Genomic DNA, 56883 nt, shown 5'->3' with positions numbered 1-56883 from the left:
GTCGAACCGTAACCATCGCCATAGCCCAGCTCGGTGTGCAGGCGCATGGTGTAGTTCTCGCTCAAAGGCTGGAACAACTGGCCACGGTAATCGAGCTTGAAGAACGACAGATCGCTGCCTGGAATGGTGGTTTCCAGGGTCAGGCTCTGGGAACGACCACGGGTTGGCAGCACACCCTTGTTCAGGGTCGACTCGGACCAGCCGGCCGAAGCCTTGAAGTTCAGGTAGTTGTCGCCTTCACGCTTAACGAAGTCGAAAATCTCGTCAACGGTGTACTGGCCGGTCTTGATCTTGTCCTGCTGAGCGGACAGGCCGAAGGTCAGACGCGAAGTCTCGCTGATCGGGTAGCCCACGTTCACGCCGGCACCCAGGCTGTCTACCGCATAGCTCGCTACGTCGACATCGAGGTCTTTGTAGTCGGTGGTGCGGTAGAACGCGTTGTATCCCAGGCTCACGCCATCGGCGGTCCAGTAGGGGTCAACGTAGCCGAAGTTGTAGCGGCTCTGGTATTCGCTGCGGGTCAGGCCGACGCTGACGCGATTACCGGTACCAAGGAAGTTGTTCTGGGTGATCGAACCACCGAGGATCAGACCGGCGCTCTGGGCGAAACCCACGCTGGCGGTGATCGAACCGGAAGCCTGCTCTTCCACGCTGTAGTTCACGTCAACCTGGTCGTCGACACCTGGCACGGCCGGGGTCTCGACGTTGACTTCTTTAAAGAAGCCCAGACGCTCCAGACGGGTCTTGGACTGGTCGATCAGGTAGGTAGAAGCCCAGCCACCTTCCATCTGACGCATTTCACGGCGCAGCACTTCGTCCTCGGACTTGGTGTTGCCACGGAAGTTGATGCGGTTGACGTAGGCACGCTTGCCCGGATCGACAGCGAACAGGATATCGACGGTGTGATCTTCGTCGTGCGGTTGTGGCACGCCGTTGACGTTGGCGAAGGTGTAACCCTCGTTACCCAGACGACGGGTGATCAGTTCGGAAGTGGTGGTCATCAGCTTGCGCGAGAACACCTGACCTTTCTGCACCAGCAACAGCGACTTGACCTGGTCCTCAGGGACTTTCAGGTCACCGCTGAGCTTGACGTCACGAACGGTGTACTTCTCGCCTTCGTTGACGTTGACGGTGATGTAGACGTGCTTCTTGTCCGGGGTGATGGACACCTGGGTCGAAGCGATATCCATGTTGATATAGCCACGGTCCAGGTAGTAGGAACGCAGACGCTCCAGGTCACCGGACAGTTTTTCACGGGCATACTTGTCGTCGTTCTTGAAGAACGACAGCCAGTTGGTGGTTTTCAGTTCGAACAGGTCGGTCAGGTCTTCCTCGGGGAAAACCGTGTTGCCCACCACGTTGATGTGCTGAATGGCGGCGACGGTGCCTTCGTTGATCTTCACTTTCAGGCCGACGCGGTTGCGCGGCTGCGAGACCACTTCGGTATCGACGGTGGCCGAGTAACGACCTTGTGCAACGTATTGACGTTGCAGCTCGTTACGCACGCCTTCGAGGGTCGCACGCTGGAAGATCTCGCCTTCGGCCAGACCGGATTGCTTGAGGCCTTTCATCAGGTCCTCGGTGGAGATCGCCTTGTTGCCTTCGATCTCGATGCTGGCGACCGAGGGACGCTCGACGACAGTGATCACCAGAACGTTGCCTTCGCGGCCCAGCTGGATATCTTGAAAGAAACCGGTTTTGAACAGCGCACGAGTGGATTCCACCAGGCGACGGTCATCCGCCTGCTCGCCGACGTTCAACGGCAAGGCACCAAAGACGCTACCCGCGGAGACCCGCTGGAGGCCATTGACGCGAATATCAGAGATAGTGAAGGACTCGGCGTGAACTTCGGCGATCATCAATACGGTGAGAACCGCAGTTAGCAGCAGACGTTTCATGAAGTCCTTTCTTATTCCAACTGGCAATAAACAAACTGCCGCAAAATGCGGCAGATTCGCAATTCAGCGAAGCGTTACAGACGACCCAGATCGTTGACCAGAGCAAGCAACATCACTCCGACCACCAAGCTGATACCGATCTGTATCCCCCAACCTTGCACCCGATCCGACAAGGGACGACCACGCGCCCACTCGATCAGATAAAACAACAAATGCCCCCCATCCAGTACAGGAATGGGCAGCAAATTCAGAACCCCCAGGCTAATACTCAGATAAGCAAGGAAATTCAGGAAATCAGCGACGCCCGACTGGGCAGAAGCGCCCGCCACTTTAGCAATGGTTATCGGTCCACTCAAGTTTTTTACCGAGAGCTCGCCGAAGAGCATTTTCTTCAGTGAATCCAGCGTCAGAACGCTCATGGTCCAGGTACGACGGGCACCCTCGCCAATCGCCGCCAAAGGCCCGTAGCTGACCTCGCGGATCATTTCCGGCGGCCAGTCGACAGCCTTGACACCTGCCCCCAGGTAACCGCTTGGCGACTTCCTATCGCCACGCGCGGCCAGCGTCACAGGGACGTCGATTTGAACACCGTCGCGCTCGACGCGCAGCACGATTTTGGTATCAGGACGCGTACGAACGGTATCGACCACCTGCTGCCAGTCATCCAGCGCCTTGCCATCCAGTGTCAGCAGGCGATCGCCGGTTTTCAGCCCGGCTGTCTGGGCCGGGCCTTTCGGATCAAGTTCGGCCAGCACCGGCGGCAATGCCGGGCGCCAAGGGCGAATGCCGAGGGAGCGAATCGGATCGGGCTCGTCGGCCCCCTTGAGCCATTTATCGAGTGCCAGTTCACGAGGCGTATCAGCCGTAGAGCCCTGCTCGCGCACCAGTACCTGCAAGGAACCGCTTTCGCCGAGACGTCGCACCAGCTGGAGGTTGACTGCAGCCCAGCCCGAGGTCGGCTCGCCGTCGATCGCGACAATTTCCTGACCAGCGCTCAGCCCCGCTGTCGCAGCGATGCTGCCGGACTCCACCGAACCGATAACCGGACGAATCTGCTCGCTGCCGAGCATCGCCAGCACCCAGAAGAACACCAGCGCCAGCAGAAAGTTAGCCACAGGGCCGGCCGCGACGATGGCGATCCGCTGACGAACAGACTTGCGATTGAATGACTGATGAAGCTGATCGGCCGGCACTTCGCCTTCGCGCTCGTCGAGCATCTTGACGTAGCCACCCAGCGGAATCGCGGCGACTACGAACTCGGTACCCTGCTTGTCATGCCAGCGCAGCAGCGGCATGCCGAAGCCCACGGAGAAACGCAGAACCTTGACGCCACAGCGACGCGCGACCCAGAAGTGGCCGAATTCGTGAAAGGTGACCAGCACACCCAGAGCGATCAGGGTGCCGGCAATCATATAGAGCGCGCTCATCTACTTTCTCCGCAATCCTGTCCAGTGCCGCGTGAAGCCATGTGTTGCAAGACCTATCGGCCGTGACGACTCAACCATTGCCCGGCCAATGTCCGGGCGGTTGCATCAGCGGCGAACACCGCATCGAGATCATCCAGCGTCACCACAGGCTCGAGATTCAAGACTTCCTCGATGATACTCGCGATTTCCAGGTAGCGAACCCGTCCGTCGAGAAACGCGGCAACCGCCACTTCATTCGCCGCGTTGAGCATGGCCGGGGCACTGTTTCCCGCCTCGGCGGCCTGCCGCGCCAGGCGCAGGCACGGGAAACGCTCTTCGTCGGGAGCTTCGAAATCCAGGCGCGCCACAGCGAACAGATCCAGCGGCGCCACGCCCGAGTCAATGCGCTCTGGCCAGGCCAGGGCGTTGGCAATCGGCGTGCGCATATCGGGATTGCCCAACTGCGCCAGCACCGAACCATCCACGTAATCGACCAGCGAATGGATCACACTCTGTGGATGAATCACCACTTCGACTTGCGATGGCATGGCATCGAACAACCAGCAGGCCTCGATCAATTCGAGCCCCTTGTTCATCATGCTGGCCGAATCCACCGAAATCTTGCGCCCCATGGACCAGTTCGGGTGTGCACAGGCCTGATCCGGTGAAACATGCGCCAGTTCGGCCATCGGCGTCTGCCGGAAAGGGCCACCAGAGGCTGTCAGCAAAATCCGACGGACCCCAACGTTACTCAGCCCGCGAGCAAAGTCCTGCGGCATGCACTGAAAAATCGCGTTGTGTTCGCTGTCGATCGGCAACAGGACCGAACCGCTCTTGCGCACAGCCTGCATGAACAAGGCGCCGGACATGACCAGCGCTTCCTTGTTGGCCAGAAGAATCTTCTTGCCCGCCTCGACAGCCGCGAGAGTCGGGCGCAGGCCCGCGGCGCCGACGATGGCAGCCATGACAGCATCCACCTCGGGCGCAGCAGCGACCTGACACAAACCTTGCTCACCGAACAGCACCTGCGTCGACAGGCCCGCCGCACGCAAATCGTCCTGCAGGTTGCGAGCAGCGCCGGCTTCCGGCACTACCGCAAATTTCGGGTGATGACGAACGCACAGGGCAAACAGCTCGCTCAGACGGGTAAAACCGCTCAGGGCGAAAGTCTGATAACGCTCCGGATGCCGGGCGATGACATCCAGGGTGCTCAGGCCGATCGAACCGGTCGCACCCAGGACGGTAATCTGCTGCGGGCGACTCACGATGCCGCCATCCACAGCAGCACCGCGAACACCGGGATCGCCGCTGTCAGGCTGTCGATGCGATCCAGCACGCCACCGTGGCCGGGCAGCAGATTACTGCTGTCCTTGATGCCGGACTGGCGCTTGAACATGCTTTCGGTGAGGTCGCCCACCACCGAGATGAAGACGATCACCGCAGCACCGATCAGGCCCTTGAACAGCTGCGCCACCGTCCAGTCACGGAACAGCGCGACCAGGGTGGTGATGACCAGGCTCAGCGCCAGACCGCCATACACGCCCTCCCAGCTTTTTCCGGGACTGACTTGCGGCGCCAGCTTGCGCTTGCCGAACGCACGACCGGAGAAGTACGCCCCGATATCAGCCCCCCAGACCAGCACCATCACCGCCATGATCAACCAGTTACCGAGCGGGTATTGCTTGATCAGTACCAGCCCTTGCCAGGCAGGCAACAGAATCAGCAAACCGATTACCAGCTTGGCGGCGGCGCTGGACCAATGCTCACTGGAGCGCGGATACGTCAGCACCAGCCAGGTCGCCAGCACCCACCAGATCACCGACGCGCCCAGCACCCATGGCGCCAGCCCCGGCAGGATGTACATGACGAACAGCATCAGCGCGACCACCGCCGCGTAGCCAACACGGAATGCCTGCGCGGTGAAGCCGGCCAGGCGTGCCCACTCCCAGGCACCCAGACTTACGACCAGCCCGATGAACAGGGCAAAACCGGACCCTTCGAGCAGGAAAAAACCACCCAGGGCGATCGGCAACAGAATCAGTGCAGTGATGATGCGTTGTTTAAGCATTAAACCCGGGCTCCAGCTTCGACCTGCTCGCTCGTTTTACCGAAGCGACGCTGGCGCAAAGCGAAATCGGCCAGCGCATTGCGCATGGCTTCGTGTTTGAAGTCCGGCCAGAACAGGTCGGAGAAGTACAACTCGGCGTACGCCAGCTGCCACAAGAGGAAGTTGCTGATGCGATGCTCGCCGCCGGTGCGGATGCACAAGTCGGGCAACGGCAGATCACCAGTGACCAGACAGGTCTGCAGCAGATCCGGGGTGATATCTTCCGGGCGCAAATGCCCGGCCTGAACCTCACGCGCCAGACGCTGCGCCGCTTGCGCAATGTCCCACTGACCGCCGTAGTTGGCAGCGATCTGCAGGATGAAACGGTTGGCACCGGCGGTCATCGCCTCAGCTTCACGCATCGCTGCCTGAAGCTCGGGATGAAACCGCGTACGGTCACCAATGATGCGCAGACTGATGTTGTTGTCGTTCAGGCGCTTGGCCTCACGACGCAACGCCTTGAAGAACAGATCCATCAAGGCACTGACCTCATCGGCCGGGCGCTGCCAGTTTTCACTGGAAAAAGCGAACAGGGTGAGCACCTCGACCTTGGCCTCGGCACACACCTCGATCACCGCCCGCACAGCGTCCACGCCCGCTTTATGCCCGGCAACACCTGGCATGAAGCGTTTTTTCGCCCAGCGATTGTTGCCATCCATGATGATCGCGACATGGCGCGGCACCGCGGACGGCGCAGTCTGCTTGGTCTTGTCCATTTAAAGCTCGACCCTTATACGGCCATCAGGTCTTTTTCTTTCTCGGCCAGCTTGGCGTCGATTTCAGCCACGAACTTCTTGGTCAGATCGTCGATCTCGCCGGCTGCGCGACGCTCTTCGTCTTCACTGATTTCCTTTTCCTTGACCAGATCCTTCAGGGAGCTGTTGGCATCGCGACGGATGTTGCGCACGGCAACACGAGCGTCTTCAGCCACATCACGCGCCTGCTTGGTGAAACCGCGACGGGTTTCTTCAGTCAGAGCCGGCATGCTGATCAGCAGCAACTCACCCAGGTTGGTCGGGTTCAGGTTCAGACCTGCACTGCCGATGGCCTTGTCCACGGCGCCCAGCATGTTGCGCTCGAACGCAACGACTTGCAGGGTACGGGCATCCTTGACGGTGATGTTGGCCACTTGCTTGATCGGGGTATCAGCGCCGTAGTAAGGCACCATCACGCCTTCCAGGATGCTCGGGTGCGCCTGACCGGTGCGGATACGGCCGAAGTTGTGAGCCAGGGACTCAACGGACTTCGTCATGCGCTCTTTAGCGTCTTTCTTGATTTCGTTGATCATTGTTGGACTTCCTCGATCAGAGTGCCTTCGGCGCCACCATGCACGATGTTCAGCAGGGCGCCCGGCTTGTTCATGTTAAATACGCGCAGCGGCATCTTGTGATCGCGGCACAGGCAGATAGCCGTCAGATCCATTACACCCAGCTTGCGATCCAGTACTTCATCGTATGTCAGATGATCGAACTTCTCGGCATGCGGGTCTTTGAACGGGTCAGCGGTGTAGACGCCATCGACCTTGGTCGCCTTGAGCACGACATCGGCGTCGATTTCAATGGCGCGCAGGCAGGCTGCCGAATCCGTGGTAAAGAACGGATTGCCGGTACCGGCCGCGAAAATCACCACGTCCTTGGAGTTCAGGTGGCGCATGGCCTTGCGACGGTCATAGTGATCGGTCACACCGACCATGGAGATGGCCGACATCACGATGGCGGAGATATTGGCACGTTCCAGCGCGTCGCGCATGGCCAAGGCGTTCATCACAGTGGCCAGCATGCCCATGTGGTCGCCCGTGACCCGATCCATGCCGGCCTTGCTCAGCGCTTCACCGCGGAACAGGTTGCCACCGCCGATCACCAGACCGACCTGAACGCCGATGCCGACCAACTGGCCGACTTCCAGCGCCATGCGATCCAGCACTTTCGGATCGATCCCGAACTCTTCCGAGCCCATCAGGGCCTCGCCGCTAAGCTTGAGTAGAATGCGTTTATAGCGAGCCTGATAACCACTGCCCTGCTGAGCCATTGCGAATCTCTCCTGCGGCGTATTTTAAAAATTCTTTGCGAGCTGTTTACAGCTGGCGTTCACTCTAGCTTGGCGCTGCTTCAGCGCCATCGGAACATGGCTTTGTAAGTCAGTTCCAAGGGGAAACCAATTAAAAATTGGTAACCCTATCTGAAAAGAGGCTGCGCGCGTGAGCGGGCAGCCTCTTTCGGGCGACAGTTGAAAACCGTCTTATTGCTTGGCGGCAGCCAGCTGGGCAGCAACTTCTTCAGCGAAGTTGTCGACCGGCTTCTCGATGCCCTCGCCTACTTTGAAGTAGGTGAAGGAAACGATTTCAGCGCCGCCTTTCTTGGCCAGCTCACCAACCTTGATTTCAGGGTTCTTGACGAACGCCTGCTCAACCAGGCTCGCTTCTGCCAGGAACTTGCTGATACGGCCCTTGACCATGTTCTCAACAATGTTTTCTGGCTTGCCTTTGATTTTTTCTTCGTTCAGCTGCAGGAACACAGCCTTTTCACGCTCGATCGCTTCGTCGGAGACTTGCGAAGGCAGCAGGAACTCAGGGTTGCTTGCAGCAACGTGCATCGCGATGTCTTTGGCCAGCTCGACGTCGCCGCCTTTCAGGACAACAGCAACACCGATCTTGTTGCCGTGCAGGTAGGTGCCGACTACGTCGCCCTCTACGCGCACCAGGCGACGGATGTTGACGTTCTCGCCTACTTTGGCAACCAGTGCTTCGCGAGCGGCTTCTTGAGAAGCGATCAGCGGAGCTGCATCGGTCAGCTTGTCAGCGAATGCTTTGTCAACGCTGGCAGCAACGAAGTTTTTGAAGTCGTCCTGCAGAGCCAGGAAGTCGGTCTGCGAGTTGACTTCGATCAGAACGGCAGCCTTGCCGTCGTCCTTGATGGCGATAGCGCCTTCAGCGGCAACGTTGCCAGCTTTCTTGGCAGCCTTGATGGCGCCCGAAGCGCGCATGTCATCAATGGCTTTTTCGATGTCGCCGCCAGCCTTTTCCAGGGCTTTCTTGCAATCCATCATGCCTTCGCCGGTACGCTCGCGCAGTTCTTTGACCAACGCTGCAGTAATTGCTGCCATTTTCAAATTCCTCTTGGATAGGTTTTCAACCATTCCACCCGATCGAACGGGCGTTCAATTCTTCCCGAACCTGTTTGTAGCTGCTGCACGTTACAGATGCTGTAGCTGCGCTGCCGACAGATGGTTTTCGAGGTGGCAAAAAGGGGGCCAAGCCCCCTTTTTGCTTACTGAGTCAACGCCAGGGCGTCGATTACTCAGCTGCAGCCTGAGTTTCTTCAGCTGCGAATTCTACAGTGCCGCCAGCAACGTTGTTGCGACCGCGGATCACTGCGTCAGCCATCGATCCCATGTACAGCTGGATAGCGCGGATTGCGTCATCGTTGCCTGGGATGATGTAGTCAACGCCTTCCGGGCTGCTGTTGGTATCGACAACGCCGATGACCGGGATGCCCAGCTTGTTGGCTTCGGTGATCGCGATGCGCTCGTGGTCAACGTCGATCACGAACAGTGCGTCTGGCAGACCGCCCATGTCCTTGATGCCGCCCAGGGAGCGATCCAGCTTCTCAAGATCACGAGTGCGCATCAGCGCTTCTTTCTTGGTCAGCTTGGCGAAAGTACCGTCTTCGGCTTGAACTTCAAGGTCACGCAGACGCTTGATGGAAGCACGGATGGTCTTGAAGTTGGTCAGCATGCCGCCCAACCAGCGGTGATCGACGTACGGCGAACCGCAACGTGCTGCTTCTTCAGCAACGATCTTGCCAGCGGAACGCTTGGTGCCGACGAACAGAATCTTGTTTTTGCCCTGGGCCAGACGCTCTACGAAAGTCAGAGCTTCGTTGAACATTGGCAGGGTTTTTTCAAGGTTGATGATGTGAATCTTGTTACGCGCGCCGAAAATGTATTTACCCATTTTCGGATTCCAGTAACGGGTTTGGTGACCGAAGTGCACACCGGCCTTCAGCATATCGCGCATGTTGACTTGGGACATGATAGTTCCTTGATAAGTCGGGTTGGGCCTCCACGTATCCCAATGACCAACCATTGATCCGAGGATCAAAGGCACCCAGGCCATCGTGTCGACACGTGTGTGGGTTAATGCTCCCGGAGCTATCCCCGGAAAGCGGCGCATTTTATACCACAGGGGCGACGCAAACGGAACCCGGAATCTGCAATCGCGTCAGGGACATGCGCGCCAGCCCCTTGGAATCGGGACAATGCGCCGCATTGTATAGACAGAAGCGATACACGCAGGCGCGGATTTGCGCCTTTGGTCTGTTAGAATCGCGTTTTTTGGGGCCGCCAAATCAACAGCCGCGCCCCTGTTCGTATCAGCAAGCGCCGTCGAGCGCAGAGAGAGCCTGTATGACCGTCACCCTCAAAACCCCCGAGGACATCGCTGGCATGCGTGTCGCCGGCAAACTGGCCGCCGATGTGCTGGAAATGATTGCCGAGCACGTCAAGCCTGGCGTGACCACCGATGAGCTGAACCAGATCTGCCACGACTACATCGTCAACGTGCAGCAGGCCATCCCCGCCCCGCTCAACTACAAGGGCTACCCGAAGTCGATTTGCACTTCGATCAACCACGTGGTCTGCCACGGCATCCCGAACGACAAGCCGCTGAAAAATGGCGACACCCTGAACATCGACGTCACGGTGATCAAGGACGGCTACCACGGCGACACCAGCCGCATGTTCCACGTCGGCACCGTGCCGGTCTGGGCCGAGCGCCTGTCGCAGGTCACCCAGGAATGCATGTACAAGGCGATCGAAATCGTCAAACCCGGCTGCCGCCTCGGTGACATTGGCGAAATCATCCAGAAGCACGCGGAAAAGAACGGTTTCTCGGTCGTACGCGAGTTCTGCGGCCACGGCATCGGCAAGGTGTTCCACGAAGAACCGCAGATTCTGCACTATGGCCGCGCCGGCACCGGCATGGAACTGAAGGCAGGCATGACCTTCACCATCGAGCCGATGATCAACCAGGGCAAGGCCGACACCAAAGTATTGGGCGACGGCTGGACCGCGATCACAAAGGATCGCAAGCTGTCGGCACAGTGGGAACACACCTTGCTTGTCACCGACACCGGCTACGAGATCTTCACCCTGCGCAGCGACGACACGATCCCGCGCATCTCGGCCTGACCCAGACACCGTTCCCAGCCTATAGAAGGAAAGCCAATCGATGCCGCAGGTGGATCCCGAACTCTTCGACCGCGGTCAGTTCCAGGCTGAACTGGCCCTGAAAGCGAGTCCTATCGCGGCGTTCAAGAAGGCGATCCGCCAGGCCCGCGAGGTGCTCGATGCACGTTTTCGGGCCGGTCGCGATATACGCAGGCTGATCGAAGATCGGGCGTGGTTCGTCGATAACATCCTGCAAAAGGCCTGGGACCAGTTCGACTGGAGCGAAGACGCCGACATCGCGCTGGTCGCGGTCGGCGGCTACGGTCGCGGTGAATTGCACCCCTATTCCGACATCGATCTGCTGATCCTGCTGGACAGCGCCGACCACGAAATTTTCCGCGATTCCATCGAGCGCTTTCTGACGCTGCTGTGGGACATTGGCCTGGAAGTCGGTCAGAGCGTTCGCTCGGTCGACGAGTGCGCCGAAGAGGCGCGCGCCGACCTGACGGTGGTCACCAACCTGATGGAAAGCCGCACCATCTGCGGCCCCGAGCGCCTGCGCCAGCGCATGCTCGACGTCACCAGCACTGCACACATGTGGCCGAGCAAGGATTTCTTCCTGGCCAAGCGCGCCGAGCAGAAGGCTCGCCACCACAAGTACAACGACACCGAATACAATCTGGAGCCCAACGTCAAAGGCTCGCCCGGCGGACTACGGGATATCCAGACCATTCTGTGGGTGGCCCGCCGTCAGTACGGCACCCTGAACCTGCGCGCCCTGGCCGGCGAAGGCTTTCTGGTCGAGAGTGAAAACGCCTTGCTGGCGTCCTCTCAGGAATTCCTCTGGAAAGTGCGTTACGCCCTGCACATGCTCGCCGGTCGCTCCGAAGACCGCCTGCTGTTCGATCATCAGCGCACCATTGCCGGGCTGCTGGGTTTTGAAGGCGACGACGCCAAACAGGCCGTCGAAAACTTCATGCAGCAGTATTTCCGGGTGGTGATGAGCATTGCCCAGCTCAGCGACCTGATCATCCAGCACTTCGAGGAAGTCATCCTCGCCCCGGAAGACGAAGCGCCACCACAGCCGATCAACTCGCGCTTCCAGCTGCACGACGGCTACATCGAGGCACGCAACGACAACGTGTTCCGCCGTACGCCGTTCGCCATGCTCGAGATCTTCGTGCTGATGGCCCAGCAGCCGGAAATCAAAGGCGTACGCGCCGACACCATTCGTCTGCTGCGGGAAAACCGTCACCTGATCGACGACAACTTCCGCAACGACATCCGCAACACCAGCCTGTTCATCGAGCTGTTCAAGTGCAAGATCGGCATTCACCGCAACCTGCGGCGGATGAACCGCTACGGCATTCTCGGACGCTATCTGCCGGAATTCGGCTTCATTGTCGGGCAGATGCAGCACGACCTGTTTCACATCTATACGGTCGATGCGCACACGCTGAACCTGATCAAGCACCTGCGCAAATTGCAGTACACCCAGGTGTCGGAAAAATTCCCGCTGGCCGCCAAGCTCATGGCCAAACTGCCCAAGCCTGAACTCATTTATATGGCCGGCCTGTACCACGACATCGGCAAGGGCCGGCATGGCGATCACTCGGAGATTGGCGCGGTGGATGCCGAGGCGTTCTGCCAGCGTCACCAACTGCCGGTCTGGGACAGCCGCCTGATCGTCTGGCTGGTGCAGAACCACCTGGTGATGTCGACCACCGCCCAGCGCAAAGACTTGTCCGACCCGCAGGTAATCCATGACTTCGCCCTGGCGGTCGGTGACGAAACCCGTCTCGACTACCTGTACGTGCTGACCGTGGCCGACATCAACGCGACCAACCCGACGCTGTGGAACTCGTGGCGTGCCAGCCTGTTGCGCCAGCTCTACACCGAGACCAAGCGCGCCCTGCGCCGCGGCCTGGAGAACCCGGTGGATCGCGAAGAACAGATCCGCCAGACCCAGAGCGCAGCACTGGACATTCTGGTGCGCGGCGGCACCGACCCGGATGACGTCGAGCAGTTGTGGGCGCAGCTGGGTGACGACTACTTCCTGCGTCACACCGCCGGCGATGTGGCCTGGCACACCGACGCCATCCTCCAGCAACCGGCTGACGGCGGTCCGCTGGTGCTGATCAAGGAAACCACCCAGCGCGAATTCGAGGGTGGCACGCAGATCTTCATCTATGCGCCGGACCAACACGACTTCTTCGCCGTGACCGTGGCCGCGATGGACCAGCTCAACCTGAATATTCACGACGCCCGGGTCATCACGTCCAGCAGCCAGTTCACCCTCGACACCTACATCGTGCTCGACACCGATGGCGATTCGATCGGCGACAATCCGGTCCGGGTCAAACAGATTCGCGAGGGACTGACCGAAGCCCTGCGCAACCCGGCCGACTACCCGACGATCATCCAGCGTCGGGTGCCGCGCCAGCTCAAGCATTTTGCGTTCGCCCCGCAGGTGACGATCCACAACGACGCCCAGCGTCCGGTAACCGTACTGGAACTCACTGCGCCGGATCGGCCGGGCCTGCTGGCACGGGTCGGCGGGATTTTCCTCGAGTTCGACCTGTCGCTGCAGAACGCCAAGATCGCCACCCTGGGCGAGCGGGTGGAAGACGTGTTCTTCATCACCGACGCCCACAATCAACCGCTGTCCGACCCGCTGCTGTGCAGCCGTTTGCAGGATGCCATCGTCGAACAGTTGAGCGTCAATCAGGAACCCGATATCAAACTGTCGCGCATCAGCATTTGATTGCGCGCCCGGATTCAACCGCTTTGCACGAGATCCCGCACCGATGAACAACGCTCTGTCCCAGCTTCAGCCCTACCCGTTCGAAAAGCTCCGCGCCCTGCTCGGCAGCGTTACGCCAAACCCGGACAAGCGCCCGATCGCGCTGTCCATCGGCGAACCGAAGCATCGCTCGCCAAGCTTTGTCGCCGAGGCGCTGGCCAACAATCTGGATCAGATGGCGGTGTACCCGACGACCCTCGGCATTCCGGCCCTGCGCGAAGCCATCGCGGCTTGGTGCGAACGTCGTTTCAACGTACCGAGCGGCTGGATCGACCCGGCGCGCAACGTACTGCCGGTCAACGGCACCCGTGAAGCGCTGTTCGCCTTCACCCAGACCGTGGTCAACCGTGGCGACGACGCACTGGTGGTCAGCCCGAACCCGTTCTATCAGATCTACGAAGGCGCGGCGTTCCTCGCCGGCGCCAAGCCGCACTACCTGCCATGCCTGGACGAGAACGGCTTCAACCCGGACTTCGACGCGGTATCGCCTGACATCTGGAAACGCTGCCAGATCCTGTTCCTGTGCTCGCCGGGCAACCCGACCGGTGCGCTGATTCCGGTCAATGTGCTGAAAAAACTGATCGCCCTGGCCGACGAATACGACTTCGTGATCGCCGCCGACGAGTGCTACAGCGAACTGTACTTCGACGAACAAACCCCGCCGCCGGGCCTGCTCAGTGCCTGCGCAGAACTGGGCCGCCAGGACTTCAAGCGCTGCGTGGTGTTCCACAGCCTGTCCAAGCGCTCGAACCTGCCGGGCCTGCGCTCCGGTTTCGTTGCCGGCGATGCCGACATCCTCAAGGGCTTCCTGCTGTACCGCACCTACCACGGCTGCGCGATGCCGGTTCAGACCCAACTGGCCAGCGTCGCCGCGTGGAATGACGAAGTGCACGTGCGCGCCAACCGTGCGCTGTATCGCGAGAAATTCGATGCCGTGCTGGCGATCCTCAGCCCGGTGATGGACGTGCAGCGCCCTGATGGCAGCTTCTATCTGTGGCCGAATGTGCAAGGCGACGATGCCGCGTTCTGCCGCGATCTGTTTGCCGAAGAACACGTGACCGTGGTGCCGGGTTCGTACCTGTCCCGTGACGTCGATGGCGTCAATCCTGGTGCCGGGCGCGTGCGCATGGCGCTGGTTGCGCCGCTGGCGGAATGCGTCGAGGCTGCCGAGCGCATCCGCGATTTCGTCCTGCGCCACAAGTAATGTCTGAACGCCCGTGCCGGGCAATCCGGCACGGGCAATCAAATATCACGTAACAGTTGCCCTCCTGTTTCTACCTCACTCTCCTATTGGCCAGACGTTAGTCTTGGGCGGCGCCGCTCGCTGCGCACCACCAAAAACCGACCTTTGACTTCATGGAAGAAGTGAAAAATGACAGAACTGCTCGATTGCCAACTTCATCAATGGCCCGACGATCAGGCGGCCTACACAGCCGCCATCAATGAAAACCCGGCCAACGCCGGCAACGCGACCGGCACTCGCCGCAAGCGCTCCGTCGTCAACTATTCAAAGCTGTGGGCCAACGGCCGCACACTGAAAATCGCCTTCATGGACGCGCCCGATGCCGAGCACAGGACCAAGATCATCGACGCCGCCAGCCAGTGGTTGCCGTACATCAACCTCACGTTCGAATTCGTCGATGACCGGCAAGGCGATATCCGCATTGCCACTAACAACAATGACAACAGCTCAATGCTGGGCACCGATGCGCTGTTGATTCATCCGGACTATCCGACCATGAATCTGGGCGTGAAGCCGGACCACCAGGACTTTGAAGTGATCGTGATTCACGAGTTCGGGCATGCGTTGGGCGCGCTGCATGAACACCAACACCCACAGGCAAAAATTCCGTGGGATAAACCGAAGGTGTATGAGTTCTACAAAAATCGCGAAATGAACCCGCTGACCGAGGCGCAGGTCGACCGAAACCTGTTCGCCTCCTTCGACACGCTGGATGCGATCTACACCTCCTACGACCGCAGGTCGATCATGCACCACCCCGTGGCCAACACCTTGACGGTGGGCAACTGGGAGGTGCCGATCAACCGCAAGATCAGCAAGAAAGACAAACGCCTGATGAGGTTGCTTTATCCCAAGTAACGTTTTGCCTATTTGACCTGGCCCAGGTTGGCCTCACTCAAGTCGAGTTCGCCCAACACCTCGCGCAGCACGTCATCACCGATCTGGTGCTGACGACTGAGGCTGTACAACTCGAGGCGTTGCGCGCGCAGCGCCTTCAGGCGCAAGCGGCGTTCCAGCAGATCCATCTGGAACGCCAGCGCCTGGGCTTCGGCCGAATCGTTGAACACCTCCAGTTGGTGGCGGTACTCGGACATGATGCGCGCCTTGAGCTCGGCCGCCAGTGCGGCTTGCGCGGCGTCCTGCGGGCTGACCTCTTCGATCTCCAGCGCGTGAATCGCCGCTTCCGCCGTCTTGCGCCAGGCGTCGCGTACTTCCTGCCGGCGTTTGTCATCCGGACTCTTTTCGATGCCGCGCAACAGCAACGGCAGCGCAATACAGGCTGCCACCAGCGACAACAGGATCACCCCGGCGGCGATGAAGATCAGCAAATCGCGCTCGGGAAACGCCTCACTACCCATCAGCATCGGCACCGACATCACGCCCGCCAGGGTCACCGCACCGCGCACACCGCCAACGGTCAGCAACCAGCAGGAACGGGCGGTCGGCACTTGCGTCAGATCCCCCTTGCCACGCAGGCGACGCAACAGCACCGACAGACGCCAGATGCTCTGCACCCAGATAAAACGCAACAGCACCAGCGCCAGGAAAATCGCCACCACGTCGAGACAGCGGTAGAACAGGGTCGGCCACAACGAGGTCTCGTGGCTGACCACCGCTTTAATGATGTCCGGCAGTTGCAGACCGAGCAGCAGGAAGATCAGGCCGTTGAAGGCGAATTCCAGCAACGACCACACACTGCGGTTGAGCAACCGGGTGCTGGTCTGGCGCGGCAGCAGATCGAGCCAGCTCTGCATCATCCCCGCCGCCACTGCCGAAAGAATGCCCGATGCGCCGAGCCGTTCGGCCAGAACGTAAGCGGCAAACGGCAGCAGCAACATGAACACCACATGGGTCGCCGGATCGTCCCAGCCCCGGGCAATCATCCAGGCGCGCAACCGGCCGACCAGCCAGCTCAGTGCCACACCCACCGCCAGACCGCCGACCGCGACCAGCACGAAAGTCAGACTCGCGTTGGCCAGGGAAAACGCACCGGTAACCGCCGCGACCAGGGCGAACTTGAACGTCACCAGGCCCGATGCATCGTTCATCAACGCCTCGCCCTGCAGCATGTGCATCAGCGGCGTGGGCAAGCGGTTCTGCGAAATGGCCGAGACCGCCACGGCATCCGTTGGCGACAGCACCGCCGCCAGCGCAAAGGCCACCGGCAAGGGAATCGTCGGCAGCAGCCAATGAATGAAGTAGCCCGCCCCGACCACGGTAAACAGCACCAACCCGACCGCCAGTGTCAGCACCGGCCCGCGCAGACGCCACAATTCCCGCTTGGGCATGCGCCAGCCATCGGAAAACAGCAGCGGTGGCAGGAACAGAAACAGGAACAGCTCCGGATCAAGAGCCACGTGCAGGCCGAGGGTCGGCCAGGCCAGCAAGGCACCGGCGGCGATCTGCACCAGTGGCAGCGGCAGCGGAATCACCCGTCCAATCAGGCGCGAGACACTGACCAGCATCAGCAGGATCAGGACGGTATAAGCGGTTTGCATAGAGCGGAAATCCCGGACAATCGACAGCGTTGAAACTGCCATATTAGCCGCTTAGGCTGTGCGTGACCGTTGCACCTATGTCGCAGCCCCCTCAGCAAAAGCAACCTCGGCGCCGCGAAACCGTCTGGTCATGGCATAATCCGACACCATTTTTTTCCAGCACCTGTAAAGGGGGCAATTCCTTGACCGTTTCAAGCAAAACGTTGCACCTTTTCGGCATCAAAGCCTGCGACACCATGAAAAAGGCGCGCACCTGGCTCGATGAACACGCTGTCAGCTATGACTTCCACGATTACAAGACCGCCGGCATTGACCGCGAGCACCTGACCCAATGGTGCGACGAGCATGGCTGGCAAACGGTGTTGAACCGCGCAGGCACGACCTTTCGCAAACTCGACGACGAACGCAAAGCCGATCTCGACCAGTCGAAAGCCATCGAACTGATGCTCGCTCAACCCTCGATGATCAAGCGCCCGGTGCTCGATCTCGGTGACCGAACCCTGATTGGCTTCAAGCCAGACATCTACGCGGCCGCGCTCAAGTAAGCAGCCCGTCACTTTTTGTAGAGGTATTCACATGTCCAACTCCCTGTTCAGTATTGCCTTCGGCGTCGGCACCCAAAACCGTCAAGGCGCGTGGCTGGAAGTGTTCTACGCCCAGCCGCTGTTGAACCCTTCGGCCGAACTGGTTGCCGCAGTTGCACCGATCCTCGGCTACACCGAAGGCAACCAGGCCATCACCTTCACCACCGCACAGGCTGCGCAACTGGCTGAAGCCGTGAAAGGCATCGACGCGGTACAAGGCAAGCTGCTGACCCGCCTGGCCGAAAGCCACAAGCCGCTGGTCGCGACCCTGCTGGCCGAAGACGCGCAACTGACTTCGACTCCTGAGGCTTACCTCAAGCTGCACCTGCTGTCCCATCGCCTGGTCAAGCCGCACGGCGTGAGCCTGGCCGGGATCTTCCCGCTGCTGCCGAACGTGGCCTGGACCAGCCAGGGCGCGATCGACCTGAGCGAACTGGCCGAGCTGCAACTCGAAGCCCGTCTGCGCGGCGAACTGCTGGAAGTGTTCTCGGTGGACAAGTTCCCGAAAATGACCGACTACGTGGTACCGGCCGGCGTGCGTATCGCTGACGCCGCACGTCTGCGTCTGGGCGCCTACGTGGGCGAAGGCACCACCGTGATGCACGAAGGTTTCATCAACTTCAACGCCGGCACCGAAGGCCCGGGCATGATCGAAGGCCGCGTCTCCGCTGGCGTCTTCGTCGGCAAGGGTTCGGACCTGGGCGGCGGCTGCTCGACCATGGGCACCCTGTCGGGCGGCGGCAACATCGTGATCAAGGTCGGCGAAGGCTGCCTGATCGGCGCTAACGCCGGTATCGGTATCCCCCTGGGCGACCGCAACACCGTCGAGTCGGGCCTGTACGTGACCGCCGGCACCAAGGTCGCGCTGCTGGACGAGCACAACAACCTGGTCAAAGTGGTCAAGGCCCGTGAACTGGCCGGTCAGACCGACCTGCTGTTCCGTCGCAATTCGGAAACCGGCGCTGTGGAATGTAAAACCCACAAATCGGCGATCGAACTGAACGAAGCGCTGCACGCTCACAACTAAGCGCCAGAAGCTCACCTGAGGGAGCCGGCCCGTTTGCCATGGCGTTCGAACGATCGCCATCGCGGGCAAGCCCGCTCCCACAGGGTTCGGCGTTAACCCGCCCATCTTCACCAGGGCTTGAAACCGTGATGATTCCCTCCCCCTGGCGTGCCGATTTCCCGGCCATCGCCGCCCTGCAACGGCAAGACCAGACTTACCTGGACAACGCCGCCACCACGCAAAAACCCCAGGCCCTGCTCGACGCGCTGGCGCATTACTACGCCAATGGCGCGGCCAACGTTCATCGTGCGCAACATCTGCCCGGCGCCCACGCCACGCAGGCGTTCGAGGACAGCCGCCTGAAGGTTGCCCAGTGGCTGAATGCCGGTGACAGCGGGCAGATCATCTTCACCCACGGCGCCACCAGTGCGCTGAATCTCCTGGCTTATGGCCTGGAACATCTTTTCCATCCGGGCGATGAAATTGTCATCAGCGCCCTGGAGCATCACGCCAATCTGCTGCCGTGGCAGCAACTGGCGCAACGTCGCGATTTGAAACTGGTGATCCTGCCGCTGGACGATGACGGCGTGATCGACCTCGCTGCTGCCGTTCACCTGTTCGGTCCGCGCACTCGCTTGCTGGCGGTCAGTCAGTTATCCAACGTGCTCGGCGCCTGGCAACCGTTGCCGGCATTGCTGGCAATGGCCAAGGCGCACAACGCCCTGACCGTGGTCGATGGCGCTCAAGGCGTGGTCCATGGCCGGCATGACGTGCAGGCGCTGGGTTGCGACTTTTACGTGTTTTCCAGCCACAAGCTGTACGGCCCCGATGGCCTTGGCGTGCTGTTCGGAAGCAACGCAGCGCTCGAACAACTGCGCCCGTGGCAGTTCGGTGGCGAGATGGTGCTGGAAGCCAACTATCACGACGCGCGCTTCCGCCCTGCCCCATTGGGCTTCGAGGCGGGAACACCGCCGATTGCCAGTGTGATCGGCCTCGGTGCGACCCTCGACTACCTCGCGGGTCTGGATCAGGACGCCGTGTCCGCCCACGAAGCCGCGCTGCACGATTACCTTTTGCGAGGCCTCGCCGCCCGCAATGGCATCCGTCTGCTGGGCAAGCCGCAACTGGCGCTGGCCAGTTTTGTCGTCGAAGGCGTGCACAACGCCGATCTGGCGCACTTGTTGACCGAACAGGGCATCGCCGTGCGCGCCGGGCACCACTGCGCCATGCCGCTGCTCAAGCGCTTCGAACTGGCCGGGGCGATTCGCGTGTCGCTGGCGCTGTACAACGATTCCGAAGATCTGGAGCGGTTCTTTGAAGCGCTGGATCAGGCGCTGGAGCTGTTGCGATGAGCCTGCCGATCGAGGCCGCCGAAGCGCTGCAAACTTTTCAGAACGCCGCCGGCTGGGAACAGCGGGCGCGATTGTTGATGCAGTTCGGGGATCGTCTGCCACCGTTGAGCGATGCGGACAAGTGCGACGCCAATCGGGTACACGGCTGTGAAAGTCAGGTGTGGCTGGTTGGCGAATTGCGCGACGGCCACTGGCAGTTCGCGGCGAGCAGCGATGCACGGATGATTCGCGGGTTGGTGGCGTTGCTGCTGTTGCGGGTCAACGGCTTGACCGCGGGCGAGCTGCAGCAGGTGGATCTGCCGGACTGGTTCAATCAGTTGGGACTGTCGCGGCAGTTGTCGCCGTCGCGCAGCAATGGTTTGAATGCCGTGTTGCAGCGGATGCGTGAACTCGCCCCGAACTGATCGTTCCCACGCTCCGCGTGGGAATGCAGCCCGGGACGCTCTGCGTCCCATGCCGAAGCGGACGCAGAGCGTCCAATGAGGCATTCCCACGCAGACGGTTCGACGCCTCGACGTGGGAACGATCGGCGACGTAGAGCGTGTGAACGATCGGTCACTGGTCAGGCCTGAGGCTTGACCCGATCCGCCGGGCGCCGCACGCCCGCCACAATCTTGTCCACAGCCTTGGTCGCCGCGACCATGCCGAACGTCGCCGTCACCATCATCACCGCGCCAAACCCGCCGGCGCAGTCCAGCTTCACGCCGTCGCCGACAAAACTCTTCTGCAGGCAAATGCTGCCGTCCGGCTTCGGATAGCGCAGCTGTTCGGTGGAGAACACGCACGGCACGCTGTAATGGCGGGTCACGGTGCGCGAAAAACCATAATCGCGGCGCAACGTTGAACGCACTTTCGAGGCCAGTGGGTCGTTGAAGGTGCGGTTGAGGTCGCAGACCTGAATCAGCGTCGGATCGATCTGCCCGCCAGCTCCACCGGTGGTGATGATCTGAATCTTGCGGCGCTTGCACCAGGCAATCAGCGCAGCCTTGGCGTTGACCGCGTCGATGCAGTCGATCACGCAGTCGATGTTCGGCGTGATGTATTCGGCCATGGTGTCGCGGGTGACGAAGTCCGCCACGGCGTGCACCTTGCAGTCCGGGTTGATCCCGCGCAGACGCTCAGCCATCACCTCGACCTTGGGTTTGCCGACGGTGCTGTCGAGCGCGTGCAACTGGCGGTTGGCGTTGCTGACGCAGACGTCATCGAGGTCGAACAGCGAAATCTCGCCCACCCCGCAACGGGCCATGGCTTCCGCCGCCCAGGAACCGACGCCGCCAACGCCGACAATCGCCACATGGGCTGCACGCAGGCGCTCGAGGCCCTCGATGCCATACAAACGGGCGATGCCTGCAAACCGCGGATCTTCTGTACTCATGACCATTACCCTGAAAACCGGCGCGCATTATAGGACTACGCAGCGACAAGTTTTAAGCTTCAAGCTACAAGTGTAAGAACTTAAGTCAAAGTCGATTGCCCAACATCCGGCATTTTCCTGTCTCTTGTAGGACTCAGCGAACTGCCGGTGTAGGATGCGCGCCCTCTTGGCGTCAACCAGCCGACCCTTCGTTCCACAGCCTTTGGAACCCGACACAGCTATGTCATCGCGTAAATTTGGACTCAACCTGGTGGTGGTTCTGGCAATCGCCGCCCTGTTCACCGGTTTCTGGGCGCTGATCAACCGCCCCGTCTCCGCGCCGAACTGGCCGGAGCAGATCTCCGGTTTCTCCTATTCACCGTTCCAGCAAGGACAGTTCCCACAGAAGGATCAGTATCCGTCCGACGATGAAATGCGCCGCGACCTGGAGATCATGAGCAAGCTGACGGACAACATCCGCATCTACTCGGTCGACGGTTCCCTGCAGGACATCCCGAAACTGGCGGAAGAGTTCGGTCTGCGCGTGACCCTGGGGATCTGGATCAGCCCCGACCAGGAGCGCAACGAGCGGGAAATCACCCGCGCCATCGAACTGGCCAACACTTCGCGCAGCGTGGTTCGCGTAGTGGTCGGCAACGAAGCGATCTTCCGCAAGGAAATCACCGCCGAACAACTCAGCGTGCTGCTCGACCGCGTGCGCGCAGCGGTGAAAGTGCCGGTGACCACCTCCGAACAGTGGCACGTCTGGGAAGAACACCCGGAACTGGCCAAGCACGTCGACCTGATCGCCGCCCACGTTCTGCCCTACTGGGAATTCATTCCGGTGGACAAGGCCGGGCAGTTTGTTTTCGACCGCGCCCGCGACCTGAAAAAGATGTTCCCGAAAAAGCCGCTGCTGCTGTCCGAAGTGGGCTGGCCGAGCAACGGCCGCATGCGCGGTGGCGCCGATGCGTCGCCGGCGGATCAGGCGATCTACCTGCGCACGCTGGTCAACAAACTCAACCGCCAGGGCTTCAACTACTTCGTGATCGAAGCGTTTGACCAGCCGTGGAAGGCCAGCGACGAAGGTTCGGTCGGCGCCTACTGGGGCGTGTTCAACGCCGCGCGCCAGCAGAAATTCAACTTCGAAGGCCCGGTGGTGGCGATCCCGCAATGGCGCGTGCTGGCCATCGGCTCGGTGGTGCTGGCGCTGTTGTCGCTGACCCTGCTGATGATCGACGGCTCGGCCCTGCGTCAGCGCGGCCGTACCTTCCTGACCTTTATCGCGTTTCTGTGCGGTTCGGTGCTGGTGTGGATCGGTTACGACTACAGCCAGCAATACAGCACGTGGTTCAGCCTGACGGTGGGCTTCCTGCTGGCGCTCGGTGCGCTCGGGGTGTTCATCGTGTTGCTGACCGAGGCCCACGAACTGGCCGAAGCGGTGTGGATTCACAAGCGTCGCCGTGAATTCCTGCCGGTAGTCGGCGATTCGGACTACCGCCCGAAAGTCTCGATCCACGTGCCCTGCTACAACGAGCCGCCGGAGATGGTCAAACAGACCCTCAACGCCCTGGCCAACCTCGACTACCCGGACTTCGAAGTCCTGATCATCGACAACAACACCAAGGACCCGGCGGTCTGGGAACCGGTGCGCGACTATTGCGAAACGCTCGGCCCGCGCTTCAAGTTCTTCCACGTCTCGCCCCTGGCCGGCTTCAAGGGCGGCGCGCTGAACTACCTGATCCCGCATACCGCCAAGGACGCCGAAGTGATCGCGGTGATCGACTCCGACTACTGCGTGCACCCGAACTGGCTCAAGCACATGGTGCCGCACTTCGCCGACCCGAAAATCGCCGTGGTGCAGTCGCCGCAGGATTACCGCGACCAGAACGAGAGCACCTTCAAGAAGCTCTGCTACGCCGAATACAAAGGCTTCTTCCACATCGGCATGGTCACCCGCAACGACCGCGACGCGATCATCCAGCACGGCACCATGACCATGACCCGTCGTTCGGTTCTGGAAGAACTGGGCTGGGCCGACTGGTGCATCTGTGAAGACGCCGAACTCGGTCTGCGGGTATTCGAGAAAGGCCTGTCGGCGGCGTACTACCACGACAGTTACGGCAAGGGTCTGATGCCGGACACCTTCATCGACTTCAAGAAACAGCGTTTCCGCTGGGCCTACGGTGCGATCCAGATCATCAAGCGCCACACCCGCAGCCTGCTGCGCGGCAAGGACACCGAACTGACGCGCGGCCAGCGTTACCACTTCCTCGCGGGCTGGTTGCCGTGGGTGGCAGATGGCATGAACATCTTCTTCACTGTCGGCGCACTGTTGTGGTCGGCGGCGATGATCATCGTGCCGCAACGGGTCGATCCACCGCTGCTGATCTTCGCGATCCCGCCGCTGGCGCTGTTCGTGTTCAAGGTCGGCAAGATCATCTTCCTCTACCGTCGCGCCGTGGGCGTGAACCTCAAGGATGCGTTCTGCGCCGCACTGGCCGGTCTGGCGTTGTCGCACACCATCGCCAAAGCGGTGCTGTACGGCTTCTTCACCAGCAGCATTCCGTTCTTCCGCACCCCGAAAAACGCCGACAACCATGGTTTCTGGGTGGCGATTTCCGAGGCCCGGGAAGAGCTGTTCATCATGCTGCTGTTGTGGGGCGCGGCACTGGGGATCTTCCTGGTGCAGGGCATTCCGAGCAACGACATGCGCTTCTGGGTGGCCATGCTGCTGGTGCAGTCGCTGCCGTACGTGGCGGCGCTGATCATGGCGTTCCTGTCGTCGCTGCCAAAACCTTCGGCGGCGCCTGAACCGGCACCGGTGGTCTAAATCCTCACCGATGCACTAAACGGCGGCCAATGGTCGCCGTTTTGCTTTAAGATAACCGCCATTTTGCGCGCCTTGCCCCCCAGCTTTCGGAGTTTTCCATGACGGCCCATGCCGACCTTTCGCCGACCCTCCAACTCGCCATCGACCTGATCCGCCGTCCGTCCGTGACGCCGGTCGACGCCGATTGCCAGAAGCAGATGATGCAGCGCCTGGGCGATGCCGGTTTCCAGCTGGAACCGATGCGCATCGAAGATGTGGATAACTTCTGGGCGACTCACGGCAAAGACGACGGCCCGGTGCTGTGCTTCGCCGGCCACACCGACGTGGTGCCAACCGGCCCGGTGACGGCCTGGCAGATCGACCCGTTCAACGCGGTGATCGACGAGCACGGCATGCTCTGCGGCCGTGGCGCAGCGGACATGAAAGGCAGCCTGGCCTCGATGACTGTGGCAGCCGAGCGTTTTGTCGCCGACTACCCGGATCACAAGGGCAAGGTTGCATTCCTGATCACCAGCGACGAAGAAGGCCCGGCGCATCACGGCACCAAGGCCGTGGTCGAGCGTCTGGCCGCCCGTAACGAGCGTCTGGACTGGTGCATCGTCGGTGAACCGTCGAGCACCACGCTGGTGGGCGACGTGGTGAAGAACGGTCGTCGCGGCTCCCTCGGCGCCAAACTGACCGTACGCGGTGTGCAGGGCCACGTGGCCTATCCGCATCTGGCGAAGAACCCGATCCACCTCGCTGCCCCGGCTCTGGCCGAGCTGGCAGCCGAGCATTGGGATCACGGCAACGACTTCTTCCCGCCGACCAGTTTTCAGATTTCCAACGTCAACTCCGGCACCGGCGCGACCAACGTGATTCCGGGCGATCTGGTGGCGGTGTTCAACTTCCGCTTCTCCACCGAATCGACGGTCGAAGGCCTGCAGAAACGCGTCGCCGACATCCTCGACAAGCACGGCCTGGACTGGCACATCGACTGGGCGCTGTCCGGTCTGCCATTCCTCACCGAGCCGGGTGCGCTGCTCGACGCGGTGTCGTCGAGCATCAAGGACATCACCGGCCGCGAGACCAAGGCGTCCACCAGCGGCGGCACCTCCGACGGTCGTTTCATCGCGACCATGGGTACGCAGGTTGTTGAACTGGGCCCGGTCAACGCAACCATCCACCAGGTCAACGAGCGCGTGCTGGCGGCCGATCTCGACGTGCTGACCGAGATCTACTACCAGACCCTGATCAAGTTGCTCGCCTGATGCTCGCGTGCCCGATCTGCAGTGAACCGCTGAACGCGGTGGACAACGGCGTGGTCTGCCCCGCCGGCCACCGCTTCGACCGCGCGCGCCAGGGTTACCTGAACCTGCTGCCGGTGCAACACAAGAACAGCCGCGATCCCGGCGACAATCAGGCGATGGTCGAGGCCCGCCGCGACTTTCTGAACGCCGGGCATTACGCGCCGGTGGCCAAGCGTCTGGCGGAGCTGGCGGCGAGTTATGCGCCGGCGCGCTGGGTCGATATCGGTTGTGGCGAGGGTTACTACACCGCGCAGATCGCCGAGGCTTTGCCCGACGCCGACGGTTACGCGCTGGACATCTCGAAGGAAGCGGTCAAACGCGCCTGCAAACGCAATCCGGCGCTGACCTGGTTGATCGCCAGCATGGCCCGGGTGCCACTGGCCTCCGGCAGTTGCCAGTTTCTGGCCAGCGTCTTCAGTCCACTGGACTGGGAAGAAGCCAAACGCCTGCTCAGCGTCGGCGGCGGTCTGATGAAAGTCGGCCCGACCAGCGGCCACCTGATGGAACTGCGCGAACGCCTGTACGACGAAGTGCGCGAATACACCGACGACAAGCACCTGGCCCTGGTACCGGAAGGCATGGCGCTGGCGCACAGTGAAACCCTGGAATTCAAACTGACGCTGGACAAGCCCGAGGATCGCGCCAACCTGCTGGCGATGACGCCCCACGGCTGGCGCGCCAGTGCCGAGCGCCGCGCGGCGGTGATCGAACAGGCCGAGCCGTTCGTGACCACGGTCTCGATGCGCTACGATTATTTCGTTCTTCAATAACTTTTGGTCTCGGGCAACGACCCGGGGCCGGCTAAATCCGCGAATGGATTTTTCAGACCCGCAGTGAGGATATCCATGCGCCAACCGGACATCGAGATTTACCTGAAAGACGCCGACGTCGACCACAAGGCCATTTCCGCCTGGCTGGGCGCCGCTCTCGGCCCGTGCAGCGACTGGGTACAGAAAGGTCAGACGTACAAGTGCAAGGCCGGCAACATCCCGGTGACCTGGCTGCCGAAGGCCGTGGGCAAGTGGAACAGTCTGTACCTGGAAAGCGATGCGACCCCTTGGGACGACGACATCGCCTGCGCCCGCGCCGCGTTCGCTGCGCTGAACGTCGAAGTGCGCTGCGCACCGGGGACGTGGGTCGAGGAAGAAGGTGAAGAGACGGCGGATCGCTGGATCCGGATCAGCGCCGATGGTGAAGAAGAAATCACCTGGAAAACTGCATAAAAGCAGCTTCGAGCTGCAAGCCTCAAGCTGCAAGCCTGACCGCTTGAAGCTTGTAGCTCGAGACTGGCCGCAGGTCCTCCCTTACAGGCCTACAACGTCTTCAGCCTGCAACCCCTTCTGCCCTTCCACCACCGCGTATTCAACCTGCTGACCCTCGGTCAGCGAACGGTGGCCTTCGCCGCGGATCGCGCGGTAGTGCACGAACACGTCCACCCCGTCTTCGCGCTGAATGAAGCCGTAGCCCTTGGCGTCGTTGAACCACTTCACGTTGCCGGTTTCACGTGTTGCCATCTGTTCATACTCCTTTTTTATTATTGAACAGGCTTTTCGCAGGAAAGCCTTTGAGGAACGTCAGCCTGCGTCCGACGTCCATAAAAGGGCCCCGGCGACAGATCGCCGAGTATATGACAGGCGGCAAAACTCTCAACAGGAGATTACTTCGCCGCTTTTTTGCCGATTTTCGCCCAATACGGCAAACTGTCGCCCTCCCGAGCAAACGCTCGGTTTATCCACTCACGCAGAAGCCGTATGACCCGTTCCCCGTTCCGCCGTCTTGTGTTTGGCACCTTGCGCCGACTGTTGTATCTCTGGGTTCGCTCCGAGACGATCAACCAGTCGTCGTTCACCCTCAACCTCGACCGCAGTCGTCCGGTGTTCTACGTCCTGCAAAATCCATCGCTGACCGATCTGGCGGTGGTCGACACCGAGTGCACCAAGGCCGGCCTGCCGCGCCCGGTGCTGCCGGTGTCCGTGGGTTCGCTGATCGAACCGGCGGCGTTTTTCTACCTGACGCCGGATCCCGACTGGCTCGGCCGCCAGGACAAGCGCGGTGCGCCGCCGACCCTGACCCGACTGGTCAGCGCCCTCAGCCAGAATGCTACCGAAGACGCGCAGATCATTCCGGTCAGCGTGTTCTGGGGCCAGTCACCGGACAGCGAAAACAGCCCGTGGAAACTGCTGTTCGCCGACAGCTGGGCCGTCACCGGGCGTCTGCGTCGCCTTCTGAGCATCATGATTCTGGGGCGCAAGACCCGCGTGCAATTCTCCGCACCGATCCACCTGCGCGAACTGATCGAACACAACAAGGGCCACGAGCGCACCGTGCGCATGGCCCAGCGGATCCTGCGGGTGCACTTCCGCAATCTTAAAGCTGCGGTGATCGGCCCGGACATTTCCCACCGCCGTAACCTGGTCAAAGGTCTGCTCAACCAGCCGCTGGTCAAGCAAGCGATCCTCGACGAAGCCGAGCGCGAAAACATCTCCCCGGAAAAAGCCAAGGCCCAGGCCCTGCGCTACGGCAACGAGATCGCCTCGGACTACACCTACACCGCGATCCGTTTTCTGGAAGTGGTGCTGAGCTGGTTCTGGAACAAGATCTACGACGGGATCAAGGTCAACCACATCGAAGGCGTGCAGAAGGTCGCCCAGGGTCACGAAGTGATCTACGTGCCGTGCCACCGCAGCCACATCGACTACCTGCTGCTGTCGTACTTGCTGTTCCGCAATGGCCTGACCCCGCCGCACATCGCCGCCGGCATCAACCTGAACATGCCGGTGATCGGCAGCCTGCTGCGCCGTGGCGGGGCGTTCTTCATGCGCCGCACGTTCAAGGGCAATCCGCTGTACACCTCGGTGTTCAACGAATACCTGCACACCCTGTTCACCAAAGGTTTCCCGGTCGAGTACTTCGTCGAGGGCGGTCGCTCGCGTACCGGGCGCATGCTGCAACCGAAAACCGGGATGCTCGCAATCACCATGCGCAGCTTCCTGCGTTCGTCGCGGATGCCGATCGTGTTCGTGCCGGTGTACATCGGTTACGAGCGCGTGCTCGAAGGCCGCACCTACCTCGGCGAGCTGCGTGGCGCGAGCAAGAAGAAAGAATCGATCTTCGACATCTTCAAAGTCATCGGCGCGCTAAAGCAGCGCTTTGGCCAGGTGGCGGTGAACTTTGGCGAGCCGATCAAACTGGCGGAATTCCTCGACAGCGAACAGCCGGACTGGCGTCAGCAGGAACTCGGCCCGCAGTACAAACCGGCCTGGCTCAACGAAACCACCAACCGCCTCGGCGAGAAAGTCGCACAGCACCTGAACGAAGCGGCGGCGATCAACCCGGTCAACCTGGTGGCGCTGGCGCTGCTGTCGACCACCCGCCTGGCGCTGGATGATCGGGCCATGGCGCGGGTGCTGGATCTGTATCTGGCGCTGCTGCGCAAGGTCCCGTACTCGCCGCACACCACGTTGCCGGAAGGCGATGGCCGCGCGCTGATCGAGCACGTGAAGGACATGGATCTGCTGTCCGAGCAAAACGATGCGCTGGGCAAGATCCTTTATCTGGACGAGCAGAACGCCGTCCTGATGACCTATTACCGCAACAACGTGCTGCACATCTTCGCCCTGCCGGCGCTGCTGGCGAGCTTCTTCCAGAGCACCTCGCGCATGAGCCGCGAACAAATCCTGCGCTACACCCGCGCGCTGTATCCGTATCTGCAATCGGAGCTGTTCATCCGCTGGACCCTGGACGAACTGGATGCAGTCATCGATCAGTGGCTGGAAGCGTTCGTCGAACAGGGCCTGCTGCGTTTCGAAAAAGACGTGTACCTGCGCCCGGCACCGAGCTCGCGGCATTTCGTGCTGCTGACCCTGCTGTCGAAGAGCATTGCCCAGACCCTGCAGCGCTTCTACATGACCGTTTCCCTGCTGCTCAACAGCGGCCAGAACAGCATCAGCGCCGAAGAACTGGAAGACCTGTGCACGGTCATGGCCCAGCGCCTGTCGATCCTGCATGGCCTGAACGCACCGGAGTTCTTCGACAAGAGCCTGTTCCGCCACTTCATCCAGACCCTGCTCGACCTCGACGTACTGCGTCGCGACGAAGCCGGCAAGTTGAGCTACCACGAACTGCTCGGCGAACTGGCCGAAGGCGCAGCCAAACGGGTGCTGCCGGCGGAGATTCGCTTGTCGATCCGTCAGGTGGCACTGCACCGCAGTGAAGATGCGGCCGATCAGCCCGCCGCCCCTGTGCAAAGCGACTAAATTCCTACAGGCGCCAGGCTTCTTCTGGCGCCGTCGATACGGAGATCTCCGATGAGAAAACTTTCCCTGCTTGCCGCCGCCACGCTGCTCAGCGCCTGCCAGTCGACCTCACCGGCCGGCAAGGTCAGCCTCGACGGCGAAGTGTTCTACCTGCAACGCATCGCCCTGCCACCCAGTGCGACCTTGAGCGTAAGCCTGCAGGACGTTTCGCTGGCCGACGCTCCGGCCGTGGTACTCGACGAACAGAAAGGCCCGGTCAAAGGCCAGGTGCCGCTGCCGTTCCACTTGAGCTACGATCCGGCCCAGGTCAAACCCGGCCACCGCTACTCGGTCAGCGCGCGCATCGAAGTCAACGGCGAGCTGATGTTCATAACCACTGAAAACCATACCGTGCAGCTCGATGGCAAGGATCCGCAGCCGCTGAAGATCCGCGTCGACGCCGCACGCTAACCCTCTCCGAACAAGGAAGCCGCCATGCTCCGCCCTACCCTTCGCTTCGCCGGCCTGTGCGCGGGCCTGATGATCTCCGCCAACGCACTGGCCCTGTCCCTAAGCGACCTGTCGCAAGGCGACGCCACCGGCGGCCTCAAGGACGCCCTGACCCAGGGCGCGCAACTGGCCGTCAAACAACTCGGCACCCCGGGCGGTTTCAGCAACAACCCGGACGTGAAGATCGAACTGCCGGGCAAACTCGGCAAAGTCGCCGGCAAGATGAAAGCCTTCGGCATGGGCGCTCAAGTTGAAGAACTGGAAACCGCCATGAACAAGGCCGCGGAAACCGCTGTCACCCAGGCCCAGCCGATCCTCGTCGACGCCGTGAAGAAAATGAGCGTGGAAGACGCCAAAGGCATCCTCAGCGGCGGCAACGACTCCGCCACCCAATACCTGGACAAATCCAGCCGCGAACAGATCCGCACCAAGTTCCTGCCGATCGTCAAACATGCAACCGACAAAGTCGGCGTAGCCCAGAAATACAACGCCTTCGCCGGCCAGGCCGCGACCTTCGGGGTGGTGGATGCGAAAAGCGCCAACATCGAAAGCTACGTGACCGAACAAGCGCTCAACGGCCTGTTCGAAATGATCGGCAAACAGGAAGAAACCATCCGCAAGAACCCGGCCGCTGCGGCGACGAGTCTGGCGAAGAAAGTGTTTGGTACGCTCTAAACCGACACGACACGGGAGTGAGCTGTCTCACTCCTGTTGTTCAATCCGCCACCAGCGGAAACACGTAAAAAGTACACCCACTCGCGCCCCATTTTCTTCTTCTCGAAAACCTGCAGCTCAACCAACCCGCTCAAAGTCGACACCGCTGTGTTGTAGGCACAACCAAGATGCTCCTTGACGTTCCCCGCCGTGAACTCCTTCGCCACCCCGCTCCTGGCCACCTGATAAATGGCCCGCTGCCGCTCTGTCAGCCGATCAAAAAAGCCCGAACAGGTCAGCCAGCGCTCGAAGTCTTCGCTGTACGCCACACTCTTGCGGTACACATCGGTAAACCCCTCCACCGCCCGCAGAATCACCGAACACTGAAACTCGATGAAGTACGTCAGGTCGAGCTCATCAGCCTCGCTGTGCAAATACGACCGCCCGTACTTTACCGGCGCGTTGCGCAGTAAAAGACTGATCGCGATATAGCGGAACGCCGAAAACTCGTGCTTGAACATGAACCAGTAAAACAGCGCCCTGGCGACCCGCCCGTTGCCATCGCGAAAGGGATGTTCATAGCCCAGGGCAAAGTGCAGCGAGATCGCCTTGATCAGCGGATGCAGGTAATTTTTTTGCTGAGGTGAACCCTGTGGTTGATTGATCCACTGCGAGAGCAAATCCAGTCGCCTCACCAATCCGGCGGCAGGCGGTGGCGAGTGGACGGTATTCCCCTCGCCGTCCTGCACCACGACTTCATCGTTCGTCCTGAAAAGCCCGGGGTCGTACAGCTCGTCATCAATACCCTCGACACCGACTCGGTGCATCGACGCAATCAACTCCACGCTCAAAGGCTCATAACGTTTTTCCCAGGCGAAATTCATCATTCGGTAATTGCCCATGACCATCCGCTCATCCGGCGTCCGGGGCTGACGCCGTTGCTTGAGCATGTCCTTGGCAACACGGGTAGTGGTCGCGGCGCCCTCCAGCTGACTGCTGCTGATCGCCTCATCCTCGATCAAATCGTTAAGCAAATAACTGAAATGCGCCCGCTCGCCTATCTGGCTGGTCATGTACTCCAGCGACGCCGTCGTGGTTTGCCGATCAACCACTGAAAGGGCCTTCTGCGCGGTGGGCGTCGGCACAAACTTTCCCCACTGGGCCGGCTCCCCCAAAGGCAGAAGATGAATGTACTGAGCGGCCCGCGCCTTCTTGACCAACGCCCAACACAATCGCGAATCCAGCCCGCTGGCCCAGCGATACCGCAAATCCTCAAAAGGCAGATACCGCCCCTGATCATCCAGCGGCTTGAGCAACACAAGATAGTCCGCCAGACGCTGCTTGTGAGGCGCGCGCATCAACAACTCAAAGACCGGATCGGCCCGACCTTTCAATACCGGCGGTTTCTTCATCAACGCTGCTCAACCAAGGCTGAAAAACAGCCTCGAGTACAGCACTGCAAACACAGCGACTCAATATCGGAGGCGTCTGAAAAAAACGTAGGAGACGGCGCAAGATCCTACAAAGCTGCTTGCTCCCAAAAGAAAAGATCGGCCCACAGACCGCCATCACTAGCAGGCTAGCTCCCACAGTTGACACGGGTTTCCTCAAAAATATGACTTAGCCAACCCACTCAACACGATGAGCGTTAGCTCGAGTACCGCTCTTGACGTGCCGGCCCCTTCGGCCGGCTGAGTGGAGGGATTTATCCGGGGGGGAGGCGCGTAGCGCCGTTCGACGAAGTCGAACACATCGAGAGGAGGTGCAGCGAAGCAAACCGGAGGCGATGCCCCCGGATGAATCCCGGAACGAAGGAACCCCGAGCCCCAGCGAGGGGCCGAACGCCGGGGCGCAGCGTTTTGGTTCCTTTTGGGCGTTTGCAAAAGGGACTCGCCGTAAGGGCGAAACCGCCAGTCGCAACACCCGCAGAAACGGATATTCACCCAAAACCCCAAGAGTCTGGTCGGCCCGAAGGCCGCCAAGCTCACCAAACCAAATCAAGACTCCTTGCGAACCCTGAACCAAGCCGCATACAACGCCGGCAAAAACAAAAGCGTCAGAGCAGTAGCAACAATCAACCCCCCCATAATCGCCACCGCCATCGGCCCGAAAAACACACTGCGAGAAAGCGGAATCATCGCCAGCACCGCCGCCAAAGCCGTCAACACAATCGGCCGGAACCGCCGCACGGTCGCCTCGATAATCGCCTGCCACGGCTTGAGCCCGGCGGCGATGTCCTGCTCGATCTGATCCACCAGAATCACCGAGTTACGCATGATCATCCCCGACAGCGCGATCGTCCCGAGCATCGCCACAAACCCGAACGGCTGACGGAACACCAGCAGAAACAGCGTTACCCCGATCAACCCCAGCGGCGCGGTCAGAAACACCATCGCCGTGCGCGAAAAACTGCGCAATTGCACCATCAGCAACGTCAGCACCACGACAATGAACATCGGCACCCCGGCGTTCACCGACTTCTGCCCACGCTCCGAATCCTCCACCGTACCGCCGACATCCAGCAGATAACCGTCCGGCAATTCGGCACGAATCGGATCAAGCGTCGGCATGATCTGCTTCACCAGCGTCGCCGGCTGCTCCTTGCCATAGATGTCGGCGCGCACCGTCACGTTCGGCAGACGATTGCGGTGCCAGATAATGCCTTCCTCGAAGCCATATTCCAGCGTGGCAATCTGCGACAGCGCGACGCTGCGACCGTTGTCGGTCGGCACCGCCAGACTCGGCAGCAACGACAGTTCGGTGCGCTCGTGCACGGTGCCGCGCAGGAGGATTTCGATCAATTCGTTGTCCTCGCGGTACTGGCTGACGCTGGAGCCGGTCAGCGAACTCTGGAGGAATTTCGCCAGATTCGCCGTGCTCACGCCTAACGCCCGGGCGCGATCCTGATCGATGTTCAGGTACACGACCTTGCTCGGCTCTTCCCAGTCCAGATGCACGTTAACCACATGCGGGTTCTCGCGAACCTTGGCCGCCACCTTCCGCGCCAAAGCACGGACTTCCTCGATGTGCTCGCCGGTGACACGGAACTGCACCGGATAGCCAACCGGAGGACCGTTTTCCAGGCGCGTGACCCGCGAACGCAAGGCCGGGAACTGCTCGTTCAAGGTGTCGATCAGCCAAGTGCGCAGCGCTTCACGCTCCTCGATGGTTTTCGCCAGAACGACGAACTGGGCGAAGCTCGCCGCCGGCAGTTGTTGATCCAGCGGCAGGTAGAAACGTGGCGAACCGGTGCCGACGTAAGCGACATAGTTGTCGATGCCCGCATGATCCTTGAGCATCGCTTCCAGGCGTTTGACCTCGCCCGTGGTATTGGCCAGCGAGGCGCCTTCGGCAAGCTTCAGGTCGACCATCAGCTCCAGCCGCCCGGAAGCCGGAAAGAACTGCTGCGGCACGAACCGGAACAACGCCACCGACGCCACGAACAGCAGCACGGTGAGCACGATCACGGTTTTGCGCCGACGTACGCACCACTCCACCAGACGCCGTACCCGTTGGTAGAACGGCGTGCCGTAGGGATCAGTGTGGCCGTCAGCCGTGCCGTGTTTGGCCGCGTGAATTTTCGCCAGATCCGGCAGGAGCTTTTCCCCCAGATACGGCACGAACACCACCGCCGCTACCCAGGATGCGAGCAAGGCGATGGTCACCACCTGGAAGATCGAGCGGGTGTATTCGCCGGTGCCGGATTGCGCCGTGGCAATCGGCAGGAAGCCTGCGGCCGTAATCAGCGTACCGGTGAGCATCGGGAACGCGGTGCTGGTCCAGGCATAACTGGCAGCCTTGATCCGGTCGAAACCCTGCTCCATTTTGATCGCCATCATTTCCACGGCGATGATCGCGTCGTCCACCAGCAAACCCAGCGCCAGTACCAGCGCACCGAGGGAAATCTTGTGCAGGCCGATGCCGAGGTAATACATGCAGGCGAACGTCATCGCCAGCACCAGCGGAATGGTCAGCGCCACCACCATGCCGGTGCGTACGCCGAGGGAGAAGAAACTCACCAGCAACACGATGGCCAGTGCCTCGACAAGCACCTGGACGAACTCGCCGACACCGGTTTTCACGGCGGCGGGCTGGTCGGAGACCTTGCGTAACTGCATGCCGGCCGGGAGGTTTTTCTGGATCCGGGCGAACTCGATTTCCAGAGCCTTGCCCAGCACCAGAATGTCGCCGCCGTCCTTCATCGCCACCGCAAGACCGATGGCGTCTTCGCCCATAAAGCGCATGCGCGGCGCCGGAGGATCATTGAAACCGCGCCGCACGTCAGCGACATCGGAGATGCGGAACGTACGATCACCGACGCGGATCGGGAAGTTCTTGATCTCGTCGACTGTCTGAAAATTCCCCGACACCCGCAGCTGCAAACGCTCGCTGCCGGTTTCGAAAAACCCTGCGGTGGACACCGCGTTCTGTTCCTCCAGCGCCTGCTGCACGACTGCCAGCGGCAAGCCGAGGGTGGCGAGCTTAACGTTGGACAATTCGACCCAGACCTTCTCGTCCTGTAAACCGAGCAGATCGACCTTGCCCACGTCCTTGACCCGTTGCAGCTGGATCTGGATGCGGTCGGCGTAATCCTTGAGCACCGCGTAGTCGAAACCGTCGCCGGTCAGCGCATAGATATTGCCGAAGGTGGTGCCGAACTCATCGTTGAAAAACGGCCCCTGAATGCCCGGCGGCAGGGTCTGGCGAATGTCGCTGACTTTCTTGCGCACCTGATACCAGAGATCCGGAATCTCCACCGAATGCATCGAGTCGCGGGCAATGAACGTGACTTGGGATTCACCGGGGCGCGAGAACGAAACAATCCGCTCGTACTCGCCGGTTTCCATCAGTTTCTTTTCGATGCGTTCGGTAACCTGGCGCGAGACTTCCTGAGCCGTTGCGCCGGGCCAGCGGGTCTGGATGACCATCGCCTTGAAGGTGAACGGCGGGTCTTCGCTCTGGCCGAGCTTGGTGTAGGACAAGGCACCGACAATCGCCAGCAAAAGCATCAGGAACAGTACGATCTGGCGATTGCGCAGCGCCCAGGCGGAAAGATTGAAACCCATCGGGGATTACTCCTTGTCCGCCAGATTGACCACACGGTTGGAGCGATCCACCGGACGCACCTGCTGCCCTTCCAGCAATACGTGAACGCCAGCGGCAACCACCCAGTCGCTGGCGTTCAGGCCTTCGAGCACCGGCACGGTTTTCTCACCGAACGGGCCGACGCGCACCGGGGTCTTTTTCAGGGTGTTGTTGGCGCTGACGACCCAGACGTAGGTCGCGCCGTTTTCGGCGGTCAGTGCCGAGAGCGGCACCGACAGCGGGATGACATCGGCGGTCTGCACGAAGACCCGGGCGCTCTGGCCCAGTTCCGCCGGGACCTTGCCGGCGGTGAATGCAATGCGTGCGGCGAAGGTGCGGGATTTCGGATCGGCGGCCGGCGACAGCTCACGGATCTGCCCGGCAAAGCGCTGGTTCTGTTGAGTCCACAGCTCCACCGAGACGGGCTGGCCGACCTTGAAGCGGCCGAAGCTCTGCTCCGGCAGGCTGATCAGCACTTCCCGTTCGCCGTCAGTGGCGAGAGTGAAAACGGTCTGCCCGGCGGCGACCACCTGCCCGACCTCCACCGAACGCTTGGCCACCACGCCATCCTGGGGCGCGCGCAGCACGGCGTAACTGGCCTGATTGGTCGAGACGTTGAATTCGGCCTTGATCTGTTTGAGGCGGGCTTCGCCGGAGCGGTAGAGGTTCTCGGCATTGTCGTAGGCCGAGCGGCTGACCATCTGCCGTTCCATCAGGGTCTTGTAGCGGTCACGCTCGGCACGCACCAGGTTCAGGTTGGCTTCGGCCGCCGCGACCTGGGCCCGGGTGGCTTCCAGTTGCAGGCGTACATCCTGCGGATCAAGTTCGGCGAGCGGCTGATCGGCCTTGACGCGCTGGCCTTCCTCGACCAGTCGTCGGCTGACTTTGCCGCCGATGCGGAACGCCAGATCGGGTTCGTAGCGGGCGCGAACCTCACCCGGATAACTTTCCATCGCCTGCGCCGAAGGCTCTGGCTGCACCACCATGGCCGGTCGCACGCTGACTTGCGTTACCTCTTCCTTGCCACACGCCGACAACAAAAACGCCAGACTGACTGGCACCGCAAAGGACAACGCATGGCGGAACATGGTGAAGGACCTTTCGCTAAGGAGGCTTGGAATAATTATACTGGCCGGTATGTTATTAATAGCAAACTCACCAGTCCAGTATTAAAAGCGAAGAATGTCGAACAATCTTTCCACTCCAAACGGCCCGGGCCGACCGAAGGATCCGGCCAAGCGCCAGGCGATTCTCGAGGCAGCGAAAATCCTGTTTCTGAGTCACGGCTATGCCAACACCAGCATGGACGCGGTGGCCGCCGAGGCCGGGGTGTCGAAGCTGACGGTCTACAGCCATTTCAACGACAAGGAGACGCTGTTCTCTGCCGCTGTAGTGGCCAAATGCGAGGAGCAATTGCCGCCGCTGTTCTTCGAATTGCCGGACGGCATCGCCGTGGAAAATGTGTTGCTGAACATTGCGCGCGGCTTTCACCACCTGATCAACAGCGATGAATCGGTGAACCTGCATCGTTTGATCATGGCGCTGGGCAGTCAGGATCCGAAGCTGTCGCTGATCTTCTTCGAGGCCGGCCCACAGCGCATGGTGCAGGGGATGGAACGTTTGCTGCGGCGGATTCACGAAACCGGCGTGCTGAGCATCGACAACCCGCACAATGCCGCCGAGCACTTCTTTTGCCTGATCAAGGGTGCCGGGAATTTCCGCCTGTTGTACGGCTGCGGTGAGCCGCTGAGCGGCGAGGCGGCGGAAAATCATGTGCAGGAAGTGGTCGGGCTGTTCATGCGGGCCTTTCGACCCTGAAAACAAAAAATCCCACGCCATGCGTGGGATTTTCTTATGCGACGGCTCAGGCCTTGAGCGCTTTCTTCGGGTAGATGTCGTAACGACTGGATTTGCCATCCAGCGCATGGCTCGGCTTCGGCCCTTCGATGCACGGCGCCTTGCGCGGGCGCTTGACCACCACCCGGTGCGTGGCCAGCGCCAACGCCGCTTCCAGCAACGCCGGTGCATCCGGATCATCGCCTACCAGCGGACGGAACAGGCGCATTTCCTTTTTCACCAGCGCGGTTTTCTCACGATGCGGAAACATCGGGTCGAGGTAGATCACCTGCGGCGGCTCGCCTTCCCAATTGCGCATCACGTCGATGGAGTTGCCCTTTAGCAGCTTCATCCGCGCCACGATCGGCGCCACCTCGAAGTCTTCAGCCGCACGGGCCAGACCATCTTCCAGCAACGCGCCGATCAATGGCTGGCGCTCGATCAGGTTCATCTCGCAACCGAGACTGGCCAGCACGAACGCATCCTTGCCCAGCCCTGCCGTGGCATCCAGCACCCGTGGACGCACGCCTTGGGCGATGCCGACCGCCTTGGCGATCATTTGCCCACTGCCGCCGCCGTACAACCGGCGATGGGCCGCACCACCCTCGACGAAGTCGACCCGCACCGGCCCCGGCGCATCCGGCCCCAGTTGTTGCAGCTGCAAACCCTGCTCGCCGACCTGCAGGGCAAACTCGCCGTCAGCCACCTGCAACGGCAGGTTCAGGCGTTGCGCCCACTGCTCGGCCTGCGCTTCGAACGTCGGGCCGAGGGCCTCGACATGGATGCGGCAGGCCGCGGGTTGCTCAATCATGGAAAACACGCTCAAAAAAGTTAAGGATCGGCAAAAACCGCCGATAACCCAATCAACGCGCATTTTGCCAGAGCTGAGCGTCAACCGAAAAAAATGTCAGGCATTCTTCCCACATCGATTGGCTACATTTCGCCCACAGGCGATTTCAGCCGTCATAACACTCAAGCATTGGGCGGCGTCAGCCACCTGTGGCAGGATTTTTTTGCCCAGGCACTGGCCGAACAGTCGAGTGATGTGGTGCCAGCGTGCGGCACGTTTCCACCGGTTGACCTGGAAAGCCCTGAAGAACCGACTGTCGGCAGCGAACTGTATGCGCACATCGTCAGCCAGCGCGAATGCGATGTGGTGGAAACCGAGGTGCGTCCGCCGGAGCCGCTGTTCCTGCCGATCGCCGAAATCGACATGACACTGGCCGAGCCGTACCCTCCGTTCCCGCCAGAAGAAATCAAGACTCAGCAAAAGCAGCAGGATTTCGACAGCAGTTGGGTTCGCCCGGTAGTGATCAACAACGGCCAGCCGATTCCGGAGCCGGGCCCTGCCCCGCAGAAAAAACCGCTGTACCTGCCGATTGCCGAGTTCGACCTGGATCTGCTGCAGCCTTACCCGCCGTTCCCGCCGGAAGCCATCGTCGAGCAGCAGAAAGCCCTGGACTTCGATAACGGCTGGGTGCGCCCGATCGTTCAGCAGAATCTGCGCATCGCCGCCTGATCCCTCAGCGACACACGCTCCAGCGCCCGACATCGACATGAAAGTGATTGCGATGAGCGGCGTTGTAATCCGGACTCAACACCACACTGAACGCCTCGCAGGCGCCATCGCGCACCTGACGTAGAAACTGCGCGTCCCGGTTTTGCTTCGGCCAGTCCTTGAGCACGCTGATCGCACGACCATCCGCCAGCCGGAAGCCGGCGATGTCCAGCGCATCGGCACTGGCATGGCGGCTGAGCGCGCCGCTATCGCGGTTGTAGACGTTGCGGCAGGCGAAGCTGCCGAGGTGATCGACCCGCGCCACAGGCTGACCGTAGGCCTGCTGCGCCGCCGGTTGCAACGTGTGGCGCTCGAACATCGCAAACGCCACGGCCAACGGGCAACTGGCGAGAAAGCTGCTGCTGAGCCCCACCCCGCCGCCCTGCACGCGCAAAGCGCCGATCAGCGGGCATTTGGCATCGGGACTGTCGGCCTGTGGCGAAACCCTCAGGCCGGAGCTGCCCAATGCCTGCTGGCACAACAGCGGATCGCTGCGCAGGCGCATCAACTTGTAGCCCGTGAGCCAGTTGGGCGTCGCCTGCACATCCAGCGGCGCCCACGGGTTCCACTGCGGCGGCACATCGAGCCAGCCGCGCCAGACGCCGATCAGCCCGCCACCAATGATCAGCAGCCCTGCCAACACCAGCCAGCGCCCCATGCTCATCCCTTGAAGAATTGATTGGCCTTGGCGTACGGCATCGAACGGGAGGTGAAAGTGAAGGTGCCGGACTGCTGGATTTCTTCCGTCGCGCGGAAAAACTCACCCAACGCCGCCAGTGCCAGCGCCGAGCCGGTGCTGATCCGCTTCACGCCCATTTCTTCCAGCTGTTGCACCGTCAGCTTCAAGCCGCCGGACATCAACACATTGACCGGTTTCGGCGCCACCGCGCGCACCACCGCCAGAACTTCTTCGGCGGTGCGCAGGCCCGGCGCGTACAACACGTCAGCGCCGGCTTCGGCAAAGGCCTGCAAGCGGCGGATGGTGTCGTTGAGATCGGGATTGCCGTGCAGATAGTTTTCCGCACGGGCGGTCAGGGTGAAGGGAAACGGCAAGGTGCGCACCGCAGCGACGGCGGCTTCGATCCGTGCCACTGCGTGTTCGAAGCAGTAGATCGGCGAGTCTTCCCGGCCTGTGGCATCTTCGATCGAGCCACCCACGGCGCCCGCCTCGGCGGCCCGGATCAGACTCTGCGCCGATTCGGCCGGGGCGTCGGCGAAGCCGTTTTCCAGATCCACCGCCACCGGCAGATCGGTGGCCGCGACAATCGCCCGGACATTGGCCAACGTATCGTCAAGACTCAGGCCACCATCGGGCTTGCCTTGGGAGAACGCATACCCGGCGCTGGTGGTCGCCAGTGCCTGATAGCCAAGACTGGCGAGCATCTTCGCGGAACCGGCATCCCATGGATTGGGAATCACGAAAATCCCGGGGCGTTCGTGCAGGGCTTTGAAGGCTTCGGCTTTACGGGCTTGTTGTTGACGGGCTTGGGCATCCATCGGCAGGCTCCTGGGCAGGAAAAAATCCGCCTCAGAGCAGGCCAAGTTGCTCGGCGGCGGGTTCTCTGTATAGCTCAGGCAAAGGTCGCAGGCCAGGCAAACGTTGCATCAGTTGTGCGTGAAAACGTTGCGCCAGCTTCGCCGCAAGAATGTTATCGGCGGTGTGCAGGAAGATGTACGGCGTGCGGCCCTCTTCGATCCACTCGGCAATCTTCGCCACCCACGGCACCAGGAACGGGTCGTTGGCCTCAAGTTCCGGATGGCCGATGAAGCGCACCTGCGGGAACTGGGTGAACGCCGCCGGACGCGTCGGAACGCGGGGCTTTTTCGATTGAGCGTGGATCACCGACGACTCGGTTGACAGGCAACTGAACAGTGCGCGCGGATCAAGGCAGATGCGCTCCACACCGCGATCCAGCAGCAGCCGGTTGAGCAGTCGCTCACTCTCACCCTTGGCGAAGAACTGTTCATGGCGCACTTCCACCGCCAGCGGACAATCCAGCGCATCGATGAACGCAGAAAGCTCCGGCAAGCGGTGTGGCGTGAAGCTTTTCGACAGTTGCAGCCACATTGGCGAGACGCGCTCACCGAGCGGCTTGAGTAGCTGGAGGAAGGTTTCGGCGGCGGTCAGTTGATCGCGCAGGTCGCCGCTGTGGCTGATGTCACCGGGAAACTTGGCGGTGAAGCGAAAGTGCTCCGGCATGACCTCAGCCCAACGCTGCACGGTGGCCGGCGACGGGCTGGCGTAGAAGGTCGTGTTGCCTTCCACGGCGTTGAACACTTGCGAATAGAGTCCGAGGAAATCGGAGGTCTTGGCGTCTACCGGATACAGATACTCGCGCCAGGCGTTTTCGCTCCAGGACGGGCAACCGAGGTAGTAAGGCAGATCCATCAGATGTACAGATCGAGGCCCAGCACGTCTGCATCCCAATCGACAAAACCGGCGGTGCTCAGGTAGCTGGCCAGGGCCATGGCCACGCTTTTCTTCATCGCGCGGTGATAAATCATGTCTTGTTGGCGGGCGGGCAGATTGCTCAGGCGTTGCGCGGTGGCTTTGGCGGCACGGGCAGCCAGTTGCTCTTCGGTCGGGAATTCCAGCTCGCCGTCGATATCGTCGACGGACTCATCCAGCGCCGGATTGCCTTTGCGAGGCTTGCGCTTGATGGGGTAGGAATGAGTGGAAACGCCGTCTATACGCATAAAGTCATGCTCGGTATCGATGATGGCAATTTAGCGGCACCTGACCGACTTAGCAAATCGCCGAGTGATAACTAGAACACATAAAAGGCAAAAGGTTTAAAGCGCGGGGTTAGAAACGGACGATTGGCAGATCGGGTGGGACCCTGCGGCGAATGCCACAGGGTGAATGGCCTCAGCTGGCTTTCGGGGTGGCCACTTTGTCGCGCAGGTAAACCGGCTGGGCGTCGTCTGCCGGAATCGCTTCACCGCGCTCCCAGGCAAATCGCGCCAAGGTCAGCAGGTCTTCGGCGTGGGGCAGCATGCCAGCGTCAGATCCAGTGAGGTTTACAGCGATGCGCTCACCATAACCCCAGCCAGTGCCGGCTCCGAACCAGTCACCCGAAGCATCGTCCGGCAGCGCAGCGACTTCCGGCGGCAGCACCGCTTCGGTGCCGACCAGACGCATCTCCCCGGCCGTCTCGCGATAGCAGCCCCAATACACCTCATCCATCCGCGCATCGATGGCGGCCGCGACCTGGCTCACGCCGTGCTCGCGATAAGCCCGTTGCGCCAGCACGGCCAGGTTCGACACCGGCAACACCGGGCGATCCAGCGCAAAGGCCAGGCCTTGCACCACGCCAATGGCAATCCGCACACCGGTGAATGCGCCCGGGCCACGTCCGAAGGCGATGGCGTCCACCGCTTGCAGGGTGGTGCCGGCGTCGGCCAGCAGTTGCTGGATCATCGGCAGCAGTTTCTGCGCGTGCAGGCGCGGGATCACCTCGTAATGGCTCGTGACCTTGCCGTCATGCAGCAAGGCAACGGAGCAAGCTTCAGTCGCGGTGTCCAGGGCCAGCAAGGTGCTCATCGATGTGTCCGTAAATCAGGTGGGGGAAAAAGTGCGCCAGTATAAACAACTACGGCCCGCAAGCGGGCCGTGGATGATGCAGCGGATCAGGTTTTTCAGCTCAGCGCTTCAAGCACCTTGGCGGTGATCGCTTCAACCGAACCGACGCCAGGGATATGGCTGTACTTCGGCTTGCCACCGTTTTTGGCGGACAGGTTCTGGTAGAACTCCACCAGCGGCTTGGTCTGCGAATGGTAGACCGACAGGCGATGGCGCACGGTTTCTTCGGTGTCGTCCTTGCGCTGTACCAGCTCTTCACCGGTGATGTCGTCTTTGCCGGCCAGTTTCGGCGGGTTGTAGACGATGTGGTAAACGCGGCCGCTGGCCTCGTGAACGCGACGCCCGGCGATACGTTGAACGATTTCTTCGTCTTCAACGGCGATTTCGACCACGGCGTCCAGCTCGACACCGGCAGTCACCAGCGCTTCAGCCTGAGGAATGGTGCGCGGGAAGCCATCGAACAGGAAACCCTTGGCGCAATCGGCTTGAGCGATACGGTCCTTGACCAGCGCGATGATCAGGTCATCCGACACCAGGCCGCCGGCATCCATGATGCTCTTGGCCTTGATGCCCAGCTCGGTGCCGGCCTTGACCGCGGCACGCAGCATGTCGCCGGTGGAGATTTGCGGAATGCCGAATTTCTCGGTGATGAACTTAGCCTGAGTACCTTTACCGGCCCCGGGAGCTCCCAGCAGAATGACGCGCATCGATGTGCTCCTCAATTTTTTATATAAAAAACAACGGATTCGCCTCGTGGGGCCAATCTCATAAAACGGGTCGTGGCCGCCCAAACGGCCAAAGGCTGATCAAGATACACAGCAGGCTGCGCCCACACAAGACGCCAAAAGTCGGAGAAACCGGCGCCCGCCGCGACCTTGCGACGCGGTTCCCCAAGTCGCAACCCCATCATTAACTGTCGTCTGACCGCATTTTTCCTACGGTCAATAAACGGCACCCGAGGTTCGCCCCGGGTGCCCTGCCCCACGCAGAAAACCTTAGCCGGTATTTCGCAAACCGGCGGCAATCCCCGCCACAGACACCAGCAACGCCTGTTCCACCGGGCTGCCCTGCTCGACATTTTGCTGCCGAGAGCGCGCCAGCAATTCGGCCTGCAATAGATGCAGCGGGTCGAGGTAGGTGTTGCGCAGACGGATGAATTCCAGGGTATCCGGGCTATGTGCCAGTAGCTGCGACTGACCGGTCAGGCCGAGGACAACGGAACAGGCCTGCGACAATAGGTCGCGTAAGTGCGCACCCAACGGCAGCAACTCCGGCTCCACCAGACGCTCGTCGTAGGACTGCGCGATATCGGCGTCGGCCTTGGCCAGCACCATTTCCAGCATGTCGATGCGGGTGCGGAAGAACGGCCACTGCTCGCGCATCTGCCCCAGCAATTCGCCTTCGCCGCGCTCCAATGCTTTGCTCAATGCGGTTTCCCAGCCGAGCCAGGCCGGCAGCATCAGGCGAGTCTGGGTCCAGCCGAAGATCCACGGAATCGCCCGCAGGCTTTCGATGCCACCAGCGCGGCGCTTGGCCGGACGGCTGCCCAATGGCAAGCGGCCCAACTCCTGCTCCGGTGTGGATTGACGGAAATACTCAACGAATTGCGGGTTCTCCCGCACTACCGCACGGTAAGCAGCGACGCCGTCAGCGGCCAGTTCGTCCATCAGATGCCGCCATTCGGGGGTTGGTGGCGGCGGAGGCAACAGGGTCGCTTCGAGCACCGCCGCCAGATACAGATTGAGGTTTTGCTCGGCGATGTCCGGCAGGCCGAATTTGAATCGAATCATTTCCCCCTGCTCGGTGGTGCGGAAACGTCCGGCCACCGAACCCGGCGGCTGCGACAGAATCGCCGCGTGCGCCGGGCCGCCGCCACGGCCCACGGTGCCACCGCGACCGTGGAACAGCAGCAGTTCGACTTGCTGCTCACGGCAGATTTCCACCAGCCGCTCCTGCGCCCGGTACTGCGCCCAGGCTGCCGCAGTGGTGCCGGCGTCCTTGGCCGAATCGGAATAGCCGATCATCACTTCCTGCGGGCCTTGCAGCCGCGCGCGGTAACCCGGCAGCAGCAACAGACGCTCGATTACCGGACCGGCGTTGTCGAGGTCGGCGAGGGTTTCGAACAGCGGCACCACGCGCATCGGCCGCAGTACGCCGGACTCCTTGAGCAGCAACTGCACCGCGAGCACATCGGAAGCGGCACCGGCCATGGAGATCACGTAGGAGCCCAGCGAAGCGCCCGGCGCGGCGGCGATTTCCTTGCAGGTGGCGAGCACTTCGGCGGTGTCGGCCGAGGGTTTGAAATGCGCCGGCAGCAGCGGCCGACGGTTTTGCAGCTCGCGAGTGAGGAAGCTGATGCGCTGTTCTTCGTCCCACTCTTCGTATTTGCCGAGGCCGAGGTAATCGGTGATTTCGCTCATGGCCGCGCTGTGGCGGGACGAATCCTGACGCACATCGAGGCGCACCAGGAACAGGCCGAACGTCACGGCCCGACGCAGGCAATCGAGCAACGGCCCGTCGGCGATCACGCCCATGCCGCATTCGTGCAGCGAGTTGAAACACAGCTCCAGCGGATCGAGCAGGTCGCGGTTGTTGTGCAGCACATCGGCAGGCGCCGGCGTGGTCGCCGTCAAAGATGCATGAGCCCAGTTGCGCGTGGCGCGCAGCCGTTCACGCAATTGTTTGAGCACTGCCCGATACGGCTCGGCACTGTCGCCGGCCCGGGCCTTGAGCGCTTCGCTGGCCTGCTGCATCGACAGTTCGGCGGCCAGGTGATCGACGTCACGCAGGTACAGATCCGCCGCCATCCAGCGTGCCAGCAACAGCACTTCGCGGGTCACGGCAGCGGTCACGTTCGGGTTGCCGTCACGGTCGCCGCCCATCCACGAAGCGAAGCGGATCGGCGCCGCTTCCAGCGGCAAGCGCAAACCGGTAGCGGCGAACAGCGCCTGATCGGCCTTGCGCATATGGTGGGGAATCGCCTGCCACAGCGAATGTTCGATCACCGCAAACCCCCACTTGGCTTCGTCCACCGGGGTCGGGCGGGTGCGGCGGATTTCTTCGGTGTGCCAGGCTTCGGCGATCAGACGTTGCAGGGTGTTGTGGATCTGCTCGCGCTCGGCCGTGGTCAGGTCACGGTGATCCTGCGCCGCCAGTTGCGCGGCAATCGCGTCGTACTTCTGGATCAGCGTGCGCCGGGCCACTTCGGTCGGATGCGCGGTCAGTACCAGTTCGATTTCCAGCCGCGCCAGTTGCCGGGCCAGGGATTCGGCACTGTGCCCTTCCTTGCGCAGGCGGGCGAGCAGTTCCGGCAGCACGCGGGACTCGAACGGCGCGGCCTGGGTCTCCTCGCGGCGATGGATGAGCTGGTACTGCTCGGCGATGTTCGCCAGGTTGAGAAACTGGTTGAAGGCTCGCGCCACCGGCAGCAGTTCGTCTTCGCTCAATTGATTGAGGCTGGCGCTGAGTTCGGCGTCCATCGAGCCGCGCCGGTCGGCCTTGGCGCCCTTGCGGATCTGCTCGATCTTGTCGAGAAACGCCTCGCCGTACTGGTCACGAATGGTGTTGCCCAACAGCTCACCGAGCAGGTGAACGTCTTCGCGCAAGCGTGCATCAATATCGGTCATCAGCATCTCTCCAGCAGTAATCGGTGACGGATCGCAAGTGAGTGGATGAACAGAGAGTGCCGCTCCGGGACGCTTCTTACAAGCAGACGACGAAGGGACTTTAAACCTTGAGGGTTGAAGCTAGTCTCAAGGGTAAGCCGCACAACGGCTTGCCGCCGGCAGACGCCGGACACTCACCAAGACCTGCCATGAGCAGGTGCGACATGAGGTTTTTATGAAAATCCGTGAACTCGCCCAGCATTGGGAAGAAACCGCCAAGGGTCGCCTGACCGACACCGGCTACACGATTCAACTGGATGTGGAAGCTGCCGCACGGCTGGCGGCGATCGCCGAGATGTACCCCAAACGCCATGCCGAAGAATTGCTCGGCGAGCTGATCGGCGCCGCCCTCGAGGAGTTCGAAGCGAGCCTGCCGTATGTGAAAGGCTCGACCGTGGTCGCCACCGACGAAGAAGGCGATCCGCTGTATGAGGATGTCGGCCCGACCCCGCGTTTTCTCGCGTTGTCGCGGCGTCATCTGCATGACTTGTCGGCTGCTGCCGGGAAGCAGAAACACTGATTCCTGACCCTTCAGAACGGTGGGAATGGTTTGCCCTCGATGGCGTCAGTTCAGCAGCACATGTGCTGTATTTGATGGCCTCATCGCTGGCAAGCCAGCTCCCACAGGGACTGTGTCCCCCCCTCCGCTTTTGCGCCGTTTCTCGCCCGCGCGTACCTCTGCCCACCGCCAAAGTTCCCGGTTTAGAGCCCTGTCCGTTCGGTCAAAGTTTTTTTTGGCGATGGGCCATCTTTTCTGAACTTTTGAAAAATGCCTTCGGTCGGAACAGGTAACCACGCCTGGAACGAGCGTTTCAAAACGCGCTGACACATGACGGTTGTCACTCCTCGACCAGGATGGATTTCGAAGCTTCCAAGGAGTTAACCAATGGAGTTGAAGACCATGAAGACCCAAACCTCGTTCTCCCACCTGCGCGGTCTGAAACTGGCTGCTCTGGCCATCGGCACCAGCTTCGTGCTGGCCGGTTGTGCCGGCAATCCACCGACCGAGCAATACGCCGTCACTCAATCGGCAGTCAACAGCGCGGTCAGCGCTGGCGGTACCGAGTTCGCCGCCGTGGAGATGAAGCAGGCTCAGGACAAGCTGAAGCAAGCCGAAATCGCCATGCACGACAAGAAGTATGACGAAGCCCGTCGCTTGTCCGAGCAGGCCGAGTGGGATGCCCGCGTTGCCGAACGCAAGGCTCAGGCAGCCAAGGCCGAACTGGCTGTGAAGGACTCCCAGAAAGGTGTTCAGGAATTGCGTCAGGAAAGTCAGCGCCCAGTGCAGTAAGCGCGCATCCCGACCGCAAGGCTGAAACTCTTATCGATATAAAGGACGAACGATTATGCGTAAACAACTGATGATCCCCGCTCTCCTGGCTGCAAGCGTTGCCCTGGCTGCCTGCTCCACGCCACCCAACCCGAACCTGGAACAGGCACGCACCAACTACGCCGGCCTGCAGGCCAACCCGCAGGCAAGCAAGGTCGCTGCGCTGGAAACCAAGGACGCCAGCGACTATCTGGACAAGGCCGACAAGGCTTATCTGGATAAAGAGGACGCCGCCAAGGTCGATCAACTGGCTTATCTGACCAACCAGCGCGTAGAAGTGGCCAAGCAGACCATCGCTCTGCGCACCGCTGAAAACAACCTGAAGAACGCTGCCGCCCAACGTGCCCAGGCCCGTCTGGATGCCCGCGATCAGCAGATCAAACAGCTGCAGGACAGCCTCAACGCCAAGCAGACCGATCGCGGCACGCTGGTGACTTTCGGTGACGTGCTGTTCGCCACCAACAAGGCCGACCTGAAATCCAGCGGTCTGGTGAACATCAACAAACTGGCGCAATTCCTCCAGGAAAACCCTGATCGCAAAGTGATCGTCGAGGGCTACACCGACAGCACCGGTACCGCGAGCTACAACCAGTCGCTGTCCGAGCGTCGCGCGACTTCGGTGCAGGTTGCGCTGATCAAGATGGGTGTAGACCCGTCGCGTATCGTCGTACAGGGTTATGGCAAGGAATACCCGGTGGCGGACAACACCTCGGTCTCGGGCCGTGCGATGAACCGTCGCGTGGAAGTGACCATTTCCAACGACAACCAGCCAGTGATGCCGCGTTCGGCCGTGAGCTCGACCTCGCACTGATTCGCTGAGCGGTAAATGAAAAGCCCCGCCTGAGTGTTCAGGCGGGGCTTTTTTGTCTGACGCAGATTTACTCTTCGAGCTTCTGCGGCGTCTCCTGGCCCATGCAGCGCACGGCCCTTTTCTGGCTGTTGACCAGCACCCCGGTCAGGCCTTTCTGTTCGGTGTCGAACAGCACCAGCACGCCATCGATGCATTGCGCCACTTGTGGCGCCGGGGTCAGGGAGACCTTGTAGTCTTCGCCGGGAACGGTCTTGAGCATGGTGAAGTCGTTGAGCAGCAACGCATCCTCGGGTTTGGCGAAGTGCAGGTAGCCGTAGTACCACAGGGCGCCGACGGTGCCGAGGATGCTGCAGATGCCGGTGATGATCAGCGGGATGGCGTTACGTTCTTCACTCATTGCGGACTCTCTGGTGGTTCGTCTTCAGAATTCGGAGGTGTTGGATAATTCGGGATCTCGCCGAGACGGCGCAGGCCGTTGAAGTGTTCGGGATCGTCGAGGTAACGCAGCATCACCTGACGCCATACCGGATCGCCGAAGGTCTGCACATGCCCGCCCCGGGTCAGCTGCAGCACACGCGGTGGCGGCGCAGCTTGATACAGACGGATGCCGTTGGAAAGAGGCACCAGCGGATCGTCGAGGCTGTGGAAGATCAGTTTCGGCACGCCGTTGAGCTGCGGCATGGCGTTGATCGCACTGTCGCCGTCCGGCACCAGCCACGACAGCGGCACCTGAAAAGGCCAGGTCAGCCATGAGGTGCTGAGGGCGTATTGGCCGACGCTGCGGTAACTGGCGGGCACGCCGTCGAGCACCAGGGCCTTGAGCTGTTTTTGCCTTTCCGGATGTTGCACCAGCCAATGCACCGCCATCGCCCCGCCGAGACTCTGGCCCAGCAGCACCAGCGGCTTGCCTTTGACCTCCGGCGCCTTGTCCAGCCAGGCGAAGGCGGCATCGATGTCCTGATAGATCGCCGGCAGGCTCGGTTCGCCCTCGGACAAACCGTAACCGCGATAGTCCACCAGCAGCACCTGATAGCCGTTTTTCGGCAACCACCAGCTCCCGCCCAAGTGCATCGGCAAATTGCCGCCGTTGCCGTGCAGGTGCAGCACCGTGCCCTTGACCTCAACCCCGGGTTTTGCCGGCAGCCACCAGGCATTCAGCTTGAGGCCGTCGGCGGTGGTCAGGGTGACGGTGCGGTATTCGAGCTTGGCCTTTTCCGGCGTGAAAAGCTGACCCGGCTCTGGGTAGAACAGCAAGGAACTGCAACCGCCGAGGGTCAGAAGCAGGCAAAGGATGCCGAGGATTCTCATCCGGTGAAACCTCGCGAAAGATTCGGGTTTAGATCGTTCCCACGCTCTGCGTGGGAATGCATCCCGTGACGCTCCGCGTCACAGTGGACGCGGAGCGTCCATGGCGGCATTCCCACGCAGAGCGTGGGAACGATCAACGGTGATCGGTGTGGTTACAGGATGTTGGAGTAATCCGCCTCGATCCGGTCCAGGCTCAAGTGATTGAGGAAGTTGGAGAAGCACATCCACGCCGACAACGCGTTCATGTCGCGGAACTGGTCCGGCAGGTACTTCGGCGGCACCACCAATCCTTCGTCCACCAGCTGACGCAGGGTTCGCATGTCTTCCAACGTGGTCTTGCCACAGAACAACAGCGGGATCTGCTCGAGCTTGCCCTTACGCACGGCCAACTGAATGTAGTTGTAAACCATGATGAAGCCCTTGAGGTAGGACAAGTCTTTGGTAAATGGCAGACCGGTCGGCGTCGATCCACGGAAAACCCGACTGGCGTTGCCATAGCTTTCCGCCATCTCGAAGCCCTGCTCGCGGAAGAACTCGAAAATCTGCAGGAAGTCCGCGCCCTCCTCGACCATGTGAATAGCGCGGGTGCGGTTGGTCAGTTTGCGCAGGCGGCTTGGGTAGGAAGCGAACGCGATGATTTCCATCAGGATCGCCAGGCCTTCCTGAGTCACGGTCGACGAGGGCGGGCCCTTGGACAGGAAGGTGCAGATCGGCTGGTTCAGACCGTTGAGCGTGGTGCCGACGTGCACCAGGCCTTCGTGAACTTCCAGCGCGCGCACGTCGCGGTCGTTGAACATCGCGTCGGTGCGGATCTTGATGTAGTCGGCGCCCGCCGCCGCGTCGGCGACGATACCGTCGGACTCGAACACGCGGATGGTTTCCTCGGCCTCGCCGAACACCTTGTTCAGGCGAGTTTGCAGCAGGTGCACGGCGTCTTTGGCGGTGAGGATCTTCGGTTCGTCCTTCAGGTCGCCACGGCCGTCGATGTTGTTCAGATAGTCCGACATCATCAGGCCAAGGTCGGCCAGGGTCGGGTCACCGGCGTGGAACGCATCGGACGCGGCGCCGTACAGTTCCTGGGAAATCAGGCCGAAATCCTCGGTGCCGCGCGCTTCGAGCATGCGCACCACCATCCGGTATTCCTTGCACATGCGACGCATGATCTGGCCGACCGGGTTGAACTGGCCGAGCTGACGGGTGATGTCGCGCTCGATGTTCTGGAATTCCAGTTTGACCTTGCTCGAATCGAAGGACAGCGGCCGGTTGAGGTAGTAGTCGCGATCCACCGCAGGCAATTCCTTGCCCTTGGCCTTGAGAAAACCCTTGCGGATGTTCTCGTCCCACTTGACCGCGTCGAGCACGCGGATCGGCGTCTGCGCCAGCACTATGCGATCGGACAGAATGCGTATCGTCTGCTGGTAATCGTCCACCCGAAACTCCTGTAGAAAACGTGACGAACTGAATTATTTGGCCTTGGCCTGATGCTGATAGCGCGCCGCTTCGACGAAGACGTCGGAATTGGCCGGGTCGTCGAGGTAAGCAAAGACCTTTTCAAGCGGGCTGTCGACCTGCACGCCCTCGCCGTCATCGGTCTGGAAGCCCTGGCCGTCGAGGGCTTTCTGGGCGATGGCCTGGTTGATCTGTTCGAGGTCGAGGTTGTAGATCACCAGCTCGCGCTTGTCGGTGATCTCGAAGCCGGCGATGGTGAAGTGCCCGCCGTATTGCGCCGGCACCTTCGCCGACAGGTACCAGCGGTTGCCGTGGCGCGACACCGTGAACGGATAGGCTTCACGCTCCCGGGGTTTGGCTTTGAAATACGCAACCGCCTGATAGCGGTCGTTGCCCAGGCGCGTCAGCTCCAGATTCATCGGCTCGCCCCAGGCATTGGTGCTCGACCATTTGCCGAGCAGGCCCTTGGGCGCCGGTTCACTGGCAGGCAGCGGCTCCTTGAAGGTCACCAGACATCCGCTGAGCAGCAGGAACGACAAGGCGATCATCACGCCACGCCAGGCTTTCATTCGACACTCCCTTGAACACCCGTTTCTTCTGATCGTTCCGACGCTCCGCGTGGGAACGATCAGGGTCGAGAATTACACCGACGCGAGTACCAGGTGCATATAGCGCGTCAGAATGCCGAGCATGTCCTCTTCGGCCAAAGGCTCGGCGTCGTTGAGCAGGCCCTGATATTCCATCCGTCCGATAATCGCCGTCAACACCTTGGCATCCTGCTGCGGCTCGCGCGAGCCCAATACCTGGAACAACTGGCAGGTGCCCTGCAACAGAATCTGCTGATGGGAACGCACCAGTTCCGCCAGACGCGGGTTGAGCAGCGCTTCCTGGCGGAATGCCTGTTCAGCCATCAAATGCTCGCGACGGTTGACCAGTTGCCGATGCACGTAATCAGCCATCAAACGCGCGATATCGTCGGCCAGTTGCGAACGGGACTCCGGGCTGCCGTCACCGCTGACCACCATTTCGCGCAGCAGGCCTTCGTTGTTGATCCACAGCTTGGCCATATAGGCCGCGCTGCGTTCGACGTACTGGGCGAAGGTATCGGTGAGCAGGTCATCGATGTCCTTGAAGTAATACGTGGTGGCCGACAGCGGCACACCGGCCTCGGCGGCCACCGCCCGATGACGCACGGCCCGCACACCGTCGCGCACGACAATGCGCATCGCCGCATCGAGAATGTCCTGTCGACGCTGTTCACTGCCCTGCCGGCTGGCCTTGCGGCCCTGGTACTGAACACTTTCAGCGACCGCAGTGGCGATTCCCGCTGCACCCTCTTGAGCCATTGCACCGATCACGACAGGCATACCTCTGTTGTTTTCTTCAAAATTAACCATTTGATACGTTTGTACCAGACAGGCAATAAAAAGCCGCCCATTTCAGGCGGCTTTTTTATTGAAACACTTACGCTTGCGGCCGCATGTGCGGGAACAGGATCACGTCACGGATCGACGGGGAGTTGGTCAGCAGCATCACCAGACGGTCGATGCCGATACCTTCACCGGCCGTCGGCGGCATGCCGTACTCCAGCGCACGAACGAAGTCGGCGTCGTAGTGCATGGCTTCGTCGTCGCCGGCGTCCTTGTCGGCCACCTGCGCCATGAAGCGCTCGGCCTGGTCTTCCGCGTCGTTCAGCTCGGAGTAGGCGTTGGCGATTTCACGGCCGCCGATGAACAGCTCGAAGCGGTCGGTGACGTTCGGGTTGTCGTCGTTGCGACGAGCCAGCGGCGACACTTCGAACGGGTACTGGGTGATGAAGTGCGGCTGTTCCAGCTTGTGCTCGACCAGCTCTTCGAAAATCATCACCTGCAGCTTGCCCAGACCTTCGAAGCCCAGCACCTTGGCGCCGGCCTTCTTGGCGATGGCGCGAGCCTTGTCGATGTCGTTCAGGTCATCGGCGGTCAGCTCAGGGTTGTACTTGAGGATCGAGTCGAACACCGACAGGCGCACGAACGGCTCGCCGAAGTGGAACACCTTGTCGCCGTACGGCACGTCGGTGCTGCCCAGAACCAGCTGCGCCAGTTCGCGGAACAGTTCTTCGGTCAGGTCCATGTTGTCTTCGTAGTCGGCGTAAGCCTGGTAGAACTCCAACATGGTGAATTCTGGGTTATGACGAGTCGAAACGCCTTCGTTACGGAAGTTGCGGTTGATCTCGAACACTTTTTCGAAGCCGCCAACCACCAGGCGCTTGAGGTACAGCTCCGGCGCGATACGCAGGAACATTTCCATGTCCAGCGCGTTGTGATGGGTTTCGAACGGCTTGGCCGCGGCACCGCCAGGAATGGTCTGCAGCATCGGCGTTTCGACTTCGAGGAAGTCGCGCTTCATCAGGAAGCTGCGGATGTGCGCGATCACTTGCGAGCGAACGCGGAAGGTCTGGCGCACGTCTTCGTTGACGATCAGGTCAACGTAGCGCTGACGGTAGCGCTGTTCGGTGTCGGTCAGGCCGTGGTGCTTGTCCGGCAGCGGGCGCAGGGATTTGGTCAGCAGGCGCACGCTGGTCATTTCGACGTACAGGTCGCCCTTGCCGGAACGGGCCAGGGTGCCTTCGGCGGCGATGATGTCGCCCATGTCCCAGGTTTTCACCGCGGCCAGGGTTTCTTCGGACAGGGTCTTGCGGTTGACGTAGACCTGGATGCGACCGGTCATGTCCTGGATCACCATGAACGAGCCACGGTTGAGCATGATGCGACCTGCAACCTTGACCGGGATCGCAGCCTCTGCCAGCTCTTCCTTGGTCTTGTCCGCGTACTGTTTCTGCAACGCATCGCAGTAGTTGTCGCGGCGGAAGTCGTTCGGGAAGGCGTTGCCCTTGGCGCGCTCGGCAGCAAGCTTTTCCTTGCGCAGAGCGATCAGGGAGTTTTCTTCCTGTTGCAGGGCTTGCGGATCGAGTTGTAGGTCGCTCATGTCTTTAAATTTTCCATCACAGGTTCGTTGCCCCCGCCGGCGACGGGGGACTTGAGGTCGGTTGAAAGCTTACAGCCCCGATTTCAGGCTGGCTTCCAGGTATTCGTCGATGTCGCCGTCGAGTACCTTGTCGCAGTCACTGCGTTCGATGTTGGTGCGCAGATCCTTGATCCGCGACGCATCGAGCACGTACGAACGGATCTGGTGCCCCCAGCCGATATCCGACTTGGTGTCTTCCAGCGCCTGGGACGCCGCGTTGCGCTTCTGCATTTCCTGCTCGTACAACTTGGCCCGCAGCATTTTCATGGCGGTGTCCTTGTTGGCGTGCTGGGAACGTTCGTTCTGGCAGCTCACCACGGTGTTGGTCGGTACGTGGGTGATACGTACGGCCGAGTCGGTGGTGTTTACGTGCTGACCACCGGCACCGGAGGAACGATAGGTGTCGATCCGCAGGTCTGCCGGGTTGATTTCGATTTCCACCTTGTCATCGATCTCTGGCGAGACGAAAACCGCGGAGAACGAGGTGTGGCGACGGTTGCCGGAGTCGAACGGGCTCTTGCGCACCAGACGGTGCACGCCGATCTCGGTACGCAGCCAGCCAAAGGCGTATTCGCCCTTGATGTGCACGGTCGCACCCTTGATCCCGGCGACTTCACCGGCCGACAGCTCCATGATGGTCGCGTCGAAACCGCGTTTGTCGGCCCAGCGCAGGTACATGCGCAGCAGGATGTTGGCCCAGTCCTGGGCTTCGGTGCCGCCGGAACCGGCCTGGATGTCCAGGTAGGCGTTGTTCGGGTCCATCTCGTGGCTGAACATACGGCGGAATTCGAGCTTGGACAGGGACTCTTCGAGACCTTGAAGGACTTCGACGACGTCGTTGACCGCGCCCTCGTCGTTCTCTTCAACGGCCATGTCCAGCAGCTCGCGGCAATCGGCCAGGCCACCGTTCAGTTCGTCGAGGGTATCGACGATCTGCGCCAGCGCAGCGCGCTCGCGGCCCAGTTCCTGGGCGTATTCAGGTTTGTTCCAGACGGCAGGATCTTCAAGCTCGCGATTGACTTCGATCAGACGCTCATGCTTTTGATCGTAGTCAAAGATACCCCCGAATAGTTTCGGAGCGCTCGGACAGGTCCTTGATGGTGTTCAGGATCGGGTTGATTTCCATGACGGGCAGCACTCGTTGGCGAACTTTTGAAAGCCGGCGAGTATAACGTAATCAAGCTGTCACGGCAGCCCGTCTGGCGGCTCTTGAGGCGAATGAACCCAATGGTTCATTCGATCCCCACCTGATTGCGCCCGTTGTTCTTGGCCAGGTACAGGCCACGGTCCGCCGCCGAGATCAGCAACCGGCAGTCGCTGCCCGACTCCGGCACCATGGTCGCCAGGCCGATGCTGATGGTCAGGCTCGAGCCTTCGGCCGGGGCATTGTGCGGAATCTTCAGCGCCGCGACCGTCTGGCGCAGCTTTTCCGCCACCAGTCGGGCCCCGCCCGGCGAGGTGTTGGGCAGCACCAGCGCAAATTCTTCGCCGCCATAACGCGCCGGCAGATCGGACGGCCGGGCACTGGCCTCGCGGATGGCCGTGGCGACCTTGCGCAAGGCCTCGTCGCCTTCGACGTGGCCGAAGGTGTCGTTGTAGGACTTGAAGTAATCGACGTCGATCATCAGCAACGACAACTGGCTCTGGTCGCGCAACGAGCGGCGCCATTCCAGTTCCAGGTATTCGTCGAAGTGCCGGCGGTTGGACAGCCCGGTCAGGCCGTCGGAGTTCATCAGTCGCTGCAGGACGAGGTTGGTGTCGAGCAATTGCTGCTGGCTGACCCGCAACGCGCGGTAGGCCGCGTCCCGTTGCAGCAATGTCATGTAGGAGCGCGAGTGATAGCGGATCCGCGCCACCAGTTCGATGTTGTCCGGCAGTTTCACCAGGTAATCGTTGGCCCCGGCGGAGAACGCCGCGCTCTTGATCAGCGGGTCTTCCTTGGTCGACAGGACGATGATCGGAATGTCCTTGGTCGCCGGGTGATTGCGGTATTCGCGCACCAGGCTCAGACCGTCGAGTCCCGGCATCACCAGATCCTGCAGGATCACGGTCGGTTTGATCCGCACCGCATGGGCCACGGCCTGATGCGGGTCGGAGCAGAAGTGGAAGTCGATGTTCTCTTCATTCGACAGCCCACGGCGCACGGCCTCGCCGATCATCGCCTGATCGTCCACCAACAACACCATGGCGGCGTTCTCGTCGGTTTTGATGTCATCGATCTGTAAGTCATTCATGGGCGGTCACCTGAGTGCTGCGGGGGCCAGGATTGCCGATGGACGTATTCATTTTGGGAAAATCTCCAGCAACCGTGGCG

52 protein-coding genes (2 of these 52 running past the window's edge) are annotated in these 56883 nt (G+C 61.1%); 20 read left to right on the top strand and 32 right to left on the bottom strand.

All coding sequences use genetic code 11. The features are described from left to right. From bamA to rpsB, 9 genes are all read right to left on the bottom strand, one after another. Positions 1–1898: the 5' portion of an outer membrane protein assembly factor BamA gene (gene bamA / locus ACM6JM_RS17380; RefSeq protein WP_074691300.1), read on the bottom strand. The gene continues 493 nt to the left of window position 1, outside the view; only the first 1898 of its 2391 coding nucleotides appear in the window; its start codon is at positions 1896–1898; its stop codon lies off the left edge, out of view. A gap of 74 nt (positions 1899–1972) precedes the next feature. Further along, positions 1973–3325: a sigma E protease regulator RseP gene (gene rseP / locus ACM6JM_RS17375; RefSeq protein ID WP_103386557.1), complete on the bottom strand. Its 1353-nt coding sequence runs from the start codon at positions 3323–3325 to the stop codon at positions 1973–1975. A gap of 53 nt (positions 3326–3378) precedes the next feature. Further along, positions 3379–4569 carry a 1-deoxy-D-xylulose-5-phosphate reductoisomerase gene (ispC, locus tag ACM6JM_RS17370; protein WP_414882252.1) on the bottom strand — a complete coding sequence of 397 codons (1191 nt, stop codon included), beginning with the start codon at positions 4567–4569 and terminating at the stop codon, positions 3379–3381. Next, a complete protein-coding gene (locus tag ACM6JM_RS17365; protein WP_039769669.1) occupies positions 4566–5372 on the bottom strand; it encodes a phosphatidate cytidylyltransferase in 807 nt (268 codons plus the stop codon). Before ACM6JM_RS17365 ends, ispC begins: the two co-directional genes overlap by 4 nt. After that, the gene (uppS, locus tag ACM6JM_RS17360; RefSeq protein WP_007954779.1) at positions 5372–6127 is read right to left on the bottom strand and encodes a polyprenyl diphosphate synthase; all 756 of its coding nucleotides are present in this window, start codon (positions 6125–6127) and stop codon (positions 5372–5374) included. The genes ACM6JM_RS17365 and uppS overlap by 1 nt, the downstream gene beginning before the upstream one ends. Positions 6128–6141: 14 nt before the next feature. Beyond that, positions 6142–6699: a ribosome recycling factor gene (frr, locus tag ACM6JM_RS17355; protein WP_011332684.1), complete on the bottom strand. Its 558-nt coding sequence runs from the start codon at positions 6697–6699 to the stop codon at positions 6142–6144. Then, on the bottom strand, positions 6696–7439 hold the full coding sequence (gene pyrH, locus ACM6JM_RS17350; protein WP_011332683.1) for a UMP kinase: 744 nt from the start codon (positions 7437–7439) through the stop codon (positions 6696–6698). The genes frr and pyrH overlap by 4 nt, the downstream gene beginning before the upstream one ends. A 210-nt stretch (positions 7440–7649) precedes the next feature. After that, a complete protein-coding gene (tsf, locus tag ACM6JM_RS17345; protein ID WP_064593783.1) occupies positions 7650–8513 on the bottom strand; it encodes a translation elongation factor Ts in 864 nt (287 codons plus the stop codon). Between the two features lie 190 nt (positions 8514–8703). Then, positions 8704–9441: a 30S ribosomal protein S2 gene (rpsB, locus tag ACM6JM_RS17340; protein ID WP_008052780.1), complete on the bottom strand. Its 738-nt coding sequence runs from the start codon at positions 9439–9441 to the stop codon at positions 8704–8706. Between the two features lie 374 nt (positions 9442–9815). Between rpsB and map the strand changes: the two genes are divergently transcribed. From map to ACM6JM_RS17320, 4 genes are all read left to right on the top strand, one after another. Next, positions 9816–10598, top strand: coding sequence for a type I methionyl aminopeptidase (map, locus tag ACM6JM_RS17335; RefSeq protein WP_039769663.1), 783 nt, complete (start codon positions 9816–9818; stop codon positions 10596–10598). Positions 10599–10638: 40 nt separating this feature from the next. Further along, entirely contained in the window at positions 10639–13341 is a 2703-nt protein-coding gene (locus ACM6JM_RS17330; protein ID WP_039769661.1) for a [protein-PII] uridylyltransferase, read from the top strand. 43 nt (positions 13342–13384) lie between these two features. Next, positions 13385–14584: a succinyldiaminopimelate transaminase gene (gene dapC, locus ACM6JM_RS17325; protein WP_074691296.1), complete on the top strand. Its 1200-nt coding sequence runs from the start codon at positions 13385–13387 to the stop codon at positions 14582–14584. A gap of 168 nt (positions 14585–14752) precedes the next feature. Beyond that, the gene (locus ACM6JM_RS17320; protein WP_074691435.1) at positions 14753–15481 is read left to right on the top strand and encodes a M12 family metallopeptidase; all 729 of its coding nucleotides are present in this window, start codon (positions 14753–14755) and stop codon (positions 15479–15481) included. A gap of 8 nt (positions 15482–15489) precedes the next feature. Here the strand turns inward: ACM6JM_RS17320 and ACM6JM_RS17315 are convergent, their stop codons facing one another. Continuing rightward, the gene (locus tag ACM6JM_RS17315; RefSeq protein WP_039769658.1) at positions 15490–17121 is read right to left on the bottom strand and encodes a Na+/H+ antiporter; all 1632 of its coding nucleotides are present in this window, start codon (positions 17119–17121) and stop codon (positions 15490–15492) included. 182 nt (positions 17122–17303) lie between these two features. Between ACM6JM_RS17315 and ACM6JM_RS17310 the strand changes: the two genes are divergently transcribed. From ACM6JM_RS17310 to ACM6JM_RS17295, 4 genes are all read left to right on the top strand, one after another. Continuing rightward, positions 17304–17666, top strand: coding sequence for an ArsC family reductase (locus tag ACM6JM_RS17310; RefSeq protein ID WP_003222107.1), 363 nt, complete (start codon positions 17304–17306; stop codon positions 17664–17666). 31 nt (positions 17667–17697) lie between these two features. Next, positions 17698–18732 carry a 2,3,4,5-tetrahydropyridine-2,6-dicarboxylate N-succinyltransferase gene (gene dapD / locus ACM6JM_RS17305; RefSeq protein ID WP_007954762.1) on the top strand — a complete coding sequence of 345 codons (1035 nt, stop codon included), beginning with the start codon at positions 17698–17700 and terminating at the stop codon, positions 18730–18732. A gap of 125 nt (positions 18733–18857) precedes the next feature. Beyond that, positions 18858–20063 (top strand): aminotransferase class V-fold PLP-dependent enzyme, encoded by a 1206-nt coding sequence (locus ACM6JM_RS17300; protein ID WP_414882251.1) that lies wholly within the window; start codon positions 18858–18860, stop codon positions 20061–20063. Continuing rightward, on the top strand, positions 20060–20467 hold the full coding sequence (locus ACM6JM_RS17295; protein ID WP_074691290.1) for a SufE family protein: 408 nt from the start codon (positions 20060–20062) through the stop codon (positions 20465–20467). Before ACM6JM_RS17300 ends, ACM6JM_RS17295 begins: the two co-directional genes overlap by 4 nt. A gap of 158 nt (positions 20468–20625) precedes the next feature. Here ACM6JM_RS17295 and tcdA read toward each other — a convergent pair whose 3' ends face one another. After that, positions 20626–21444 carry a tRNA cyclic N6-threonylcarbamoyladenosine(37) synthase TcdA gene (gene tcdA / locus ACM6JM_RS17290; protein ID WP_039769652.1) on the bottom strand — a complete coding sequence of 273 codons (819 nt, stop codon included), beginning with the start codon at positions 21442–21444 and terminating at the stop codon, positions 20626–20628. Positions 21445–21658: 214 nt separating this feature from the next. On the opposite strand from tcdA, the gene ACM6JM_RS17285 reads away from it, so the two are divergent. The 4 genes from ACM6JM_RS17285 (at position 21659) to ACM6JM_RS17270 (ending at position 26762) form a co-directional block, all read left to right on the top strand. After that, a complete protein-coding gene (locus ACM6JM_RS17285) occupies positions 21659–24250 on the top strand; it encodes a glycosyltransferase (RefSeq protein ID WP_074691288.1) in 2592 nt (863 codons plus the stop codon). Positions 24251–24348: 98 nt separating this feature from the next. Next, positions 24349–25500, top strand: coding sequence for a succinyl-diaminopimelate desuccinylase (gene dapE / locus ACM6JM_RS17280; RefSeq protein WP_074691286.1), 1152 nt, complete (start codon positions 24349–24351; stop codon positions 25498–25500). Further along, a complete protein-coding gene (locus ACM6JM_RS17275) occupies positions 25500–26309 on the top strand; it encodes a putative RNA methyltransferase (RefSeq protein WP_064593749.1) in 810 nt (269 codons plus the stop codon). The genes dapE and ACM6JM_RS17275 overlap by 1 nt, the downstream gene beginning before the upstream one ends. A 75-nt stretch (positions 26310–26384) precedes the next feature. Beyond that, positions 26385–26762 carry a hypothetical protein gene (locus ACM6JM_RS17270; RefSeq protein ID WP_039769649.1) on the top strand — a complete coding sequence of 126 codons (378 nt, stop codon included), beginning with the start codon at positions 26385–26387 and terminating at the stop codon, positions 26760–26762. A gap of 81 nt (positions 26763–26843) precedes the next feature. Here the strand turns inward: ACM6JM_RS17270 and ACM6JM_RS17265 are convergent, their stop codons facing one another. Further along, a complete protein-coding gene (locus tag ACM6JM_RS17265; RefSeq protein WP_007954750.1) occupies positions 26844–27053 on the bottom strand; it encodes a cold shock domain-containing protein in 210 nt (69 codons plus the stop codon). 237 nt (positions 27054–27290) lie between these two features. On the opposite strand from ACM6JM_RS17265, the gene plsB reads away from it, so the two are divergent. From plsB to ACM6JM_RS17250, 3 genes are read left to right on the top strand one after another with little or no spacing between them, the layout of a single operon-like run. After that, complete coding sequence (gene plsB / locus ACM6JM_RS17260) at positions 27291–29795, top strand: glycerol-3-phosphate 1-O-acyltransferase PlsB (RefSeq protein WP_039769647.1); 2505 nt, start codon at positions 27291–27293, stop codon at positions 29793–29795. A gap of 51 nt (positions 29796–29846) precedes the next feature. Next, positions 29847–30245 (top strand): YbaY family lipoprotein, encoded by a 399-nt coding sequence (locus tag ACM6JM_RS17255; RefSeq protein WP_103386563.1) that lies wholly within the window; start codon positions 29847–29849, stop codon positions 30243–30245. A gap of 24 nt (positions 30246–30269) precedes the next feature. Continuing rightward, on the top strand, positions 30270–30959 hold the full coding sequence (locus ACM6JM_RS17250) for a DUF4197 domain-containing protein (protein ID WP_103386564.1): 690 nt from the start codon (positions 30270–30272) through the stop codon (positions 30957–30959). Here the strand turns inward: ACM6JM_RS17250 and ACM6JM_RS17245 are convergent. The 3 genes from ACM6JM_RS17245 to ACM6JM_RS17235 form a co-directional block, all read right to left on the bottom strand. Next, positions 30956–32350 (bottom strand): Fic family protein, encoded by a 1395-nt coding sequence (locus ACM6JM_RS17245; RefSeq protein ID WP_414882250.1) that lies wholly within the window; start codon positions 32348–32350, stop codon positions 30956–30958. The two genes, ACM6JM_RS17250 and ACM6JM_RS17245, sit on opposite strands and share 4 nt — an antisense overlap. 585 nt (positions 32351–32935) lie before the next feature. Continuing rightward, on the bottom strand, positions 32936–36004 hold the full coding sequence (locus ACM6JM_RS17240) for an efflux RND transporter permease subunit (RefSeq protein ID WP_414882249.1): 3069 nt from the start codon (positions 36002–36004) through the stop codon (positions 32936–32938). 6 nt (positions 36005–36010) lie between these two features. Further along, on the bottom strand, positions 36011–37111 hold the full coding sequence (locus tag ACM6JM_RS17235; protein WP_103386456.1) for an efflux RND transporter periplasmic adaptor subunit: 1101 nt from the start codon (positions 37109–37111) through the stop codon (positions 36011–36013). Positions 37112–37205: 94 nt separating this feature from the next. Between ACM6JM_RS17235 and ACM6JM_RS17230 the strand changes: the two genes are divergently transcribed. Further along, the gene (locus tag ACM6JM_RS17230) at positions 37206–37841 is read left to right on the top strand and encodes a TetR/AcrR family transcriptional regulator (protein ID WP_163974099.1); all 636 of its coding nucleotides are present in this window, start codon (positions 37206–37208) and stop codon (positions 37839–37841) included. A gap of 46 nt (positions 37842–37887) precedes the next feature. Here ACM6JM_RS17230 and ACM6JM_RS17225 read toward each other — a convergent pair whose 3' ends face one another. Further along, the gene (locus tag ACM6JM_RS17225) at positions 37888–38670 is read right to left on the bottom strand and encodes a class I SAM-dependent methyltransferase (protein WP_039769635.1); all 783 of its coding nucleotides are present in this window, start codon (positions 38668–38670) and stop codon (positions 37888–37890) included. Between the two features lie 93 nt (positions 38671–38763). Between ACM6JM_RS17225 and ACM6JM_RS17220 the strand changes: the two genes are divergently transcribed. Then, a complete protein-coding gene (locus tag ACM6JM_RS17220; RefSeq protein WP_163974097.1) occupies positions 38764–39378 on the top strand; it encodes an energy transducer TonB in 615 nt (204 codons plus the stop codon). 4 nt (positions 39379–39382) lie between these two features. Here ACM6JM_RS17220 and ACM6JM_RS17215 read toward each other — a convergent pair whose 3' ends face one another. From ACM6JM_RS17215 to ppc, 7 genes are all read right to left on the bottom strand, one after another. Further along, positions 39383–40075, bottom strand: coding sequence for an extensin family protein (locus ACM6JM_RS17215; RefSeq protein WP_163974096.1), 693 nt, complete (start codon positions 40073–40075; stop codon positions 39383–39385). A 2-nt stretch (positions 40076–40077) separates the two neighbouring features. Next, entirely contained in the window at positions 40078–40914 is an 837-nt protein-coding gene (locus ACM6JM_RS17210) for an isocitrate lyase/PEP mutase family protein (protein WP_414882248.1), read from the bottom strand. Between the two features lie 31 nt (positions 40915–40945). Then, positions 40946–41806 (bottom strand): DUF72 domain-containing protein, encoded by an 861-nt coding sequence (locus ACM6JM_RS17205; protein WP_064378965.1) that lies wholly within the window; start codon positions 41804–41806, stop codon positions 40946–40948. Continuing rightward, positions 41806–42114 (bottom strand): hypothetical protein, encoded by a 309-nt coding sequence (locus ACM6JM_RS17200; protein WP_007954720.1) that lies wholly within the window; start codon positions 42112–42114, stop codon positions 41806–41808. The genes ACM6JM_RS17205 and ACM6JM_RS17200 overlap by 1 nt, the downstream gene beginning before the upstream one ends. 172 nt (positions 42115–42286) lie before the next feature. Next, positions 42287–42961, bottom strand: coding sequence for a tRNA (adenosine(37)-N6)-threonylcarbamoyltransferase complex dimerization subunit type 1 TsaB (gene tsaB / locus ACM6JM_RS17195; protein WP_414882247.1), 675 nt, complete (start codon positions 42959–42961; stop codon positions 42287–42289). A gap of 95 nt (positions 42962–43056) precedes the next feature. Further along, on the bottom strand, positions 43057–43707 hold the full coding sequence (gene adk, locus ACM6JM_RS17190) for an adenylate kinase (protein WP_064593717.1): 651 nt from the start codon (positions 43705–43707) through the stop codon (positions 43057–43059). A 288-nt stretch (positions 43708–43995) separates the two neighbouring features. Beyond that, positions 43996–46626 carry a phosphoenolpyruvate carboxylase gene (ppc, locus tag ACM6JM_RS17185; RefSeq protein ID WP_414882246.1) on the bottom strand — a complete coding sequence of 877 codons (2631 nt, stop codon included), beginning with the start codon at positions 46624–46626 and terminating at the stop codon, positions 43996–43998. Between the two features lie 214 nt (positions 46627–46840). Between ppc and ACM6JM_RS17180 the strand changes: the two genes are divergently transcribed. From ACM6JM_RS17180 to ACM6JM_RS17170, 3 genes are all read left to right on the top strand, one after another. Beyond that, the gene (locus ACM6JM_RS17180) at positions 46841–47185 is read left to right on the top strand and encodes a hypothetical protein (protein ID WP_039769621.1); all 345 of its coding nucleotides are present in this window, start codon (positions 46841–46843) and stop codon (positions 47183–47185) included. A gap of 366 nt (positions 47186–47551) precedes the next feature. Further along, positions 47552–47956 (top strand): DUF4398 domain-containing protein, encoded by a 405-nt coding sequence (locus ACM6JM_RS17175; protein ID WP_011332653.1) that lies wholly within the window; start codon positions 47552–47554, stop codon positions 47954–47956. Positions 47957–48011: 55 nt separating this feature from the next. Then, positions 48012–48806: an OmpA family protein gene (locus ACM6JM_RS17170; RefSeq protein ID WP_074691263.1), complete on the top strand. Its 795-nt coding sequence runs from the start codon at positions 48012–48014 to the stop codon at positions 48804–48806. A 67-nt stretch (positions 48807–48873) separates the two neighbouring features. Here the strand turns inward: ACM6JM_RS17170 and ACM6JM_RS17165 are convergent, their stop codons facing one another. The 9 genes from ACM6JM_RS17165 to ACM6JM_RS17125 form a co-directional block, all read right to left on the bottom strand. After that, entirely contained in the window at positions 48874–49203 is a 330-nt protein-coding gene (locus tag ACM6JM_RS17165) for a hypothetical protein (protein WP_074691261.1), read from the bottom strand. Continuing rightward, positions 49200–50114, bottom strand: coding sequence for an alpha/beta hydrolase (locus tag ACM6JM_RS17160; protein ID WP_414882245.1), 915 nt, complete (start codon positions 50112–50114; stop codon positions 49200–49202). The genes ACM6JM_RS17165 and ACM6JM_RS17160 overlap by 4 nt, the downstream gene beginning before the upstream one ends. Positions 50115–50266: 152 nt before the next feature. Then, on the bottom strand, positions 50267–51544 hold the full coding sequence (locus tag ACM6JM_RS17155) for a flavohemoglobin expression-modulating QEGLA motif protein (protein ID WP_039769617.1): 1278 nt from the start codon (positions 51542–51544) through the stop codon (positions 50267–50269). Between the two features lie 33 nt (positions 51545–51577). After that, positions 51578–52132, bottom strand: coding sequence for a hypothetical protein (locus ACM6JM_RS17150; RefSeq protein ID WP_039769616.1), 555 nt, complete (start codon positions 52130–52132; stop codon positions 51578–51580). Between the two features lie 72 nt (positions 52133–52204). Continuing rightward, positions 52205–52909 carry a TetR/AcrR family transcriptional regulator gene (locus ACM6JM_RS17145; RefSeq protein ID WP_011332647.1) on the bottom strand — a complete coding sequence of 235 codons (705 nt, stop codon included), beginning with the start codon at positions 52907–52909 and terminating at the stop codon, positions 52205–52207. Between the two features lie 118 nt (positions 52910–53027). Continuing rightward, on the bottom strand, positions 53028–54530 hold the full coding sequence (gene lysS / locus ACM6JM_RS17140) for a lysine--tRNA ligase (RefSeq protein WP_039769614.1): 1503 nt from the start codon (positions 54528–54530) through the stop codon (positions 53028–53030). Positions 54531–54599: 69 nt separating this feature from the next. Next, positions 54600–55695, bottom strand: a protein-coding gene (gene prfB, locus ACM6JM_RS17135) for a peptide chain release factor 2 (protein ID WP_102621447.1) whose coding sequence is annotated in 2 segments (ribosomal slippage) — positions 54600–55622 and positions 55624–55695 — 1095 coding nt in all. Because the reading frame shifts where the segments join, the coding sequence is not laid out codon by codon here. A gap of 106 nt (positions 55696–55801) precedes the next feature. After that, the gene (locus tag ACM6JM_RS17130; protein WP_039769610.1) at positions 55802–56803 is read right to left on the bottom strand and encodes a response regulator; all 1002 of its coding nucleotides are present in this window, start codon (positions 56801–56803) and stop codon (positions 55802–55804) included. A 48-nt stretch (positions 56804–56851) separates the two neighbouring features. Further along, positions 56852–56883: the end of a chemotaxis response regulator protein-glutamate methylesterase gene (locus ACM6JM_RS17125; RefSeq protein ID WP_103386450.1), read on the bottom strand. The gene runs 979 nt beyond the window's last position; the window shows 32 of its 1011 coding nt (coding positions 980–1011); its start codon lies beyond the right edge, outside the window — the gene reads right to left on this strand; the stop codon is at positions 56852–56854.

Origin of the sequence: Pseudomonas sp. IT-P2, assembly GCF_949767575.1 — a bacterium.
Taxonomy (GTDB): domain Bacteria; phylum Pseudomonadota; class Gammaproteobacteria; order Pseudomonadales; family Pseudomonadaceae; genus Aquipseudomonas; species Aquipseudomonas pharyngis.
The sequence above is the reverse complement of the archived record's forward strand: the minus strand, read 5'-3'. Positions and strand labels throughout refer to the sequence as shown.

Coding starts and splice junctions, on each gene's coding strand:
- rseP (WP_103386557.1), bottom strand. CDS start 3,325: ATGAGCGCGCTCTATATGATTGCCGGCACCCTGATCGCTCTGGGTGTG.
- ACM6JM_RS17365 (WP_039769669.1), bottom strand. CDS start 5,372: ATGCTTAAACAACGCATCATCACTGCACTGATTCTGTTGCCGATCGCC.
- uppS (WP_007954779.1), bottom strand. CDS start 6,127: ATGGACAAGACCAAGCAGACTGCGCCGTCCGCGGTGCCGCGCCATGTC.
- frr (WP_011332684.1), bottom strand. CDS start 6,699: ATGATCAACGAAATCAAGAAAGACGCTAAAGAGCGCATGACGAAGTCC.
- pyrH (WP_011332683.1), bottom strand. CDS start 7,439: ATGGCTCAGCAGGGCAGTGGTTATCAGGCTCGCTATAAACGCATTCTA.
- tsf (WP_064593783.1), bottom strand. CDS start 8,513: ATGGCAGCAATTACTGCAGCGTTGGTCAAAGAACTGCGCGAGCGTACC.
- rpsB (WP_008052780.1), bottom strand. CDS start 9,441: ATGTCCCAAGTCAACATGCGCGATATGCTGAAGGCCGGTGTGCACTTC.
- map (WP_039769663.1), top strand. CDS start 9,816: ATGACCGTCACCCTCAAAACCCCCGAGGACATCGCTGGCATGCGTGTC.
- ACM6JM_RS17330 (WP_039769661.1), top strand. CDS start 10,639: ATGCCGCAGGTGGATCCCGAACTCTTCGACCGCGGTCAGTTCCAGGCT.
- dapC (WP_074691296.1), top strand. CDS start 13,385: ATGAACAACGCTCTGTCCCAGCTTCAGCCCTACCCGTTCGAAAAGCTC.
- ACM6JM_RS17320 (WP_074691435.1), top strand. CDS start 14,753: ATGACAGAACTGCTCGATTGCCAACTTCATCAATGGCCCGACGATCAG.
- ACM6JM_RS17315 (WP_039769658.1), bottom strand. CDS start 17,121: ATGCAAACCGCTTATACCGTCCTGATCCTGCTGATGCTGGTCAGTGTC.
- dapD (WP_007954762.1), top strand. CDS start 17,698: ATGTCCAACTCCCTGTTCAGTATTGCCTTCGGCGTCGGCACCCAAAAC.
- ACM6JM_RS17295 (WP_074691290.1), top strand. CDS start 20,060: ATGAGCCTGCCGATCGAGGCCGCCGAAGCGCTGCAAACTTTTCAGAAC.
- tcdA (WP_039769652.1), bottom strand. CDS start 21,444: ATGGTCATGAGTACAGAAGATCCGCGGTTTGCAGGCATCGCCCGTTTG.
- ACM6JM_RS17285 (WP_074691288.1), top strand. CDS start 21,659: ATGTCATCGCGTAAATTTGGACTCAACCTGGTGGTGGTTCTGGCAATC.
- dapE (WP_074691286.1), top strand. CDS start 24,349: ATGACGGCCCATGCCGACCTTTCGCCGACCCTCCAACTCGCCATCGAC.
- ACM6JM_RS17275 (WP_064593749.1), top strand. CDS start 25,500: ATGCTCGCGTGCCCGATCTGCAGTGAACCGCTGAACGCGGTGGACAAC.
- ACM6JM_RS17270 (WP_039769649.1), top strand. CDS start 26,385: ATGCGCCAACCGGACATCGAGATTTACCTGAAAGACGCCGACGTCGAC.
- ACM6JM_RS17265 (WP_007954750.1), bottom strand. CDS start 27,053: ATGGCAACACGTGAAACCGGCAACGTGAAGTGGTTCAACGACGCCAAG.
- plsB (WP_039769647.1), top strand. CDS start 27,291: ATGACCCGTTCCCCGTTCCGCCGTCTTGTGTTTGGCACCTTGCGCCGA.
- ACM6JM_RS17255 (WP_103386563.1), top strand. CDS start 29,847: ATGAGAAAACTTTCCCTGCTTGCCGCCGCCACGCTGCTCAGCGCCTGC.
- ACM6JM_RS17250 (WP_103386564.1), top strand. CDS start 30,270: ATGCTCCGCCCTACCCTTCGCTTCGCCGGCCTGTGCGCGGGCCTGATG.
- ACM6JM_RS17245 (WP_414882250.1), bottom strand. CDS start 32,350: ATGAAGAAACCGCCGGTATTGAAAGGTCGGGCCGATCCGGTCTTTGAG.
- ACM6JM_RS17240 (WP_414882249.1), bottom strand. CDS start 36,004: ATGGGTTTCAATCTTTCCGCCTGGGCGCTGCGCAATCGCCAGATCGTA.
- ACM6JM_RS17235 (WP_103386456.1), bottom strand. CDS start 37,111: ATGTTCCGCCATGCGTTGTCCTTTGCGGTGCCAGTCAGTCTGGCGTTT.
- ACM6JM_RS17230 (WP_163974099.1), top strand. CDS start 37,206: ATGTCGAACAATCTTTCCACTCCAAACGGCCCGGGCCGACCGAAGGAT.
- ACM6JM_RS17225 (WP_039769635.1), bottom strand. CDS start 38,670: ATGATTGAGCAACCCGCGGCCTGCCGCATCCATGTCGAGGCCCTCGGC.
- ACM6JM_RS17220 (WP_163974097.1), top strand. CDS start 38,764: ATGTCAGGCATTCTTCCCACATCGATTGGCTACATTTCGCCCACAGGC.
- ACM6JM_RS17215 (WP_163974096.1), bottom strand. CDS start 40,075: ATGGGGCGCTGGCTGGTGTTGGCAGGGCTGCTGATCATTGGTGGCGGG.
- ACM6JM_RS17210 (WP_414882248.1), bottom strand. CDS start 40,914: ATGGATGCCCAAGCCCGTCAACAACAAGCCCGTAAAGCCGAAGCCTTC.
- ACM6JM_RS17205 (WP_064378965.1), bottom strand. CDS start 41,806: ATGGATCTGCCTTACTACCTCGGTTGCCCGTCCTGGAGCGAAAACGCC.
- ACM6JM_RS17200 (WP_007954720.1), bottom strand. CDS start 42,114: ATGCGTATAGACGGCGTTTCCACTCATTCCTACCCCATCAAGCGCAAG.
- tsaB (WP_414882247.1), bottom strand. CDS start 42,961: ATGAGCACCTTGCTGGCCCTGGACACCGCGACTGAAGCTTGCTCCGTT.
- adk (WP_064593717.1), bottom strand. CDS start 43,707: ATGCGCGTCATTCTGCTGGGAGCTCCCGGGGCCGGTAAAGGTACTCAG.
- ppc (WP_414882246.1), bottom strand. CDS start 46,626: ATGACCGATATTGATGCACGCTTGCGCGAAGACGTTCACCTGCTCGGT.
- ACM6JM_RS17180 (WP_039769621.1), top strand. CDS start 46,841: ATGAAAATCCGTGAACTCGCCCAGCATTGGGAAGAAACCGCCAAGGGT.
- ACM6JM_RS17175 (WP_011332653.1), top strand. CDS start 47,552: ATGGAGTTGAAGACCATGAAGACCCAAACCTCGTTCTCCCACCTGCGC.
- ACM6JM_RS17170 (WP_074691263.1), top strand. CDS start 48,012: ATGCGTAAACAACTGATGATCCCCGCTCTCCTGGCTGCAAGCGTTGCC.
- ACM6JM_RS17165 (WP_074691261.1), bottom strand. CDS start 49,203: ATGAGTGAAGAACGTAACGCCATCCCGCTGATCATCACCGGCATCTGC.
- ACM6JM_RS17160 (WP_414882245.1), bottom strand. CDS start 50,114: ATGAGAATCCTCGGCATCCTTTGCCTGCTTCTGACCCTCGGCGGTTGC.
- ACM6JM_RS17150 (WP_039769616.1), bottom strand. CDS start 52,132: ATGAAAGCCTGGCGTGGCGTGATGATCGCCTTGTCGTTCCTGCTGCTC.
- ACM6JM_RS17145 (WP_011332647.1), bottom strand. CDS start 52,909: ATGGCTCAAGAGGGTGCAGCGGGAATCGCCACTGCGGTCGCTGAAAGT.
- lysS (WP_039769614.1), bottom strand. CDS start 54,530: ATGAGCGACCTACAACTCGATCCGCAAGCCCTGCAACAGGAAGAAAAC.
- ACM6JM_RS17130 (WP_039769610.1), bottom strand. CDS start 56,803: ATGAATGACTTACAGATCGATGACATCAAAACCGACGAGAACGCCGCC.